This is a genomic window from Cellulosimicrobium cellulans, from assembly GCF_001722485.1.
In the GTDB taxonomy this organism is placed as follows: Bacteria; Actinomycetota; Actinomycetes; order Actinomycetales; family Cellulomonadaceae; genus Cellulosimicrobium; species Cellulosimicrobium cellulans_A.
Genome location: NZ_LWGL01000002.1, coordinates 1 through 54477 on the forward strand (window position 1 = coordinate 1; position 54477 = coordinate 54477).

Consider the following 54477-nt stretch of genomic DNA (forward strand, 5'->3'; position numbering starts at 1 on the left):
CTCGACCCGGTCGAGGCCGACGCGCGCGAGCCGGTCGAGGCGCGCCGCGAAGCCGGCGGCGCCGTCGTCCGCGCCCGGCAGGAGGAGGCGCGCCACCAGGAGCTCCAGGTGCAGCCGCGGGGACGTCGCGCCCGTCATCTCGGTCAGCGCCGCGTTGACGAGGTCCGCGGCGCGCGACAGCTCGGACACGCCGAGGTTCTGCGCCTGCGTGCGCATGCGCGCGAGCTGGTCGGCGGGCTGGTCGCGCAGCACCGCGTCGGCCGCGTCACCCGACACGGCGATGACGATGAGGTCGCGCAGCCGCTCCAGCACGTCCTCGACGAAGCGCCGCGGCTCGTGCCCCGTCGCGATCACCTGGTCGACGACGCGGAAGATGCTCGCGCCGTCGCGCGCCGCGAGCGCGTCCACGACGTCGTCGAGCAGCGTGGAGTGCGTGTAGCCGAGCAGCGCGACGGCGCGCTCGTAGTCGACCGTGCCGTTCTCCGCCCCGGCGATGAGCTGGTCCATGACGGACAGCGAGTCGCGGACGGACCCGCCGCCCGCGCGCGTGACGAGCGGGAAGACGCCCGAGCCGACCGTGACGCCCTCCGTGGCGCACAGCTCCTCGAGGTACGGGCCGAGGACGTCCGGCGGGACGAGGCGGAACGGGTAGTGGTGCGTGCGCGAGCGGATGGTGCCGATGACCTTGTCGGGCTCCGTCGTCGCGAACACGAACTTCACGTGCTCCGGCGGCTCCTCCACCGTCTTGAGCAGCGCGTTGAAGCCCGCGGGCGAGACCATGTGGGCCTCGTCGATGATGTAGATCTTGAAGCGGTCGCGCGTGGGGGCGAACGTCGCGCGCTCGCGCAGGTCGCGCGCGTCGTCGACGCCGCCGTGCGACGCCGCGTCGATCTCGACGACGTCGAGGCTCCCCGGCCCGCCGCGCGCGAGCTCGACGCACGACGGGCACTCGCCGCACGGCGTGTCGATCGGGTTCTCGGGAGTGTTCTGCGCGCAGTTCAGCGTGCGCGCGAGGATGCGGGCACTCGTCGTCTTGCCGCAGCCGCGCGGCCCGGAGAAGAGGTAGGCGTGGCTCACCCTGCCGCTGCGCAGCGCCTGCATGAGCGGCGCGGTCACGTGGTCCTGACCGATCACCTCGGCGAAGGTCTCGGGCCGGTAGCGGCGGTACAGGGCGGTGCTCACCCCGGCAACTCTAGACGCCGCGACCCACAGCGGACGATGCCGTCCCGGGGGCCGTGGACGACGGGTCCACGGCCCCGCGGGTCAGCGGTGCAGCGCCCGGCGCGCGAGCCGGTTGCCGAGCAGCTGCGCGAGCTGGACGATCGCGATGATGACCAGGACGGTGACGACCACGACCTCCCAGTTGTACCGCTGGTAGCCGTACCGCAGGGCGAAGTCACCGAGGCCGCCGCCGCCGATGAGGCCGGCGATCGCCGACATGTCGAGCACCGCGATGAACAGGAACGTGTAGCCGAGGATCAGCGGCGCGAGGGCCTCGGGGACGAGCACCGTCGTGATGATCCGCCACGGCGACGCGCCCATCGCGCGCGCCGCCTCGACGACGCCCGGGTCGATGCCGACGAGGTTCTGCTCGACGATGCGCGACGTCCCGAACGCCGTCATGACCGACAGCGGGAAGATGAACGCCTCCGTGCCCAGCGTCGTGCCGACCACCTGCAGCGTGACCGGCCCGAGCAGCGTCACGAAGATGATGAACGGGATCGGCCGCACGACGTTGACCAGCAGGTTCAGCGTGCCGAACACCCACCGGTTGGCCAGCAGGTTCCCGGGCCGCGTCACGTAGAGCGCGAGGCCGAGCGCGAGACCCGCGAGGCCGCCCGTGAGCAGCGCCACGGTGACCATCTGCAGCGTCTGGCCGAACGACTCCCACAGGATCGGCCACAGGGTCGACCAGTCGCGGTTCATCACAGGCCTCCCGGCATGCCGTGGCGGTAGATGGTCTCGTTGCCGTGCTGCAGCGCGTCCCGTGCACCCCGCTCGGCCGCACGGGCGGTACCGCCCGGCGCCGTGCGCAGCACGCGCGGGTCGTCGAGCGGGTGTGCGGCCGTGCCGAGGTCCACGACGTCGGCGTGCTCGGCGAGCGCGGCGAGGAACGGCGCGACGCGGTCCTCGGTGGCGACGAGCTCGACCGTGAGCGACCCGAACGGGCGGTCGCCGACCTCGCTGATGCCGCCGAAGACGACGGCGCCGTCCACCTGGTGCTCGCGCAGGAGGCGGAACAGCTCGGTGCCCGTGCTCGCGCCCTCGCGCACCCCGACCGTGACGAGCCGGCCGGGGTGGCGCTCGCGCAGGCGCGCGAGCGCGTCGGGCGAGGGGCGGTCGTGCAGGGCCGTCCCGACGAACCGCTGGGACGCGTCGGCCCGCGGCGCGGAGAAGACGTCGTAGACGTCGCCGACCTCGACGACCTTCCCGTGCTCCATGACCGCGACGCGGTGGCACGTCGAGCGCACGACGTCCATCTCGTGCGTGATGACGACGATGGTGATCCCGAGCTCGGCGTTGACGCGCCGCAGGAGCGCGAGCACCTCGCGCGTCGTCTCCGGGTCGAGGGCGGACGTCGCCTCGTCGGCGAGCAGGATCGTCGGCGAGGCCGCGAGCGCGCGGGCGATGCCGACGCGCTGCTTCTGCCCGCCCGAGAGCTGCGACGGGTAGGCCCTGGCCTTGTCGGCGAGCCCGACGAAGTCGAGCAGCTCGGCGACCCGCCGCTCGCGGTCGGCGCGCTTCCACCGGGCGACGCGCAGCGGGTAGCCGACGTTGCCCGCGACGGTCCGGGACGACAGCAGGTTGAACTGCTGGAAGATCATCCCGATGCGCGAGCGCACGTCGCGCAGACGGCGCTCGGGCAGGCCCGTGATGGTCTCGCCGTCGACGACGACGTCGCCCTCGGTCGCGGTCTCGAGCGCGTTGATGAGCCGGACGAGCGTCGACTTCCCCGCGCCGGAGTAGCCGATGACGCCGAAGATCTCGCCGCTGCGCACGGTCAGCGACACGTCGTCGACCGCGCGGACGGCGCGCGCGCCCTCGCCGAACACCTTCGACACCCCGCGCAGCTCGATCGCCGGGCGGGCGTCGGCCCCGGCGGGGCGCGCGTCGTCGTCCGTCATGCCGTCCGTCCTCTCGTGGTGCGCCCGGCTCAGGACTCGCCGCGCAGGTCCGCCTCGATGCCCGCGAGGATCTCCTGCAGCTCCTCGGCGGAGTTGTCCTTGATGACGGCGGTCCCGCCGGACGCCTGCTCCTCGGCCTCGACGACCTCGGGCGAGTGCGAGATCTCGACGAGCTTGGCGAGGTCCTCGTCGTCGGCGTCCTCGGCGCGCGCGACCCACACGTTGATGTAGGGCTTGGCGGCGTCGGAGTCGGGGTCGTCCTCGAACAGCGCGTCCTCGGGGGTGAGGCCGGCGTCCTCGACGAAGTCGTTGTTGATGATCGACGCGTCGACGGACTGAAGCTGGATCGGCGTCTGCTCGGCCGCGACCGGCGTGACGGTGACCTTGGACGACGGCAGCACGTCCGCCTCGGTGGACAGCGAGCTGCCCCCGTCCTTCAGCTCCACGAGCCCGGCCTCCTGGAGGACGAGGAGCGAGCGCGCGAGGTTCGTCGGGTCGTTGGGGATCGCGACCTGGCCGCCCTCGGGGATGGCGTCGAGCGAGTCGTGCTTCGTGGAGTACAGCGCGAGCGGGTAGACGGCGGTCGCGCCGATGGGCTGCAGGTCCTCGCCGGAGTCCACGTTGTAGCCCGCGAGGAACTGCAGGTGCTGGAACTGGTTGACGTCGAGCTCGCCCTGCGACACGGCGGGGTTGGCCTGCGTGTAGTCCTGGAGGTCGACGAGCTCGATGTCGAGCCCCTCCGCCTCGGCCTGCTCGCTGAACACGGCCCACTTGTCGTCGGACGCGCCGACGACGCCGATGCGGATGGGGCCGTCCTCCTCGCCGGAGCCGGAGTCCGTGCCGGTGTCACCACCGCCGCACGCGGTGAGGGTCAGGGCGGCCGTCGCGGCGATCGCGGCCCAGGTGAGGCGGGTGCGAGGGGTCGAGGACATGGGTGGTTCCTTCCGGAAGGCGGTCGCGCGGGTCGCACGGCCGGGCGCAGGGCGGACCTGCGGCTCGTGAGCGGTGTTCGGGGGCGCTTCCGGCGGGCCATCAGCCACGCGGCGAGCAGGAGAGGAGCGGCCCGTCGGACGGCGGGCGGGGCTCGGAGGTGCAGGCGGAGCCTGCGGGGCACGACGGCGTCAGCAGCCGCACATTCGCCCGGTGAGGTCGCCGCGACAGCACGGCAGGCCGGCGCAGGACGCTGCGCGCGGGTCCGCGGTGGCGGGCGAGTACCGGGTCATGGCGACCATGATGGGCACGCGGACGGCGTCGGCGCCAATCAACACGCCGGAATGTCCATCATCCGGACGGAAATGTGTTCGCATCGCGGGACACGGCGCTTGGCGACAAGGTCCGGAGACGCAAAGGACCCCTCGCGCACCCACCAGAGCTCACCTACCCTTGCTGCCTTCCGGCCCTGGGGGAGTTCGGCGAGATGATGCCGCACGAGGGGTCTGCACCCAGCCTAGCCCAGGACCCCGGCGCGCTCGAAACCCGCAGCCCGCAGTCGCGATTCGGCCAGGGCAGCGCGGTCTTGTATCCTCGTTGCGCTACCCCCGGTCACCGATCGCGACTGGTGGTGCACCAGGAGGATTCGCCTAGTGGCCTATGGCGCACGCTTGGAAAGCGTGTTGGGTTAACAGCCCTCGGGGGTTCGAATCCCCCATCCTCCGCAGTCCGAAGGGCTCGTCGCGTGCGGCGAGCCCTTCGTCGTCCGCGAGCTCGGGCGCCGCGCGGTCGCGGCACCCGCCGCTGAGGCCCGCCACACAGGTGCGACGGGCCTCGCGGGCGTCCCGACGGTCCGACGCGCCGGGACACGTGCGCCGGCGGTGCCGCCGACGACCACCTACCAGCCTACGACCCGCAGGCCCTGCGCGGCAGTGGTCGACCCGCCCCAGTGTGTCGATTTCCTCCTCCCTCTGGCGCAAACGCTGAACGCGCGTTTAGCATGCTGAACATGCGTTCAACGAACGAGGGCGCCCCGGGGCGCAGCGGCCCTCCCGAGGACCTCACGACGCGTGCGCGGATCCGCGACGCCGCGATCCTGCGCTTCGCGCGCGAGGGCTTCGGGGCGTCGGTGCGCGCGATCGCCGCCGACGCCGGGGTGAGCCCGGCGCTCGTGCTGCACCACTTCGGGTCCAAGGACGGCCTGCGCGCCGCGTGCGACGAGCACGTGCTCGCCACGGTGCGCTCCGGCAAGCGCGACGTCATGGCCGACGCGGCGGACCTGTCCTCGCCCATGGCCACCTGGTTCACCCAGGTCGAGCAGTTCGCGCCCGCCGTCGGCTACGCCCTCCGCAGCCTCCAGGCCGGCGGCTCGCTCGCGCGCGAGTTCGTCGACCACCTCGCGGCCGACGCCGTCGGGTACGTCCGCGAGGCCGTCGCCGCGGGCGTCCTCGTCCCGAGCCGTGACGAGGAGGCCCGGGCCCGCTACCTCGTGCTCAGCTCGATGGGTGCCCTGCTGCTCTCCCTGACGCTGGACCCGCCCGACGACCCCGACGACCTCGCGGGCGCGACGCGCCGCTACGTCGACTCCGTCGCGCTCCCGGCCCTCGAGGTCTACACCGAGGGGCTCCTGACCTCCCGCCGGCTGCTCGACGAGTACCTGCTCTACGTCGGCGACCCGCCGCACGACCAGGACGCCGCCACCGCGTGACCGGCGCGCGTCCCTCGGCACGGACCTTCCCTGCGGACGAGAGACGAGACACGACCATGACCACCACCAGCACCACGAGAAGCACGACCCGAGGGCACGACGGCGTCCCCGCCGTCGAGGTCCACGACCTGCACAAGCGCTTCGGCGCCGTCACCGCCCTGGACGGCCTCGACCTGACCGTGCGCCGGGGCGAGGTCGCCGGCTTCCTCGGACCCAACGGGGCCGGGAAGTCCACGACGATCCGCGTCCTGCTCGGCCTGCTGCGCGCCGACTCCGGCTCGGTGCGCCTGCTCGGGGGCGACCCCTGGGCGGACGCCGTCGCCCTCCACCGCCGCCTCGCGTACGTCCCCGGCGACGTCACCCTCTGGCCCAACCTCACGGGCGGGGAGGCGATCGACCTGCTGACCCGGCTGCGCGGCGCCGTCGACCCGGCCCGGAAGAAGCTCCTGCTCGAGCGGTTCGAGCTCGACCCCACGAAGAAGGCCCGCACCTACTCCAAGGGCAACCGGCAGAAGGTCGCCCTGGTCGCCGCGCTCGCGTCCGACGTCGAGCTGCTCGTGCTCGACGAGCCGACCTCCGGACTCGACCCGCTCATGGAGGCGGTGTTCACGGAGTGCGTGCGCGAGGTCGTCGCGGAGGGCCGGTCGGTCCTGCTGTCGAGCCACATCCTCGCCGAGGTCGAGAAGCTGTGCGACACCGTGACGATCATCCGCGCCGGCCGTGCCGTGCAGTCGGGCACGCTCGAGGAGCTGCGCCACCTCACGCGCTCGTCGGTCACGGTCGTCACCGCGCAGGACCCGAGCGGCCTGGGCGCGGTCGACGGCGTGCACGACCTCGTCGTCGAGCGCACCGCCGACGGCCCGCGCGCGCGCTTCGCCGTCGAGAACGACCGCATGCAGGCGCTCGTCGCGGCGCTCGGCGGCTACGACGTCCGCTCGCTGCACGTCGCGCCGCCGTCGCTCGAGGAGCTGTTCATGCGCCACTACGGCGACGAGGTCGCCCACCTCGACCGGGCGGGTGCGCTGTGAGCACCGCGACCGCGACGCCCGTCGCGCCGCCGCGCCGCGACGAGCGGGCCGGCGGCACGCTGACCGCCACCGGGACGCTGCTGCGCTTCGCGCTGCGGCGCGACCGCGTGCGGACCGCGGTGTGGGCCGCGTCCGTCGCGCTGCTGTTCCTCTACGCCGCGACGGCGCTCGACGCGGTCTACCCGACCGCCGCCGACCGCCAGGTCCGCGCGCAGCTCGTGTCGAGCCCCGCGGCGATCATGATGTCGGGGCCCGGCTACGGGCTCGACGACTACACGCTCGGCGCGATGGTCGCGAACGAGTTCACGCTCTGGGCGATGGTCGCGGTCGCGATCATGAACGTCCTGCTCGTCGTGCGGCACACGCGCGCGGAGGAGGAGTCGGGGCGGTCGGAGCTCGTCCGGGCCGGCGTCGTCGGACGCCACGCCCCCGCGACGGCGGCCCTCCTGCTCGCCGTGGTCGCGGACCTGCTCATCGCCGTGCTGAGCGGCTCCGTGCTCGTCGCGGCGGGGCTCGCGGCCGTCGACTCGTTCGCGCTCGGGCTCGCTGTCGGCGTCACCGGCCTCGTGTTCGCGGCGGTCGCGGTCGTCACGAGCCAGCTCACCGCGCACGGCCGGACGGCGTCCGGCCTCGCGCTGGCCGTCCTCGGGGCGGCCTACCTGCTGCGCGCGGTCGGCGACGTCGAGCAGCTCCACGGGAGCTGGGTCTCGTGGCTGTCGCCCATCGCGTGGGGACAGCAGATCCGCGCCTTCGTCGACCTGCGGTGGTGGCCGCTCGCTCTCTCTCTCGCGCTCGTCGTGCTGCTGCTCCTCGCCGGGTCCGCGCTCGCCGCCCGGCGCGACGTCGGCGCGGGCCTGCTCCCGCCGCGCCGGGGCCGCGCGGACGCGGCCGCGAGCCTGCGCGGGCCGTTCGCGCTCGCGTGGCGCCAGCAGCGCGGCTCCGTGCTCGCCTGGGGCGTCGGCATCGGGCTCATGGCGTACGCGTCCGGGACGTTCGCCGACTCGGTGAGCGAGATGGTCGACGAGCTCGCGGCGACCAACCCCGCGATCCTCGAGCTGTTCGGCGAGGCCGACATGGTCGCCGGGTTCGTCGGCGTCATGACGGTGTTCCTCGCGCTCGCCGTGGGCGGGTTCGCGGTCGCGTCCGCACTGCGAGTGCGTGCCGAGGAGACGAGCGGGCGCGCCGAACCCGTCCTCGCGACGGCGACGAGCCGGGCCGGGTGGCTCGGTGGCCAGCTCGCCGTGACCGCGCTCGGCGCCCTCGTGCTGCTGCTCGTCGCCGGGCTCGCGCTCGGGCTGGGGGCGCTGTCGGTCGGCGTGAGCGACCCCGGGCTCGGCGAGTACGTGCTCGCGGCGCTCGCGTACTCCCCTGCCGTCCTCGCGCTGGTCGGCGTGGTGTGGCTGTTCCTCGGGTGGCGGCCCGGGCTCGTGGGGCTGGCGTGGGTCGTGCTCGCCTGGGCGTTCGTCGTCGGGATGTTCGGCGGGCTGCTCGACCTGCCGGACGCCGTCATGGGCCTCTCGCCCTACTGGCACGTGCCCCAGCTCCCGGCGGACCAGGTCGACGGCACGGGCCTCGCCGCGCTGTCGGCCGTGGCGGTCGCGCTGCTCGCCCTCGGGTTCGCGGGTTTCCGACGCCGGGACGTCACCTCGTCCTGACGTCCGCCCCAGGCCACACGTGGAGCGGGGCCCCGGTCGTCGACCCGGGGCCCTGCTCGTGGTGCGTGCGCCGTCGCGGGGGGCGGCGCGGCTCGGCTCAGCTAATCTTGCGGCGGTAGACGGCGACCGCGCCGGCGTAGGCGGCGAGGAGGATGCCGACGAGCCAGCCGAGGGCGACCCAGATGTCGGTGCCGACGGGCTGCTGGGCGAACAGGGCGCGGACCGTGTCGACGACGGCCGTCACCGGCTGGTTCTCGGCGAACCAGGCGACCGGTCCCGGCATGGAGTCGGTGGGCACGAACGCCGAGCTGATGAACGGCAGGAAGATCAGCGGGTAGCTGAACGCGCTCGCGCCGTCGACCGTCTTGGCGGACAGGCCCGCGATGACCGCGATCCAGGTCAGCGCGAGCGTGAACAGCACGAGGATGCCGAGCACGGCGAGCCAGGCGCCCACGGACGCCCCGGTGCGGAAGCCCATGAGGATCGCCACCCCGACGACGATCGTCACCGAGGCGAGGGTCGCGACCAGCGAGGTGAGCACGTGCGCCCACAGCACGCTCGACCGGGCGATCGGCATCGACTGGAAGCGCTCGAAGATCCCGCCCTGCAGGTCGAGGAACAGCCGGTAGGCGGTGTACGCGACGCCGGAGGCGATGGTGATGAGCAGGATGCCGGGCAGCATGTAGTCGACGTAGGACTCCGCGGACCCGGTGTCGATCGCCCCGCCGAGCACGTAGACGAACAGCAGCATGAGCGCGATCGGCGTGACGGCGGTGGTGATGATGGTGTCGGGGCTGCGCAGGACGTGACGCAGCGAGCGCTGGGTCAGGGCGCCGGTGTCGGCCAGGACGTGGGTGGTCATCGGGGTTCCTCTCCGGCCCGGACCGTGCTCTCGCCACGGTCGGTGCCTGCGGTGGTGGTGGCGGTGCCGGTGGTGGCGCTCGTGCCGGGGGCGGCGGGGCCCACGAGGGCGAGGAAGACGTCCTCGAGGGAGGGCTGCTTCTCGACGTACTCGACCTGCGCCGGCGGCATGAGGGCCTTGAGCTCGGCGAGGGTGCCGTCCTGGATGATCGTCCCCCGGTGCAGGATCGCGATACGGTCCGCGAGCTGCTCGGCCTCGTCGAGGTACTGGGTGGTCAGGAGCACGGTCGTGCCGCCCGCGGCGAGCTCGCGCACGGTCTGCCAGACCTCGACGCGGGCCTGGGGGTCCAGGCCGGTGGTGGGCTCGTCGAGGACGATGACCGGCGGGTCGCCGATGAGGCTCATCGCGATGTCCAGCCGGCGGCGCATGCCGCCGGAGTAGGTGCCGGCACGGCGGTCGCCGGCGTCGGTGAGGGAGAAGCGGGCGAGCAGGTCGTCGGCGACCGCGGCGGGGTCCTCCAGGTGCCGCAGCTTCGCGACCAGGACGAGGTTCTCCCGCCCGGTGAGGACCTCGTCGACCGCGGCGAACTGCCCGGTCAGGCTGATCGAGCGGCGCACGTCGCCCGGCTCGGTGGCCACGTCGAACCCGTGCACGACGGCGGTGCCCGCGTCGGCCTTGAGCAGCGTCGAGATGATCCGCACGAGCGTCGTCTTGCCGGCCCCGTTGGAGCCGAGCAGCGCGAAGATGCTCCCCGCCGCGACGTCGAGGTCGACACCGCGCAGGACGTGCAGGTCCTTGAACGACTTCTCCACGCCCCGCACCCGGATCGCCGGCGCGAGGGACTGGTCGGTGGTCATGTCCGATCTCCGTTCTCGGGCGCGCGGCGTCTCGGCGCCGACGGCCCGGTCGATGGTGCAGGTGGTCAGGGACGGCGGAGGATGACGTCGCCGTACCCGGTGCTGGCGTGGATCTCGGCGGTGGACTCGTCCTCGACGGGCCCCTCCGTGGGGGTGAGCTGGTTGCGCACGGTGCCGTGCTGCGACGCGACGTCGAGCCACGCGGCGGTGCCCTCGGGCACGCCCACCTCGATCGACCCGTACGACGTGGTGAGCGAGACGGAGCCGGACTCGACCTGGTCGACGCGGATGCCGGCGTGCGCGGACCGCGCGGAGACGGTGCCGCTCACGCGGCCCACCGCGATGTCGCCGTGCGCGCCGGCGACGGTGAGGGACCCGGTGACGGCCCCGACGGTCGTGGTGCCGTTGGACGCGCGCACCGTGCCGTCGCCCGAGAGCTCGGTGATGCGCACGGAGCCCGCGCTGGCCCGCAGGTTCGCGGTGCCCGCGGCCCGGCCGACGACGACGGACCCGGCCGACGCCTTGAGGTCGATGCGGTCGGCCTCGTCGACGCGGGCGTCGCCGGCGCTCAGGCTGAGCTCGACCGTGCCGAGCCGCCCCTCGGCGAGCAACGAGCCGGTCTTGCCGCGCACGTCCGAACCGGTGGGCAGCTCGACGGTGACGTTCGCCGTGCCGGAGGAGAACGGCAGGACGAACTGCTTCCACGAGCCGGGGTAGGTGATCGTGACGGCGTCGCCGTCGCGCTCGACGCGCACCTCCTTGGCGGCGCGGACGCTGCCGGAGGACGAGGGGTCGGTGGGCAGCACGGTGACGACGACGTCGTCCCGGTCGCCGGCGACGACGTGCAGGTTGCCGAAGGGGACGTCCACGACGACGGGGACGGGCGCGGGCGCGGGGAACGTGGGCATGACGGTCTCCAGGAGTGTCGGTCCGGTGGGGCGGTGACTGCTGGTGCGTACGGGTGGGGCGGTGGAGTGACGCAGGGTGGTGCGCGACTCGGGAGAAGTGGTGTCGCGTGGTGTCACCCGCCGGCGACGTGGTGCGCGCTCAGCGCACCCAGCCGGTCAGGCGGGTGGTCCCGCGCTGGTCGGGACGGGGCTGTGCTGCCGGGCGGCCGCTGGTCTGCTCGAGCGCGGCGGCGACCGCGCGCACGAGCCACGTGTTGACCGAGACGCCGTCGCGGGCGGCGGCGACCTCGACCTGGGCCTTGAGGTGGTCGGGCAGGCGCAGGGTGGTGCGCGTGGTGGCGGCCGCGTCGACGTCCGCCACCGGCGGCGCGGGGGGCGCGGCCGGGGACGGGGCGGGTGCCGTCGTGGGCGCGGCGCCGGCGTCCTGCGCAGGTGCGGGCGGTGCGGCCACGACGAACTCCGGGTCGCCACCGCGCAGGCGGACGTCCACGGAGCCCGGCGCGAGTTCGGCGGAGATCTCTCCGGCCGCCGCGGAGAGCGCGTCGAGGAGGACGAGACGCACCGCGGCGTCGAGCGGCGCCGTCAGGCGCCCCGCGAGCTCCCGGGCCTCCTCCCCCGCGGCGTCGGCCGCCGTGGTGAGGCGGTGCTGCAGGTCGTCGACGTACCGGTTCAGGTCCATGACGCCACTATGACACCACACGTGGTGTCATCGCAACCCTTTCGCGACACCAATCTGTCGAGCGGGGTCGGACGCCCCTGCGCGCGAAGGCCGGGCGTCAGGATCCCGTCAAGATCGCGGGACGGGCCTCGCCGCTCGGGTAGACCGGCAGGGTGCGCCTGACCGCCGCCCTCCGGCCTCCCGCCCCGCGTCGCCCGTCGGCCTCGTCGACGGCCGGGCGGCCCGGCCGGCTCGTCGTCGGCGGGTTCGCGGCGACCGTCGCGGTCGGCACGGGCCTGCTCATGCTGCCGATCTCGGCGACCGGGCGCTCCGCGACCGCGCTCGAGGCGCTGTTCACCGCCACCTCGGCGGTGTGCGTCACGGGCCTGGCCGTCGTGGACACGGGGACGTTCTGGAGCCCGTTCGGGCAGGTCGTCGTCCTCGCCCTGGTCCAGCTCGGCGGTCTCGGCGTGATGACGGCGGCGTCGCTGCTCGGCCTGCTGCTGTCGCGACGGCTCGACCTGCGCACCCGCCTCGTCGCGGCCGCGTCGACGCGCAGCATCGGCCTCGGCGACGTGCGGTCCGTCCTCGTGGGGGTCGTGCGCGTCACCGTCGTCGTGGAGGCGGTCGTCGCGCTGCTCGTGGCCGCGCGGCTCGTCGTCGGGTACGACGTCAGCCCCGGGACCGCGCTGTGGCACGGCGTCTTCCACGCCGTCTCCGCGTTCAACAACGCCGGCTTCGGGCTCCACCCGGACTCGCTCGTGGGGTTCGTCGGCGACCCGTGGGTCTGCGTGCCGCTGTGCGTGGCGGTCGTCGTCGGCGGGATCGGGTTCCCCGTGCTCTTCGAGCTGTACCGGCGGCGCGTGCGCCCCTCGCGATGGAGCCTGCACACGAAGCTGACCGTCCTCACGACCGGGGTCCTGCTCGCGGGCGGGACGGTGTTCTTCCTCGCCGCCGAGTGGGGCAACCCGCGCACGCTCGGCGGGCTCGGCGTCGGCGAGCGCGTCCTCGCGGCCGTCACGCAGTCCGTGATGGCGCGCACGGCCGGGTTCAACTCGCTCGACACGTCCGCCATGAACAGCGGGACGTGGCTCGGCACCGACGTGCTCATGTTCGTCGGCGGCGGCAGCGCCGGGACGGCCGGCGGCATCAAGGTCGTGACGTTCGCGGTGCTCGCGTTCGTCATCTGGTCCGAGCTGCGCGGCGACCCGGACGTCACCGCGTTCGACCGACGGGTCTCCCCCGCCACCCAGCGCCAGGCGGTGAGCGTCGCCCTGCTGGGCGTCGCGGCGGTCCTCGTCCCGACGCTCGTCATCACGGCCACGTCCCCGTTCGGCCTCGACCGCGTGCTGTTCGAGGTGACGTCGGCGTTCTCCACCACCGGGCTGTCGACGGGCATCACCGCGGACCTCACCGCGCCGCACCAGCTCGTCCTCGTCGGCCTCATGTTCCTCGGCCGGCTCGGGCCCATCACGTTCGGCACGGCGCTCGCGCTGCGCGCACGACCGCGGCTCTTCCGCCGGCCCGAGAGCGCCGCGGTCATCGGCTGACGGCGACCTGCGGACCGCGCGACGCGCTCAGGGCTCGAAGCGGTAACCCATGCCCGGGGTCGTCAGGAGGTGCCGGGGGCTCGCGGGGTCCGGCTCGAGCTTGCGGCGGAGCTGGGCGACGTACACCCGCAGGTAGTGCGTGTCCCGCGTCGCCGTCGGACCCCACACCTCCCGCAGCATCTGCTCGCGCCCGACGACGCGGCCCGGGTGGCGCACGAGGAGCTCGAGCAGCGCCCACTCCGTCGGCGTGAGCCGCACCGGCGCGCCTCCGCGCGACACCTCGCGGCGTGCGAGGTCCACGCGCAGGTCGCCGGCCTCGACGACCGGCTCGTGGGCGCCGGGCTCGTGCGCGGCCCGGCGCACGGCGGCGCGCAGCCGTGCCATGAGCTCGGGCATGGCGAACGGCTTCGTCACGTAGTCGTCGGCCCCGGCGTCGAGCGCGTCGACCTTGTCGTCGCCGAGCTGGCGCGCGGACAGCACGATGATCGGCACACGGCTCCACCCGCGCACCGCGGTGATGACGTCGAGCCCGCTCACGTCCGGCAGACCGAGGTCGAGCAGCACGACGTCCGGGTGCGCCGTCGCGGCGGCGTCGATGCCCTCCCGGCCGGTCGCGGCCGTCGTCACGTCCCAGCCGTGCACGCGCAGCGTGATCGCCATGGCGCGCAGCAGCCCGGGGTCGTCGTCGACCACCAGCACCCGGTTCCCGCCCGCGTCCGCGCCCCGCTCGCTCACCGCGCCTCCTCCGTCGTCACGTCCGCCGTCACGGCCGTCGACACGTCCGTCGTCGTGCCGCCCGGCACCGCGCGGTCCGCGACCGGCACCGTGACGACCATCGTGAGCCCGCCGCCCGGCGTGTCCTCGGGGACGATGCTCGCACCGACGGCCCGGGCGAAGCCCTGCGCCACGGCGAGTCCGAGACCCACGCCGCTGCCGCTCGCGTCGCCGAGGCGCTGGAACGGCTCGAACATCCGGGCACGCGCGGCCTCGGGCAGCCCGGGCCCGCGGTCGACGACGCGCAGCTCGACGCCGTCGCGCGTCGCCGACGCGCTGACCCGCACGTCCCCGGGCGAGAACCGCACGGCGTTGGCGACGACGTTCGCCACGACGCGCTCGAGCAGGCCGGGGTCGGTCCGCACGAGCGGCAGGTCCTCGGGGAGGACGAGCTCGACCCGCCCGCGCGGGAGGTCGAGCGCCGGCTCGAGCGCCGAGTCGACGGCCGGCGGGACGACCTCGTCGAGGGAGACGGCGCGCAGCGTCGGCACGACGGCGCCCGTCTGGAGGCGCGAGAGGTCGAGGAGGTTGTCGATGAGCCGTTCGAGGCGGCCGGTGGCGGTCGCGACGGTCTCCACGAGGGCGTCCTCGTCCGCGGGCGCGAGCACCACGCCCGGGGAGCGCAGGCCGTCCACCGCCGTGCGGATGGCCGCGAGCGGGGTCCGCAGGTCGTGCGAGACGGCGGCGAGCAGCGCGGTCCGTGTCGCGTCCGCCTCGGCGAGGACCGACGCGCGCGCCGCCTGCTCGCGCAGGCGGCGGTACTCGAGGACGATGCCGGCCTGCGCGGCGAACGCGTCGAGCACCTGCCGGTCGCCCGCCGGCAGGGGGCGGCCCTCGAGGACGAGGCGGCGCTCGTCGTCGACCCGCACGAGCGTGCGTGTCGTGCCGTCCGCGGTGCCGGGCGCGGCCTCGGCAGGCGCGCGCCGGGCCTCGGCGATGACCGTCCACGGGCCCTCGGGCCGGGCGTCGGCGCGCTCCTCGAGCACGGCCCGGCGCACCGCGAACGTCTCGGCCAGGCGCGACACGACCGCGTCGGCCGTGTCCTCTCCCGTGAGCACCGAGCGTGCGAGCGCCGCGAGCGTGGAGGCCTCGGCGCGGGCTCGCGCCGCCTGGACCGACCGGCGTGCCGACAGGTCGACGACGGACGCGACGGCGACCGCGACGAGGACGAAGAGCAGCAGGGCGAGCAGGTTCTCGGGGGACGACACCACGAGCAGCCCGGTGGGCGGCGTGAAGAACCAGTTGATGCACAGGAAGGACACGACGGCGCAGGCGAGCGCCGGCCACATCCCGCCCACGAGCGCGACGCCCACGGTGAGCGCGAGGAACACGAGCACCTGCGTGGGCAGCCCGACCAGCTCGTCGGTGCCGTCGAACAGCAGGGTCAGGAGCGCGGGGGCGACGGGCGCGAGCACCCAGCCGGCCACGCGCCGTCGGGCCGACAGCGGGTTGAGGGTGCGCCGCGAGACGCGCCCGGCCCGGGCGCGCTCGTGCGTGACGAGGTGGACGTCGAGCGAGCCGGCGAGGCGGGCGATCTCGGCGCTCGTGGAGCCGAGCAGGGCCTCGCGCCAGCGCGAGTGCCGGGAGACGCCGACGACGACCATCGTCGCGTTGACGCCGCGCGCGAAGTCGACGACGGCGCTCGGCACGTCCTCGCCGACGACGGTGTGGAACGTGCCGCCGAGCGACTCGACGAGCTCGCGGTCGGCGGCGAGCGCGGCGGGCGGTGCCGTGGGCAGGCCGTCGGTCGCGAGGACGTGGACGGCGAGGAGCTCCGAGCCCGCGGCGCGCTCGGCGATGCGGGCGCCGCGCCGCAGCAGCGTGGCGCTCTCGGGCCCCCCGGTGAGGGCGACGACGACCCGCTCGCGCGCGGGCCACGTCCCCGCGATCGCGTGGTCGGCCCGGTAGCGGGTGAGGGCGTCGTCGACGCGGTCGGCGAGCCACAGGAGCGCGAGCTCGCGCAGCGCCGTGAGGTTCCCCTCGCGGAAGTACGACGAGAGCGACGCGTCGACCTGCTCGGCGCGGTACACGTTGCCGTGCGCGAGCCGCCGGCGCAGGGCCTGCGGCGGCAGGTCGACGAGCTGGACCTGGTCGGCGTCGCGCACCACGTGGTCGGGCACGGTCTCGCGCTGCCGCACGCCCGTGATGGCCTCGACGTCCTCGGTGAGGGACTCCAGGTGCTGGACGTTGACCGTCGTGACGACGTCGATCCCGGCGTCGAGCAGGTCGTGCACGTCCTGCCACCGCTTCGCGTGGCGCGACCCGGGGGCGTTCGTGTGGGCGAGCTCGTCGACGAGCGCGACGTCGGGCCGGCGCGCCAGCACCGCGTCGACGTCGAGCTCGGTGAGCTCGACGCCCCGGTGCCCGACGACCCGGCGCGGCACGACCTCGAGGTCGCCCACCTTCGCCGCAGTCGCGGCGCGCCCGTGCGTCTCGACGAGGCCCACGACCACGTCGGTGCCGCGCGCCCGGCGCCGCAGCGCCTCGTCGAGCATCGCGTAGGTCTTCCCGACGCCCGGCGCGGCACCGAGGTACACCGTGAGGCGCCCCCGGCGTCGCGACGTCTCAGCGTTCATGCGTGCAGTCCACCACGCCCACGACGGCACCGGCCGTCAGGACGCGTCCGCGTCGCCCGACGCGTCCAGCCGCTCGAGCGCGAGGTTGAGCGCGAGCACGTTGACGCGCGGCTCGCCGAGCACCCCGAGCACGCGGCCGACCGACTCCTGCTCGACGAGCGCGCGCACCTGCGCGACGTCGAGCTCGCGAGCCTGCGCCACCCGCTCGACCTGCTGCTCGGCGTAGGCGGGCGAGACGTGCGGGTCGAGGCCCGACCCGGAGGCGGTGAGCGCGTCCGGCGGGACGCTCTCGGGGTCGACGCCGTCGGCGGCGGCCACCGCGGCCCGGCGCTCCTCGATCGTCGCGACGAGCTCCGGGCTGCTCGGACCGAGGTTCGAGCCGCCCGAGGCGAGGGTGTCGTACCCGTCGCCCGCGGCCGACGGGCGGCCGTGGAACCACCGCGGGTCCGCGCCCGGCTCGCCGAAGGACTGGCCGGCGAGGGCCGAGCCGACGACCGGGGCGCCGTCCGCACCCGCGTCGTCGACCGACGTCGCGCGCGTGCCGTCGGAGCGCACGAGCGAGCCGTTCGCCTGCCACGGGACGGCGACCTGCCCGACCGCGAGCACCGCGAGCGGGTACAGGACGCCGAGCAGGAGGGTCATGAGGAGCAGGACGCGCAGGCCGGCGAGCGCGTGCCGGGTGAGGGAGATGACGCCGCTCCCGGAGGGTGCGGGGGCCGTGCGGGGCATGGGGTTCCTTCCGGAGGTGATGGATGGCACGGGCGCGGCGGCTCAGAAGCCGGGCAGCAGGGAGACGAGGAGGTCGACGAGCTTGATGCCGACGAACGGGGCGACCAGCCCGCCGACGCCGTAGACGAGGAGGTTGCGCCGCAGGAGCACCGCCGCGGACGCCGGCCGGTAGCGCACGCCGCGCAGCGCGAGGGGCACGAGCACGACGATGATCAGCGCGTTGAAGATCACCGCGGAGAGGATCGCCGACTGCGGGCTCGACAGGTGCATGACGTCGAGCACGCCGAGCGCGGGGAAGACCCCGGCGAACATCGCCGGCAGGATCGCCACGTACTTCGCCACGTCGTTCGCCACGGAGAACGTCGTGAGGGCGCCGCGCGTGATGAGCAGCTGCTTGCCGACCTCGACGATCTCGAGCAGCTTCGTGGGGTCGGAGTCGAGGTCGACCATGTTCCCCGCCTCCTTCGCGGCGGTGGTCCCGCTGTTCATCGCGACGCCGACGTCCGCCTGCGCGAGCGCCGGGGCGTCGTTCGTGCCGTCGCCGGCCATCGCGACGAGGCGCCCGCCCTCCTGCTCGCGGCGGATGAGCGCGAGCTTGTCCTCGGGCGTGGCCTCGGCGAGGACGTCGTCGACGCCCGCCTCGGCGGCGATGGCCCGCGCCGTCACCGCGTTGTCGCCGGTCACCATGACGCTGCGGATCCCCATGGCGCGCAGCTGGTCGAACCGCTCGCGCAGCCCGTCCTTGACGACGTCCTGGAGGCGGACGACGCCCAGCACGCGGGCCGGGCCGTCGCCGACCTGCTCGGCGACGACGAGCGGCGTCCCGCCCTGGGAGCTCACCACCTCGACGTGGGCGGCGAGCTCGTCGCCGACGGCGCCCTCGACGCTCCCACCGGTCGAGGCCACCCAGCGCTGCACGGCGCTGCCCGCGCCCTTGCGCAGGCGCCGCGCAGCGCCCGCGCCGTCCGGACCGCCCGGTCCGGCGAGGTCGACGCCCGACATGCGGGTCTGCGCGGTGAACGGGACGGGCGTCGCGCCGTCCAGCTCGTCCTGCACCCGGGCGTCGACCGCCAGCCGTTCGCGGTCGACGAGGTCGACGATGCTGCGCCCCTCGGGCGTCTCGTCCGCGAGCGACGCGAGCCGCGCGGCGCCGGCGAGCACCTCCGGCGTCACCCCGCCGACCGGCAGGAGCTCGGTCGCGAACCGGTTGCCGTGCGTGATCGTGCCCGTCTTGTCGAGCAGCAGGACGTCGACGTCGCCCGCGGCCTCGACCGCCCGGCCGGACATCGCGAGGACGTTGCGGCGCACGAGCCGGTCCATCCCCGCGATGCCGATCGCGGACAGCAGCGCGCCGATCGTCGTCGGGACGAGGCACACGAGGAGCGCGACGAGCACGACCAGCGGCTGCTCCGCGCCCGAGTACACCGCGAACGGCTGGAGCGTCGCCACGGCGAGGACGAAGACGATCGTCAGGGACGTCAGCAGCACGTTGAGCGCGATCTCGTTCGGCGTGCGCTGGCGCTCACTGCCCTCGACGAGCGCGATCATGCGGTCGACGAACGTCTGGCCCGCCGGCGCGGTGATGCGCACGACGATCCGGTCCGACAGGACGACGGTCCCGCCCGTCACGGCGGACCGGTCGCCGCCGGACTCGCGGATCACCGGCGCGGACTCGCCCGTGATCGCCGACTCGTCCACCGACGCGACGCCCTCGACGACGTCGCCGTCGCCCGGGATCGTCTCGCCTGCCTCGACGACCACCAGGTCGCCCACCCGCAGGCGCGAGGAGGACACCTCGACCGTGGGCAGCAGGTGCAGGCCCGCGCCGCGCGCGAGGGCGTCCGCCGGGGCGTCGAGCCGGCGCGCCGTCGTGCTCTCCTGCGTGGCGCGCAGGCTCGCCGCCTGCGCCGTGCCGCGCGACTCCGCGACCGACTCGGCGAGCGTCGCGAACAGCACCGTCGCCCACAGCCACACGGCGATGGAGATCGGGAACAGGCCGGGGTCGAGCGCGGCGAGGACGGTCGTCGCGACGGCGCCGAGCTCGACGACGAACAGCACCGGCGAGCGGTACAGCTCGCGCGGGTCGAGCTTGCGCAGCGCCGCGGGCAGGGCGGACCGGACCTGCGCCCACGTCAGGGCACGGCCGGCACCGGCGCGACCGCCGCGAGGGCGGCCGCCGTCGTCGCCGGGAGCGTCCGGCGCGGTTCCGGGCTGGCGGGGGACGGAGACGAGCGACGTGCTCATGACAGGGACTCCACGACGGGACCGAGGGACAGGACGGGAAGGAAGGTGAGGCCGACGACGACCAGCGCCACGGTGCCGAGCAGGCCGACGAACAGCGGCTTGTGGGTCGGCAGCGTCCCGGCCGACGCCGGCACCGCCCGCTGGGACGCGAGCCGGCCCGCGAGCGCCAGGACGAGCGCGATCGGCACGAAGCGGCCGACGAGCATCGCGAGGCCGAGGAGGGTGTTGTAGTAGGGCGTGCCGGTGGCGAGCCCCGCGAACGCGGAGCCGTTGTTGTTGCCGGCGGACGCGAAGGCGTACAGGACCTCCGAGAGCCCGTGCGGGCCGCTCTCCTGCTGGCCCGCCAGGCCCGCCGGCAGGACGACGGACAGCGCCGTGCCCACGAGGACGACCGCGGGCGTCGTGAGGACGTACAGGGCGACGAGCGTGATCTCCTGGCGCCCGATCTTCTTGCCGAGGTACTCCGGCGTGCGTCCGACCATGAGGCCGGCGAGGAAGACCGCCACGACGGCGAGCACGAGCATCCCGTACAGGCCTGCTCCCACCCCGCCCGGGGCGATCTCGCCGAGCAGCATGAGGAACACGACCACTCCCCCGCCGGGCGCGGTGAACGAATCGTGCATCGCGTTGACCGCCCCGGTCGAGGTGCCCGTCGTCGCGGTGGCGAACAGCGCGCTCCCGGCGAGGCCGAAGCGGGTCTCCTTGCCCTCCATGGCGGCCCCGGCGGCCTGAGGCGCAGCGCCGGGGCCGGCGAGCTCCGCCCACGTCACGAGCGCGAGCGCGACGACGAACAGGCCGGCCATCGCGCCGAGCACGGCCCACCCCTGCCGGCGGTCGCCGACCATGAGACCGAACGTGCGCGGCAGCGTGAACGGGACGGCGAGCAGCAGGAAGGTCTCGAAGAGGTTCGTGAACGGGTTCGGGTTCTCGAACGGGTGGGCGGAGTTGGCGTTGAAGAACCCGCCGCCGTTCGTCCCGAGCTCCTTGATGGCCTCCTGGGACGCGACGGGCCCGCCGAGCACGTGCTGGGTGCCGCCCGCGAGCGTCTCGACCGCCGTGTGCGGGTTCAGGTTCTGGACGACGCCGTTCGCGACGAGCACCACCGCCGCGACGAACGCCAGCGGGAGCAGCACCCGCACGACCGAGCGGGTGAGGTCGGCCCAGAAGTTCCCGACGCGCGCGTCGGTGCCGGAGCGGGCGAACCCGCGCACGAGCGCGATCGCGACGGACAGTCCCACGGCCGCCGACAGGAAGTTCTGCACGGCGAAGCCCGCCATCTGCAGCAGGTGGCCCGCGGCCGCCTCGCCCGAGTACCACTGCCAGTTCGTGTTCGTCACGAAGGAGACGGCGGAGTTCCACGCCCCGGCGGGGTCCAGACCGGTGAAGCCGAGGTCCAGCGGCAGGTGCTCCTGCAGCCGCCCGAGCCCGTACAGCACGAGGACCGAGACGAGCGAGAAGCCGAGGAGCGACAGGAGGTAGGTGCTCCACGTCTGCTCCGCGTCGGGGTCCACGCGCGCCACCCGGTAGCCCGCGCGCTCCACGCACAGGTGCGCCGGCGAGGTGTAGACGCGCGCCAGGTACGCGCCGAGAGGAGCGTGCACCGCGGCGAGCGCGGCGACGAGCAGGGCGACCTGGCCGACGGCGGACCACACGGTCGCGGCGTCGACGGTCGACATCCCGCTCACCTAGCCCGGTCGCTGCGGAGCAGCGCGACGAAGAGGTAGCCCAGCACGCCGACGACGGCGCCCAGGGCGATCCAGTCCAGCAGCATCACCGGGCACCCCCCGACGAGCCGTGACGACGCGCGACGAGCGCGACGGCGGCGAAGAACGCCACCGTGAGGAGGAGGTAGGCCACGTCGGCCATGGAGGTGCCTTCTCGACGACGGGCGGCCGGCCCCCGGAGCGGGGCGTCGACCGGTGCGCGGATCCGCGCACCGTCCTGTCCTACGTCCGCCGCCCTGCCCCGGGACGCCGTCCTGACGGATCCCTGACGCCTCCCGCCGCGTCCCTGACGGCATCCTGACCTTCCGGCCCGCCGGGGCCACTTGCACAGCCGATACCGTGGAGTACGTGATGAGATTGTGACCTCTACATGACCTTCACCCCGGCGTGTGCGGCGCGCCACGCGGCGGGGCACCTAGGATGTCCCGCATGATCTTCAAGGCCGTCGGTGACGGGCGCCCGTACCCGGATCACGGGAAGGTGACCGCCAGGGACTGGGCCGAGGTGCCCCCGCGCCAGGTGCGCCTCGACGAGCTGGTCACCACCAAGCGCACGCTCCACCTGGACGCGCTGCTCGCCGAGGACTCGACCTTCTACGGGGACCTGTTCGCCCACGTCGTCGAGTACGACGGCGTGCTCTACCTCGAGGACGGGCTGCACCGCGCGGTCCGGGCGGCGCTGCAGCAGCGCGCGATCCTCCACGCCCGCGTGCTCACCGTCCGATGACGTCCACTCTCCGGTAGGTTTCAGGCGTGACCACCCAGCCCGACCCCGCGCGCGCCGTGCGCCGGAGGCGCATGCACGAGCGCCAGGCCGTCGTGTTCGGGCTGCTCATCGCGGCGCTCGCCGTCACGGGTCTCGGCGCGCTGGCGGTGTACACGGGCGCGATCGAGGCCCCGTTCGACCGCCCGTTCTCCACTCCCGAGGAGACCGACGAGCTGGCCGACGTCCCCGTCCCGTGCCTGCCCGACGGCACGCTCCCCGTACCGTCCGGCGACGTCCACGTCGTCGTCCTCAACGCGTCCGGCGAGAGCGAGCCGCTCGCCGGACTCAACAAGGACGTGCTGGTCCAGCGGGGTTTCGTGGTCGACTCGATCGGCAACGCCCCGGACGTCGACGGGGACACGGAGCCGGACGTCAAGGCCCGCACGCAGATCCACTTCGGCGCGGCGGGGCTCGCGGCGGCGTACACGCTCGCCGCGCACTACCCCGATCCCGGCCTGGTGCTCGACGCGCGTGAGGACGCGACGGTCACGCTCTACGTCGGCCAGGACTTCGAGGACGTCGTGGACAACGAGCTCGTCGGCATCGCCGCCGACGTCCCGCTCGAGAGCCGCGAGGGCTGCGTCCCCGTCGAGCAGATCACCCCGCAGCCCCTGCCCGTCGCGCCGGGCCAGGAGGCACCGGCGGAGGGCTGAGCCCCTCCGCCCGCCCGGTCCCCCACCTGTGGACGGTGCTGATGACGTCGATCCGACCTGCCCGAACCGACGACCCCGCCGAGGTCGAGCGCCTCTACGCCGTCTGCCTGCGCACCGGCGCCTCCGGTGACGACGCGACAGGCCTCTACGCCGACCCGCGCCTCCTCGGCGAGGTGTACCTCGGGGCCTACCTCGCGCTCGAGCCGGAGCTCGCGTTCGTCGTCGACGACGGAGGCGTCGCGGCCGGGTACGTGCTGGGCGCCCGCGACACGGTCGCCTTCGAGGCCGCGTGCGAGCGGGCGTGGTGGCCGGCGCTGCGCGAGCGCTACCCGCTCGGCTCGTTCTCCGAGGGCTCGCGCGACGAGGCGCTCGTCCGGCACATCCACGCACCGCCCGTGGCGCGGGCCGGCGTGGTCGCCGCCTACCCGTCGCACCTGCACGTCGACCTGCTGCCCGCGGCGCAGGGCGGCGGCGACGGCCGGCGCCTGCTCCAGACGCTGTTCGACGCGCTCCGCTCCGCCGGGTCGCCCGGCGTGCACCTGGGCGTCGCGCGGGACAACCCCCGGGCCGTCGGCTTCTACCGCCACCTCGGGTTCACCGAGCTCGACGGCGACGACGGCGGCCTCACGCTGGGCCTGCGCCTCTGACGCGCGGGCCGGCATCCGCGGTGCGGCGGCCGGCCCGCGGCGGCGTCAGTGACGGTCGGCGTCCGTGACGGCGTGCTCGTCGCCGCCGGGGGCCGACGCCGGGCTCGCCGGCTCCTGGCTCGTGCCGCGCCACCGGGCGATCGTGCGCATGAGGTGGTAGATCACGAGCGCCGCCGCCGTGCCGAGCGCGATGCCCTCGAACGTGAGCTCACCGGCCACCCAGGTGAAGTTCGCGATGCCGATGACCAGCGGCACCGCCGCGGTGGTGAGGTTCACCGGGTCGGAGAAGTCCACGCGGTTCTGCACCCAGATGCGGGCACCGAGGATGCCGATCATGCCGTAGAGCAGGGTCGTCGCCCCGCCGAGCACGCCCGCGGGGATGGTCGCGACGAGCGCGCCGAACTTCGGCGACAGCGACAGCACGAGCGCGGTCGCCGCCGCGACCCAGTACGCCGCGGTCGAGTACACGCGCGTCGCGGCCATGACGCCGATGTTCTCGGCGTACGTCGTCGTGCCGGACCCGCCGCCGACGCCCGCGAGGGTCGTGGCGACGCCGTCGGCGAGCAGGGCGCGGCCCGTGAGGGCGTCGAGGTTCTGGCCCGTCATCGCGGCCACCGACTTCACGTGGCCGACGTTCTCCGCGACGAGCACGAGCACGACCGGCACGAACAGGCCGAGCACGGCGACGTCGAACGACGGGGCGACGAACTCCGGCAGGCCGAACCACGCGGCGTCGCGCACGGCCGAGAAGTCGACCTCGCCCTGGACCACCGCGGCGACGTAGCCGATCACCACGCCGACGAGGATCGACAGCCGCCCGAGGATCCCCTTGAACAGGACCGTGACGAGGATGATCGCGACGAGCGTGATGAGGGCGGTGACCGGCGCGGCGCGGAAGCCGCTCGTGCACGACTGGACGATCTCGCCGTCGACCACCGAGGAGCTGCACGTCCCCCAGGCCGTGGGCGCGAGGTTGAGCCCGATGAGAGCGACGATCGTGCCGGTGACGATGGGCGGCATCGCGACGTCGATCCACCGCGCCCCCGCGAGGTGCACGACGAGGCCGACCGCCGCGAGCACGAGGCCCGTGACGAGGATGCCGCCGACGGCGACGGCCTGTCCCTGGGACGCGGTCGCGGCGGCGATGGGCGCGATGAACGCGAAGCTCGATCCGAGGTAGCTGGGGAGCCGGTTGCGCGTGATGAGCAGGAACGCGGCGGTGCCGACCGCGGAGAAGAACAGCGTGGTGGCCGGGGAGAAACCCGTCAGGAGCGGCACGAGGAACGTCGCGCCGAACATCGCCACGACGTGCTGCATGCCGATGCCGATGGTGCGCGGCCAGCTCAGCCGCTCACCGGGGTCGACGACGTCCCCCGGTGCGACCCGCTTGCCGTCCCCGTGCACCCGCCAGCCGATGGCGCTCATGACTCTCCCGTCCGTGACGTTCCTGGGGAAACCCCCGGAGCAGGGTAGTGCCCGGACGTCACGGCGCTGTTTCGCGCCCGCGCGCGAGGGGCCGCGCGCGGGCGCGACGAGTCAGCCGAGCTGGGGACGCACCTCGTCGGCGACGAGCTGCAGGTGGTCGAGGTCGTGCAGGTCGAGCACCTGGAGGTAGAAGCGCGTGACGCCCTGCTCGGCCGCGGCGGCGAGCTTGTCGGCCGCCTCCGCGACGGTGCCGGCGATGCCGTTGCGGCGCACCTCGTCGGGCTCGCGGCCGATCGCCTCGGCGCGACGGCGGAACTCGGCCTCGTCCTTGCCGATCGCGATGACGAACGCCGCGGAGTAGACGAGCGAGTCGGGGTCGCGGTCGGCGTCGAGGCACGCCGCGCGCACGTTCTCGATGCGCTCGGGCAGCACGCCCGGGTCGGGGAACGCGACGTTGAACTCGCTCGCGTAGCGCGCGGCGAGCGCGGGCGTCCGGCGGGGGCCGTGGCCGCCGACGATGACGGGCACGCGGTCCTGCGCGGGCTTGGGCAGCGCCGGCGAGTCCGTGAGCGTGTAGTGCTCGCCCGAGAAGCTGAACGTCTCGCCGACCGGCGTCTCCCAGAGCCCCGTGATGACGGCGAGCTGCTCCTCGAGGATGCCGAACCGCTTCGCGGGGAACGGGATGCCGTACGCCTCGTGCTCGCGCGCGTACCAGCCGGCGCCGAGGCCGAGCTCGACGCGCCCGCCCGACATCTGGTCGACCTGCGCGGCCTGGATCGCGAGCACGCCGGGGTGGCGGAACGTCGCCGACGACACGAGCGTGCCCAGGCGGATGCGGCTCGTCTCGCGGGCGAGGCCGGCGAGCGTCGTCCAGGCGTCGGTCGGGCCGGGCATGCCGTCGCCGTCGCCCATCACGAGGTAGTGGTCGGAGCGGAAGAAGGCGTCGAAGCCGAGGTCCTCGGTGGCCTTCGCGACGGCCAGGATGTCGTCGTAGGAGGCGCCCTGCTGGGGCTCGGTGAAGATGCGCAGGTCGATCTGGGTCATGGCGCCAGTCTGCCCGACGCCGGGCGCGCCCCGTCCCGCCCGCGCCACCGCTGACGTGCCGGCCCCGGTGTCCGTAGAGTCGCGCCATGCGCGTGAGCACCGTGATCCTGCCGATCTACCCGTGGCGCGAGGGGCGCGAGGTGTGGCGTGCCGCCGACGACCTCGGCCTGCACGCCGGCTACACGTACGACCACCTGTCGTGGCGCTCGTTCCGCGACGGCCCGTGGTTCGGCGCGGTGCCGACGCTGGCCGCCGCCGCGGGCGTCACGGAGCGGCTGCGCCTCGGCACGCTCGTGACGTCGCCGAACTTCCGCGAGCCCGTGACGTTCGCGAAGGACGTCATGACGCTCGACGACCTCTCCGACGGCCGCGTCACGGTCGGCCTCGGCGCCGGCACGACCGGCTTCGACGCGACGGTCCTCGGCGGCCAGCCATGGTCCCCGCGCGAGCGCGCCGACCGCCTGCGCGACTTCACCGCGCTCCTCGACCGCCTGCTCACCGAGCCGGCGGTGACCCACGACGAGGGGCACTACCGCGCCCACGAGGCACGGACGATCCCCGGACCCGTCCAGTCGCCGCGCGTCCCGTTCGCGATCGCGGCGACGGGGCCGCGCGGGCTGCGGCTCACCGCGCGCTACGGGCAGTCGTGGGTCACGACGGGCGACGGCGCCCTCGACGACGGCGCGACGCCGTCCGACGCGCGCGACGCCGTGCGGGCCCAGGTGCAGCGACTGGAGGCCGCGTGCGTCGAGGCCGACCGCGACCCCGCCACGATGGGTCGCGTCCTGCTCACCGGGTTCACCCCGGACCGTCCGCTGGACTCGGTGGACGCGTTCGTCGAGACCGCGGCCGGCTACGCGGCGGCGGGCGTCACGGAGATCGTGCTGCACTGGCCGATCCCCGGCACCCAGTTCGAGGCCGACCAGGCCGTGTTCGAGCGCGTCGTCGCCGACGGCGCGCCGCAGGTCGCGGCCCTGTGACCGGCAGCGCGTGGGACCGCCTCGTCGCCCGGCTGCGCGGCTGGTGGCGACGGGCCGACGACGTCCGGACCGGCACCCGCTGGTCGAGCATCGCCACGGTGCTGGGCGGGATCGCCGTCGCGCTGCTCTGCCTCTCGCTCGTGCTGCGTGGCCGCACGTGGGCGTGGGTGCCGCTCGTGATCGCGGCCGCGGTCGCGCTGCGCGAGGTGCGGTACCTCCAGCGCGTCGCCCGGGGCGGGCGGCGCGGCCCGCGGTACCAGGAGAACGCGCCGCGCTGACGCACGGCCCTGCCGGGGTCATCCGCAGGTCGCACACCGGCGGACCGCAGGATCCACCGGACGGACGACGCGCGCAGACCTGTCCGTGGCGAAGACTGGGGTACGACGCCGGGCCACGGCGTCGAGACTCCCGGAGGCACACGTGACCAGCCAGCTCCCCACGCGCGAGACGACGTCGTCGCCCCGCGCCGCGGCGCGCGGCGCACGCTCCACCGCGGGCCGCGCCCGCCGCCGTCCCGCGACCACCCCCGCCCGACCGGCGGTCCCGCCCGTCGAGCGCGCCAACGGGTGGGTCGTCGCGGTCGCCGTCGTCGCCGGTGCCGTGCTGTTCTCGTGGCTCGCGATGAACGCGTTCCTCGGCGGCTGACCGAGCGCTGCGTCCCCGCTCCGGCGCTGCGTCCCGAGACGCATCGTTCGGACCTGGACGCAGCCCTCGACGCGGGGCCCGCCGAGGTCTACCGTCGAGGGACGGGCGCCGTCGCCCTGCGGCGTGCGCCCGGCCAACGTCCCGGACGGGAGCACCCATGGGCACCACGGACGAGGAGACGGACGCCGCGCCGGCACCGGCCGCCGAGCCCGGGCGAGAGGCGGTCGACACGTTCGCCGAGCGCCTGTTCACCGCGACGCTCGGCGCGATCGACGTGCTCGCCGTGCACGTGGGCGACCGGCTCGGCTGGTACCGCGCCCTGGCCGACGCCGGTCCCCTCACGTCCACCGCGCTCGCCGAGCGCACCGGGACCCACGAGCGCTACGCGCGCGAGTGGCTCGAGCAGCAGGCCGCGTCCGGGATCCTCGCTGCCGAGGACCCTGCCGCCGGCCCCGCGCTCGTCGCCGACCCGGCCGACGTCGCCCGCGAACGCCGCTACGCCCTGCCGGCCGCGCACGCCGAGGTGCTGACCGACGGTTCGTCGCTGGCATACTCCGCGCCGCTCGCGCGCTTCGTCGGCGCCGTCGGGCCCCAGCTGCCCCACCTGCTGGACGCGTACCGCGCCGGCGGCGGCGTGTCGTGGGACCAGCTCGGCGACGACGCGCGCGAGGCCCAGGCGGACGTCAACCGGCCGTGGTTCGAGCACAGGCTGGCGCCGACGCTCGCGGGGCTGCCCGAGGTGCACGACGTCCTGTCGCGCCCGGGTGCGCGCGTGGTCGACGTCGGGTGCGGGTTCGGCTGGTCGACGCTCGCGCTCGCGCAGGCGTACCCGGACGCCGTGGTGCGCGGCATCGACGTGGACCGGCCGTCCGTCGAGGCGGCGCGTGCGGCGGCGGCCGCGGCCGGTCTGGCCGACCGCGTGACCTTCCACCATGCCGACGCCGCGGAGCTCCACCTGGCCGAGCCGTGCGACGCGGCGTTCGCGTTCGAGTGCGTCCACGACCTGCCGAGGCCGGTCGCCGTCCTCGACGCGGTGCGGCGCGCGGTGCGGCCGGACGGCGTCGTCGTGGTCATGGACGAGGCCGTCGCGGACGAGTTCGCCGCCCCGGCCGACGACGTCGACCGGATCATGTACGGCTACAGCCTCTTCGTGTGCCTGCCCGACGGGATGTCGACCCAGCCGTCGGCCGGGACGGGGACCGTGATGCGGCCCGCGACGCTGCGCCGGTACGCGCTCGAGGCAGGGTTCGCCGGCGTCGAGGCGCTGCCCGTGGACGACTTCGCGTTCTTCCGCTTCTACCGGCTGGTGCTCTGAGGCGCTTCCCAGTGCGCCTCGTCGCCGACGCGGATGGTGCCCGACGAGAGCAGGCGGCACACGACGCCGCCGCGGTCGTGCATCGAGCGCATCGCACCGGGGGCGATCCAGTCGTCGAGGAGACGGCACGGTGCGGCGATGCGCAGCACCTGGAGCTCGACGTCGCCGAGCCGCAGGAACGAGTTCGGCCGGGTGGGCAGGTCCCCGTGGTCGAGCGTGATGTTGCGCCGCGTGAGACCCGGGTCGATCTCCTGGCCGAGGATCTCGGACGCCGCCCGGAGGTCGGCCAGCGTCTGGACGGTCACGTGCCGGTGCTTGGACCCGTGGTAGCGGTCGCCGACGAGCCCGCGCCCCTCCTCCGCCTCGACCTCGAGGACGGTGCGGGTGGGCAGACGCCGGGCCTTGGCGACGTGGATCGAGAGCACGCGCGGGGTGTCGGTCACGTCCCCACCCTGGCACCCGCGGGCGCCGGGCGCGACGGGCGGCACGTGACCCGCGCACGGCCGGTCCGCGACCGGTACGGGTGTACCGTCGGCAGGCATGACCGACGTCCGCAGCCGCACGCACGCCCAGGCCGTCGACGCAGCGATCGGGCTCTTCACGCGCCAGGGGTACGAGCAGACCACCGTCGAGGAGATCGCCGACGCCGCGCAGGTCAGCCGGGCCACGTTCTTCCGCCGGTACCGCTCGAAGGAGGACGTGGTCTTCGCGGACCACGAGCTGCTGCTCGACGAGGTCGTCGTCATGCTCGCCGCGACGCGGCCCGTGCCCGACGCCGCGGGGAACCTCGTGCCGGACCCGTCGGTCGACCCGTACCTCGAGGTGTGCCGCGCGGCGCGCCTCGTGTTCGACCACCACGTCGGTCAGCGCGAGACGTCGATCGCCCGGTGGCACCTCCTCCAGCAGGTGCCCGCCCTGCGCGACCGCGAGCTCGTCACCACGCACCGCTACGAGCGGGCGTTCACGGCCTACCTGCGCGACGCGCTGCCGCCCGACAAGCGCCGCTCGACCGCCTCGATCGCGTTCGCCGCGTCCGTCGTCGCCGTCCACAACGCGCTCCTGCGGCGCTGGCTGCGCGACCCGGAGCAGGACCTGCGCCCGCAGCTCGAGGAGGCGTTCGCCGACCTGCGCAAGGCCGCCGTCGGGCGCTACACCGTCGACGACGCCCCCGTCGACGGCGGGACCCGCGGCACGGACTCGACGAACGGGCACCGCGTCGTCGTCACGGTCGTGGACGCGGGGGCGGATCCCGCGGACGTGGCGGACGACGTCGCCCGCGCCGTCCGCGACGCGCTCGCCTGACCGGCCGCGCGGACGACCTGACCGCCCGCTGCGTCGCGGGAATGGCCGGGTAGCATCGGGGGTTGCAGAACGCAGTACGCACGAACGTGCTCCGGGGTCGGTGCAATTCCGAGCCGGCGGTAACAGTCCGCGACCCGCGCCCTACGCGCGGTTGACCTGGTGGAACTCCAGGACCGACGGTGACAGTCCGGATGGGAGGAAGCACGTGCGGCGCGGCCGTCCCCACGGCGTGCGCCCGCCGAGACGATCGGCGAGCCCGCACCGGAGCTGACCGGTCTCGCCGTGGTGAGCGACGGCGTCGGCCCTCACGGGCCGCGACGACCCGGCGCCCGCCCTCGCCCCGGAGCACCCGTGCCTGGGAAGGACGAGGGACATCCGATGGACCTGATGGCGCTGTTCGACGCGCAGCTCACGATCGGCGACCAGCACCTGCTGTGGCGCGAGATCGTCGGCAACGGGTTCGGCCTGGCGTCGGCGCTGGGCGGCATGCGGCGCAAGGTGTGGGCGTGGCCGGTCGGCATCGTCGGCAACCTGCTGCTGCTCACTGTGTTCCTCGGCGCGGTGTTCGCGACGCCGAACCCCGTGAACCTGCTCGGCCAGGCCGGTCGGCAGGTCATGTTCGTCGTCGTGTCCGTGTACGGGTGGGTGCAGTGGCGCCGCACGCAGCAGCGGCTGGGCGGCGCGGACGCCGACAGCCACGGCGTGAGCGTCGTCCCGCAGTGGGCGACGGCGCGCCAGCGGATCCTCCTCGCGGTCGCCCTCGTCGGCGGCACCGCCCTGCTGACGCCGCTGTTCCGCGCGCTCGGCTCCTACGAGCCCGTCTGGGCGGACGCGTGGATCTTCATGGGGTCGCTGCTCGCGACGTACGGCATGGCGAAGGGCTGGGTCGAGTTCTGGCTGATCTGGGTCGCGGTCGACGTCGTCGGCGTGCCGCTGCTCGTGTCCGCCGGGTACTACGCGTCCGCGTTCATGTACGTGTTCTACGGCGCGTTCACGCTCGTCGGGTTCTTCGTGTGGTGGCGCGTCAACCGGCGCGCCACGGCCGAGGCGGCCGCAGCGGGAGTACCCGCGGCGGCCTGACCGCTCACCCGTCGAACAGCATCCGGTCCGACGGCGCGACCCGGTACGCACCGAGCGACGGTTCCGCGCACACCGCGTTCACGACCGCGTCGCCGCCGCCGACGTAGGTGGCGGTCGAGTCGATCTCCGCCCCGACGAACCATGACCGGTCGCGCGGCCACCACAGGTCGGGCGGCTGGCCGTGGCGGCGGAAGGCCGCGACGTCGGCGACGGTGCCCGTCCACAGGTGGTACTCGCGGTGCGGGAGGAGCAGCATCGGCGCGGCAGGGCGTTCGACGAGCGTCGGCGCGAGCCGTCGCCAGCCCTCCTCCCGGGCGGCGGCGAGCTCCTCCTCCGTCGGGCGCGGCTCGTCCCCGTCCCCGCCGACGACCACGCCCATGCCCGACGTCGCCCGCGGGTCGGTGCCGCGGTCGTAGAGGATCGGGTGGCCCGTCCACAGCGCGAGGTGCACGGGCTGGCTGCGCGTGAACGCGGCGAGCACCCGCGCCAGGTCCTCCGCCTGCGTCACCGCGGTCACCACCCCCGTCGCGTCGTGCTCGGGGCCGGGGACGCACGCGTACGCCGCGTACCCGCGCGGGACGGTGCCGTCGACGCGCGGCCCGAAGCCGCCGAGACGGCCGGCGATCCACTGCCCGGCCGACGCGTCCTCGTCCCAGGCCACCGCGCCGAGCTCTCCCACGTCGGGCACTGTACGACGACACCGGTGATACCTGATCTCACTTGACTGATACGCAGTATCGGCGCACGATGGGAACGACCGTCGCCGACGCCGGCACCGCGGCCCGGGAGACGTGCCGGGACGGTCGCTGCACGCGCACGACCCCTCGAGCCTGGAGCACCGATGCCCCCCACCACGCCGACCACGCCCGGTGTCACCGAGCCCGCCTACGACCTCACGACGCCGCTCGACGTCGACTACGCGGGCGCGTTCGCGCACGCGACGGAGGCCGACCGCGCCCACCAGCTGCGCGTGCGGCAGTTCGTCCAGGACGAGGTGCTGCCCGTCATCGACGAGTACTGGGAGCGCGCGGAGGTCCCGCTCGGCCTGGTGAAGCGCATGGCGGAGCTCGACTTCCTGCGCGACGGCGTCGACGTCGACGGCCGCCAGCGCATCAGCCACCTGGGCGCAGGCCTCGCCGCCATGGAGATGTCGCGCGGCGACGGCTCCGTCGCGACGATCTGCGGGGTGCAGGGCGGGCTTGCGCTGCGCTCGATCCAGATGCTCGGCTCCGACGAGCAGCGCGCCCGCTGGGCAGAGCCGATGGCGCGCGGCGAGGTCATCGGCGCCTTCGCGCTCACGGAGCCGACGCACGGCTCGGACTCGGTCTCGCTCGAGACGACCGCCCGCCGCGAGATTCGCGACGGCGTCGAGGGATACGTGCTCAACGGCGAGAAGAAGTGGATCGGCAACGGGTCGTCGGGCGACATCACGGTCGTGTGGGCGCGCCTCGTGGGAGAGGACGGCGACGGGCAGGTCCACGGTTTCGTCGTCCCGCAGGACTCCCCCGGCTACACCGGCACCACCATCACCGGCAAGGTGTCGCTGCGCGCGATCTGGCAGGCGCACGTCGTGCTCGACGACGTGTTCGTCCCCGCGGGGAACGCCCTCCCGGGCGCGCGGTCGTTCAAGGACACCGCGCGCGTGCTGTTCGCGACGCGCCTCGGGGTGGCGTGGGCCGCCGTCGGGCACGCGGTCGCCTGCTACGAGACCGCCGTCGCGTACGCGACGCAGCGCGTGCAGTTCGGCCGCCCGCTCGCGGCGAACCAGATGATCCAGGAGCGCCTCACCCGGATGCTGTCGACGCTCACGCAGCTGCAGCTCCTCGTCGCCCGGATGACGCAGCACGCGGACGCGGGCACGCTCACCGGCCCGCAGGCGTCGCTCGCCAAGTACACGTGCACGCGCGGCGCGCGGGAGATCGCCGCGAGCGCCCGCGACCTGCTCGGCGGCAACGGCATCCTGCTTGCGAACCGCGTCGCCCGGCACTTCGCCGACGTCGAGGCGCTGCACACGTACGAGGGCACCGAGTCCGTGCAGGCCCTCATCGTCGGTCGTGACGTCACCGGCGTCTCGGCGTTCGCCTGACCCACCGCACCGGACGGAGCACACCATGACCGCACCCGCCGCCGAGGTCACGCCCGGGGAGATCACGCCGGAGGACGAGGTCACGCCCGTCCTGCTGCACGGCGCGCGCACCCCGTTCACGCGGTTCCGCGGCGCGCTCGCGTCGTTGTCCGCCGCCGAGCTCGGCGCGCACGCGATCCGCGGCGCGCTCGCCGCGGCGGGCGTGCGGCCCGAGCAGGTCGACGCCGTGATCGTCGGCCAGGTCGTCCAGGCGGGCGCGAAGCAGGGCCCGGCCCGGCAGGCCGCGATCCGTGCCGGCCTCGGCTGGGACGTCCCGACGGTGACGATCAACAAGCTGTGCCTGTCCGGCCTCACGGCGGTCATCGACGCCGCACGGCTCGTGCGCACCGGCGAGGCGGGCGTCGTCGTCGCGGGCGGCCAGGAGTCCATGACGAACGCGCCGCACCTCGTGCTGGGCTCGCGCTCCGGCTTCGCGTTCGGCGACGTGACGATGGCCGACTCCCTCACCCACGACGGCCTCGACGACCCGTTCAGCGGCGAGGTCATGGGAGAGCTCACCGACAAGGGCTGCGCGACGCGCGGCATCGGCCGTCCCGAGCAGGACGCCTACGCGCTGCGCTCGCACCAGCGCGCGGCCGCCGCGCGCGACGCCGGCCGGCTCGCCGACGAGATCGCGCCGGTCAGCGTGCCGCAGCGCAAGGGCGAGCCGGTCGTCGTCGAGCACGACGAGGGCGTGCGTGCCGACACGACGCTCGAGGCGCTGCAGCGCCTGCGCCCCGCGTTCGTCCCGGACGGCACCATCACCGCCGGGTCGAGCTCGCCGCTGTCCGACGGCGCGGCAGCGGTCGTCGTCGCGAGCCGCGCCTTCGCGAGGCGCAACGGCCTGCCGTGGCTGGCGGAGATCGGCGCGGCCGGGCAGGTCGCGGGTCCGGACGGCTCGCTGCACTCCCAGCCGTCGCGCGCGATCGAGGCGGCGCTCAAGCGCGAGGGGCTCGCGGCGTCGGACCTCGACCTCGTGGAGATCAACGAGGCGTTCGCGGCGGTCGCGCTGCAGTCGATCGCCGATCTCGGGATCGACCCGGACGTCGTGAACACCGACGGCGGCGCGATCGCGCTCGGCCACCCCGTCGGCGCGTCGGGTGCCCGGCTCGCGCTGCACCTCGCGCTCGCCCTGAACCGTCGGGGCGGCGGCGTCGGCGCCGCCTCGCTGTGCGGCGGCGGCGGTCAGGGCGACGCGCTGGTCCTGCACGTCCGGTCCTGACCCGGTCGACGACCACTCTCGACGACGGTCCACGGGCGCGCTCCGGCCGCGCACGCGCCAGACCCGCGGGACGAAGCGGGAGAAAGCGGGGCGCTGACGCGTTTCGGCGCGCGCGCACCCCGCACCTCGTGCACGCTGACGAACGAGGTTCGGCGCGGTTCGCCGGGAGCGTGTGACGCAGATCGCGTCACGAGCGACCCGAGTCGCGTCATGGATCGCGTCACGTGCGGTCCCTCCTCCTGGAACACCATCGAGAGGACCGTCATGACGACCGACACGCTTGCCGGCACCGCACGCCGCGCGACCGCTCGCGCGCGCCGATCCCACCTGTCCGCCGTCGCCGTGGTCGCGGTCGGGCTGGTGGCCGGGTTCGCCGCCGGCCCGTTCCTGCTCGGCTGAGCAGCGGCACGAGGGCCCGGGGACCGCGGTCCCCGGGCCTTCGCCGTCCCCGGCCCGGCAGGGCCGACGTCAGGCGTCGCGCAGCAGCTCCTCGAGACGGTCGAGCAGCGCGACCTGGCCCGAGACGACGAGCCCGCGGGCCCGAGCGACGGGGAACCACTGCGCCCGGTCCAGCTCGGGGAACTCCTGGAGCCGCCCCGACCGCGGCGGCCACTCCAGCGCGAACGTGCTGCTCGTGATGCGCGAGACGTCGAAATCCGCCGCGCGCGCCCACGCGGACACCTGCTTGCCGGCGCGCTGCCGCACCGTGCCGAGGTCGAGGTCCGGGCCCGAGCTCGCGGGCGGCGCGACGCCGAGCTCCTCGGTGAACTCGCGCAGCGCGGCGGCGTGCGGCTCCTCGCCCGGGTCGATCTCCCCCTTGGGGATGGTCCACGCACCCGCGTCCTTGCGCGCCCAGAGCGGGCCGCCCATGTGCCCGAGCAGCACCTCGACGACGCCGTCGCGCACGCGGTAGAGCACCAGGCCGGCCGACTGCTTCATCCTCCCTTCCTACACACCCGATGTGTCGGGGGCACGGCGTAGCGTCGATCGCGGCTCACCGACGACGCCGAGGAGGCGCAGCATGTCGAGCACGCAGACCGTCACGCACGTGAACCCGCCCAGCCTGCACACCAACCCGGCCTTCTCGCAGGGCACGATCGTCGAGACCGGCCGCACGCTCTACGTCGGCGGGCAGAACGGCACCGGCCCCGACGGCACGATCGTCGAGGGCGGGATCGCCGCGCAGACCGCGCAGGCGCTGCGCAACGTCCTCGCCGTGCTCGACGCCGCCGGTGCCGGTCCCGAGCACGTCGCCCGCCTCGCGGTGTACCTCGCGCCGGAGGCCGACCTCATGGAGGGCTTCGCCGTCGTCGGCGAGGTGTGGGGCCCGCACCCCGCCGCGGTGACCGTGCTGCGCGTCGGGATCGGCCGGCCCGGCGCGCTCGTCGAGATCGAGGCGGTCGCGGCGCTGCCCGCCTGACGCTCAGGCGCAGAGACCGACGGGGTCCCAGGATCCCCAGGTGACGGACCCGGGCAGCTCGCCCGTCGTCCACCACTGGGCCCGGTAGTTCACGCCGGCGCGGGACACCGTCTGCCCGCCGGTGTAGACGACTTCGCGCGCCCACGCCGGAGCGCACTCCGCGACCTCGACCGCCGGCGCGGTGCCGCACGGCCCGACCTCCGCTTACGGCCCCCAGGCGTGCGCACCCGGCACCTGGTTCCGCGTCCACCACGCCGCGCGGTACTCGACGCCCTCGTGCGAGACGACCTCGCCGCCCGTGTAGACGCCGGTGCCGTACCAGGGCGCGGCGCACTCGGCCGCGACGCCGGGACCGGGCGTCGCCGCCCGCAGCGTCGAGCCGAGCGCGTCGCCGAGCTCGTTGCGGTGGTCGCCCGACAGGTCCCACCACATCGCGCCGCCGTAGCCCTGCGTCGCGACGAACTCCGCCTTGGCCGTGACGGACGCCGGGTCGTCGTAGCTCCACCACTCGTCGCCGTCGTACAGCCAGGACGCGCCGATCTCCGGGTCGAAGAACCGCTCGCCGTCCTGCGCCCGCAGCTGGGCGTACGTCCGCGTGCCGACGTAGCCCGCCGCGGGCTGCCAGCCCTGCGAGCCGTCCTCGACGCCGTGCCAGCCGTGCCCGTACGCGGCGAGGCCGGCGTTGAGCTGGCTCGGGTCGGCGCCCGCGGCCGTGTACATGGCCAGCGCGCCGTCGAGCCCGAGGCCCCAGTTGTGCGTGCCGTCCGGGTGGAGGTTCCCCTGGTGCCCGGTCTGGTTCGGCACCCAGCCGCCGTGGAAGTCGTAGCCCTGGACGTTGAGGAAGTCGACGACGGCGAACAGCCGCGGGTCGAGCCAGCCGCCCTGCCCGGCGTTCCAGCCACCCGCCGGGGCGAACGCCGTGAGGAGGTAGTCCTCGCCGGTCTCGGCCCCGAGCGCGTCGAGCTCGGCGCGGAACTCCTCCATGAGCAGCAGGAAGTTCTCCTTGTCCTCGGGGCGGGCGTTCGTCGTCTCGCCGCCGGTGACGGGCCACTCCCAGTCGATGTCGATGCCGTCGAAGATGCCGGCCGCCGCGCCGGGACCGCCCTTGCCGTCCACCACCGGCAGGTTGCCCTCGATGTACAGGTCGATGCAGGAGTCGACGAGAGCGCTGCGCCCCTCGGGCGTCGAGGCCGCCTCGGAGAAGTGGTCGGACCAGGTCCAGCCCCCGAGGGAGACGAGGATCTTCGTGTCCGGGCTGAGGGCCTTGAGCTTGCGGAGCTGGTTGAAGTTGCCCGCGAGCGCCTGATCGGGGCGGTCGGCCACGCCGTCCACGGAGTCCGCGGCGGCGACCTCCGCGACGAAGTCGTTGAGCGGGTCTCCCTCGCCGGGGACGTCGGCGATGTCGCACACGAGGTCCGTCGTGACGTTGCCGAAGGCGTAGTTGATGTGGGTGAGGTCCTCGATCGCGCCCGTGCGGACGAGGTCGGCGACGTGGAAGTCGCGCGTGACGCGGGACTCGGCCATGACGTAGCCGACGCTGCGGTAGCCGTTGATGTCGGCGGGGCCGTCGACGGACGCAGCGGGTCGCGCCGACGCGAGCGGCGCGGCGGTCGCCGGTGTCGCGAGCAGGCTCGCGGAGATGGCGCCGGCGGCGACGAGCGCCGTCGCGGCGGTCGCCCCTCGGAACGCGCCGGCCACGCGGACGGCACGGCCGTGATGCTCCGGTGCAGGTTCGGGTGTGCGGGAAGTAGGGGACGGTCGGTGCGACATGAAGGCCTCGTTGCTCTTCGTGCCCCGTCAGGGCTATATGTTCGGACTCCTGCACACTAGCGACTGACGAACCGATATGGCCAGGGTCCGAACGAACTCACGTCGCGGGCCGTCGTCGGACGGGTGACGCGCGAACTTCGGAGGTCGCCGGAGCACGGATGGCCTCTGCTCACCGGCGCAGCACCGGAGGCCGCCCGACGACGTCGGACACCGTGGCCCGGGACGTCACACCGTACGGGGGCCGTCGCTCCGCGTACTGGGGTCCTCGCCGATGCGGAGAAGGGGCAGGTGCTCGACCCGGTGCGCGGCTCGCGTGAGCCCGCGGCTCGCGGTGCGCAGGGCCGGAGCCACGCGCTCCGGGCCCCGGCGTGCTCCCGCGTCGAGCAGGTCGCGGAGACGGTCCAGCACGGAGAGCGGCACGGCGGAGATGACGTTCCCCGGCGGCCGGCGTGCGACGACCGGGTGAGCGCGGGTCGGGGCGACGCGCCGCACCACCTCCCAGAGGACGCCGAGCCGCCGGAGGTCGCGCGTGCTCACGACCTGCTGCAGACGCGGGAACAGCACGTCCTCCTCGTCCCGGACGTCCTCCCGCAGCACGGCCGCCAACCGGTCGAGAACCGCCGGGCGCTCGGGAGCGTCGTGCGGCATCCCCTCGAGCCGCGTGACGAGCTCGTTGACCTCCTGGTGCTCCTGCTCGACCTCCAGGCTCAGCTCGTGACCGTCGGGCAGCACGCGGCGCAGCGTCGGCCACAGGACGGCCTCCTCCGCGAAGGCGTGCGGGAAGACCAGGCGGTAGAGCCGCTGGAGCACCGCGTCCTGGTCCTCGCCGCTCGTCCGGTCCAGGTCGTGGAGCAACCTGTCGAGCGTCACGTGGTCCTTCTTCTGGCGGGTCAGGACGCTCACGCGCCCGCCGAGCTCCGCGACGCTCTGGTCCGCGACGGACGTGGCCATGGTGCCTCCTCGCTGGTGCGTCCGTCGACGGTGGGTGGAGCCGCGCGCCGCAGGTGCGCTGAGGAGTCGACGGACGTCCACCGTCACACCGTCGCGGGACGGACGCAACGCACGTCGAGCGAGCGGTGCCGGCCGGCGTGTCACGCGTCGAGGGCTCGTGCGGCCGGCGTCCGAGCCACGGTCACAACGGCGCGGGTGCCGTGGTCGCGGTCGCCACGACGTCGACGTTGAACGCGCGCAGCCGCACGCCGCCCGGCTCGACGTCCAGCGCGGTGAGGCTGGGGGCCGACGCCGGCACGAGACGACGGGACGACAGGCCCAGGCACGTGTCGAGCACCGCGCGGATGATGCCGCCGTGCGTGACGACGAGCACCGGCCCGGGGCGCGCGGCGGCGTCCTGCACGGCCGCGGCGACCCGCACGCGCGTCGCGGCGACCGCCTCGCCGCCCGGCGGGACCAGGTCGCCGGCGCGCCAGCGGGCGTAGTCGGGCCCGATCTCGTCGGGCGTCCGCCCCTCCCACTCGCCCAGCGAGTGCTCGACCCACCGGTCGTCGACCATGTGCTCCACCGCGTCCGGGAGCGCCGCGGCGAGGATGGCCGCCGTCGACCGGGCCCGCGTCAGCGGCGAGACGAGCACGGTGCTCGGCGCCCACGGGACGACCGCGGGGACGAGGGCGGCGACGTCGCGGCGCCCGGCGTCGGACAGGTCGACGTCGGTGCGGCCCTGCAGGCGCCGCTCGTGCGTCCAGGCGGTGGCGCCGTGGCGCACGAGGAGGAGGGTGGTCACAGGCGGCCCCCGTCCTGGCCGAACAGCGCGTCGGGGGCGGCGGGCAGCCGGAGCCGCGTCGTCGTGCCGGGGGTGGCGCGGTGGTCGCTGACGAGCGTGATGCGGTCGCCGGAGCGCAGGGTGCTGCCGGCGCCGCCGACGAGGCCGGTGACCAGGTGGACGCCGCCCGCGGGCGTGCTCTCGAGCACCTCGAACGCAAGATCGCCGCCGGGGTCAAGGGCGAGGTCCTGCGGGCGGTACATCGCGTGCCGCGCGAGCACGCCGTCGGGCACCCGGGCGAGCGTCACCCCGTCGCGGACGAGCGTGCCGGCGATGGTCTCGCCGGCCAGGAGCACGGCGGGCGGGCTGCCGAGGAACTCGGCGACGAACGCCGTCGCGGGGCGCTCGATGAGCTCCTCGGGCGTGCCGAGCTGCTCGAGACGGCCGTCGCGCATGACGGCGATGTGCGTCGCGAGCGACAGGGCCTCCACCTGGTCGTGCGTGACGTACACGCTGGTGGCGCCGGTCTCGCGGTGCACGCGCCCGAGCAGCGCGCGCGTCTCGGTCCGCAGGCGGGCGTCGAGGTTGGACAGCGGCTCGTCGAACAGCACGACGCCGGGGCGCGGGGCGATGGTGCGGGCGATGGCGACGCGCTGCTGCTGGCCGCCGGAGATGTTCGCGGGGCTGCGGTCGGCGAGGTCGGCGATCTCGAGCGCCTCGAGCACCTCCGCGACGCGGGCGCGGCGGTCCGGCCGGGACCAGCGCGCGACGGCGAGCGGCCACTCGACGTTCTGCCGCACGCTCATGTGCGGCCACAGCGCGTAGCTCTGGAACACCATGCCGAGGCCGCGGCGCTCGGCCGGGACGTCGACCCCGCGCTCGGCGTCGACGACGACCCGGTCGCCCACCGCGATGCGGCCGCCGCTGGCGTCCTCGAGGCCGGCGAGCATGCGCAGCGTCGTGCTCTTGCCGCAGCCGGACGGGCCGAGGAGGACGAGGAAGGAGCCGGAGGGCACGGCGATCGACACGTCGGCCACGGCGGTCGTCGAGCTGAACCGCTTGCTGAGCCGGTCGAGGGTGAGGGCGGTCATCGGGTCGTCTTCTCCGGTTCGGTCCCGCGCTCGAGGCGTCGGGAGAGCAGGGTCGCCACGACCGCGACGGCGGCGATGACGAGCGTGATGGCGTTCGCGTGCTGGGTGAAGCCTTCCGACGCGTAGCGGAAGGTCTGCATGGACAGCAGCGGCGTGGCAGGGGTGACGAGCAGCACGACGACGGAGAGGTCGCGCACCATCGTGACGAACACGAGCACCCCACCGTTGGCGAGGCCGCGGGACACGAGCGGCAGCGTGATTCGCCCGAACCGCCGTGGGCCGCGGGCCCCGGTGAGCACCGCCGCCTCGTCGAGCTCCGAGGAAACCTGGCCGAAGGCCGCGCGCGCCGTCTGGAACGCGAAGGGCAGGCTCGCCGCGATCCCCGCCAGGACGAGGATGAGGAACGTGCCGTAGAGCGACGGCAGCGGGCCGGTCGGGGTGCCGAGCTGGGCGATGAACGCGGCGCCGAGCGCTACGCCGGGGACGAGGAACGGGACGTACCCGAGCACGCCCACCGTGCCGTGCAGCGCGCGCGCCTTCGGCAGGGCGCGCAGCACGATCGACGCGAGAGCGCCGAGGACGACGGCGCCCACCGCGACGCTCACGCCGAGGGCGAGGGTGCCGCCGAGCGCGTCGACCACCACGGGGTCGCGCAGCACGCCGCGCACGCCCTGCGCGATGTCGGGGTCGGAGTCGCCCACCCAGTAGTGGAGCGTGAACCCGCCGTCGAGGGTGTGCGTGCGGCGCAGGAGGGTGCTCGCGACGAGCACGATCCCGGGCACCACCGCCGTCACGACGACGAGCACCCACGCCAGCATCGCGAGCGGCCAGCGGGCGGCGCCGAGCCGCGTGCGCTGCGCGCGGGTCGCCTTGCCGGTGATCGTCGAGAACGAGCGTCCGCGCGTCAGGCGGTTGCCCACGAGCAGGACCATGCCGGCGACCACGACGAGCACGATGGCCAGGACGTACCCGCGCTCGGTGTCCCCGGTGGAGATCGACCCGTAGAGGCGGGTGCTCAGCGTCTGGAACCGCACGGGCAGCCCGAGCAGCGCGGGCACCGCGAAGTTCGACACGCCCTCGGCGAAGGCGAGCAGGAAGCCGGACAGCAGCGCGGGGCCGACGGACGGCAGGACCACCCGGGTCGCGACCCGCCACCGGGACGCGCCCGTGAGGCGGGCCGCCGCCACGACGTCACCGCCGACGTTCGCGAGCGCCGCGGCGACCACCACGAAGCTCAGGGAGTAGTAGTGCGCGACGAGCGTGAGCGTGACGGGCACCGGGCCCCACGCCAGCCAGTCGGGGACCGCGATCCCGAGCCCGGCGAGGAGGCCGGGCTGGCCGCCGACCAGGTCGTTGCGGAACACCGTCTCCCACGCCAGCGCGATGGCGAAGCTGGGCAGGGCGAACGGGATCGCCGCGAGCGCCCCGAGGGTGCGGCGCCACGGTGCGTCGGTCATGACGACGACCCACGCGAGGAACCCGCCCACGACGGTGGCGAGCGCACCGGTGCCGAGGCCGACGAGGAGCGAGCCGCCGAGCGGCTCCCACAGGAGCGCGGACGACAGGGGGCTCGCGAGGACGTCGGACCACGCGCCGTCGGCGTCCGGGCCGACGGTCGCCCCGACGAGCCCTGCGAGGGGCAGGGCGACGAGGAGGCCGAGGACGGCGACCACGGCGGCGGCCAGCCACACCACGGGCCGGCGCGCCACCGTGAGCGCCCGCTGGGAAAGCGTCACTGGACCGTCAGGAGGAAGTCGGCGACCTCGTCGCGGCGCTCGGCGGACGCCTCGGGGTCGATCTGCCAGGCGCCCAGCTCCTCGAGGCTGACGGCGCCCTCGGGCGCGACGACGTCGGTGCGCGTCGGGTAGTCCCCGGCGACGTAGAACGGCTCGTACGCGACCCCGCCGGTCTCGGAGTCGTCACCCATCATGAAGTCGATGAGCAGACGCGCGGCGGCCGGGTTCTCCGCACCGGCCGTCACGCCGAGGTAGGCGGGGAAGACGATGCCGGGCGACGGCGCGACGCCGGCCGCGACCTGCAGGGCCCAGCCCTCGTCCTCGTTGTCGCGGCGGTCGGAGTAGGAGGTGAAGCCGACGGGCGGGTTCTCCTGGCCGGTGGCGCCGACGGCCGCGTTCACGGTGTCGGTGTCGTCGACGAGGACGGCCTCGTTCGCGTACAGGTCGGCGAGGAACTGCAGCCCGGCGTCCTCGACGCCCTCGTCCAGCTCGATGGCCTTGCCGAAGTGCTCCTCGTACGCGGCAGCCATCTCGTCCGCGCGCAGCGACATCTCGGTGGCGAGGTCCAGGTAGTCGCCGCGGACGCTCGGGTCGACGAGCACGACCTTGCCGGCCCACGCCGGCTCGGTGAGCTCCCAGAGGTTCTGCACCGGGGAGCCGTCGGGGTACGCCTCCTCGTTGTACATGAGCACCTTGGTGGAGAGCCGGTTCGCGACGAGCGGGGCCTTGTGCTGCTCGGGCAGGGCGTCGGCGACGCGCTCCGGGACGTAGGGCTCGAGCACGCCGTCGGCGAGCAGCTCGGTCACGACGACGGGGGCGTCGGACACGTACGCGACGTCGGCCGTGGCGCTCCCCGCCTCGTGCTCGGTCGCGAGCCGGGTGATGAGCTCGGTGGAGGAGATGTCGCTCGCGACGACGTCAATCTCCGGGTACTTGGCCTCGAACGCCTCCTCGACCGTGGCGATGCGGCTCGTGAAAGCGTAGACGTTGACCTCGCCCTCGGCCTCGGCACGCTCGACGAGCTCGGCGTCGCTGAGGGAAGCCCAGTCGACCTGCTCGTCGTCGGCGGAGGACGCCTCGCTCCCGTCCGCGCACGCGCCGAGCGCGAGGAGCAGCGGGACGGCGGCGAGGGCGGTGGTGCGGGCGCGGCGCGCGGTGCGGCGGCCGGGGTTCGGGGTGCTGGCACGCATGGCGAGATCCTGTTCTGTCGGGTGTTGCCGGGGTGCGGGACTGGCGGTGGTGCAGCGGTGACCGCCCGAGAGGTGCGGGCCGGTCAGGGCTCGAAGCGCTCCAGGAGGCGTCCGAGCTGGTCGAGAGCGCCCAGCGCGCGGTCGGGTGCGCGGCGGGCGAGGGTGAGGACGAGCGCGTTCGCGATCGCCATGGGGACGGTGAGCGAGAGGAAGGCGTCGTCCCGGCCGCGCGGGGCGGCGATGACGACGTCGGGCTGCGGCGACAGCGAGAGCAGGGTGTCGGTGAGCAGGGCCGAGTACGCGCCGCGCTCTGCGGCGACGTCGATCAGGGTCGTCAGCGCGCGGGGGGCCCGGCGGAACGCGCTCGCGAGCAGGACGTCGTCGGGGCGCATCGACGTGAGCTGCTCGGCGAGGTCGCGGTGCGAGCCGACGAGCGGCACCGCCTGCACGCCAGAGCGCCGCAGCCGGCGGACCAGCAGGTCGACCAGCACGGTGGCGTTGCCCTGCCCGTAGACGAACACGGTCGACGCGCGGGCGATGCGGTCGGCGAGGTCGTCGAGCTCGCCCTGGGTCACGTGGCGGGGCAGCTCCGCGAGGGCCGCGGTCTCGTCCTCGACCAGGCCGCGCAGGACGTCGTCGGGGTGGCGGTCCAGGCTCCCCCGGACGCGCTGCGACGGGCCGTCACCGGCGAGGTAGTCGCCGCGGAGCGCGTCGCGCAGCCGCGGGTAGCCGTCGAAGCCCAGGCGCTGCGCCATCCGCGTCGCCGCGGACTGGTGCAGCCCGAGCGGCTCCGTCAGGTCCGCCGCGGACCAGAACGCCGCCTCGGCCGGGCGCGCCTGCAGCACCGCGACGAGCTTGCGGTCCGTCGCGGTGAGGCGGTCGCCCTGCCTCTTGGCCAGGTCGGTGATGAGCACGGCCGGGACGCTACGCGCACATTCACTTGCATTGACCGCAAGTCGCGCACGTTCATGTGCCGTTCATCGACTCGCCGTCCCGCGGTCCCGTCATGGTCGACGAGGCGGGCAGGAATGCGCTGGTGGCCGCTTCGCTCACGTGGCTCCGCGCGCCGCGTAAGCGGTGTGCGGACCGCCGCTGCGCGCGCTCGAGTCCTCACCGATCCGGAGCAGGGGCAAGTGCTCGACACGGTGCGCGGCTCGCGTGAGCACGCGGCCCGCGGTGCGCAGAGCCGGAGCCACACACTCCGGGCCGCGGCGCACGCCCGCGTCGGGCAGGTCGCCGAGCCGGTCGAGCACCGAGAGCGGCACGGCGGAGAAGACGTTAGCGCGGCGGCCGGCGGGCGACGACCGGGTGGGCGCAGGAGGGGGCGACGCGCGCACCACCCCCGGCTCACCTTCGCTGCAACCATGGCGTTGATCGCACGGAGTGGTCCGAGAATGGACCGATCTCGACGCTAAAGCGCTGGGAAACAGCAGACCTCAAGCCACGGCCCAGACTTCGCACGGGCTGTCGGCAGCGGATGGCACGATGCCGACGTGAGATCGAAGCTCGAGGCCGGAAGCCGACACATCGCTCACACGCGATCGGGCGATTCGGGTACAGACGAAGTTATTGTTGTGACCCTCGAAGAGGACGGAGTCGAGGTGATATGGCCTCGCGCACTAGGGCTCGCCGATGGGTTCGCACTAAACGACAACCCGAAAGTGCCGGAACCGCTCATCGTTCGCGACGGAGCGGGCTGGCTTACTCTCCAACGCGGAGTCACGCTTGGCGCTTCAACGTCGACGCTGGCGCACTCGGAGCAGCGGATCAGGTACCTCCGCGCAATCAGCACGGGTGCTCGAGGCGTGGACTACTCGCGCGTCAACGGAATGGCATCGACTGTCGATGGGCTCGCGACCTGGACGCGTCGGACTCCAGTCTCCAAACAGATCGTGATTGACGAGAAGCGCAATAGGGTCTCCGAACTCATTATTCGTGCGAAGAACCTGGACGCCCTGCCCATGGGCGGGCCGCTCAAGTTGGAGTTGACCACTTCGTACACACACAGCCCAACGCCGAAGGGCGGCGTGTATGCCATTTCAACCGCCCTCGAGATCCGAACCCGTAGCGACGAGCCGCTCGACTGGGACACGCACGCCCGCGCCCATCGGATGGTTCAGGACCTCATGTGTCTGGTGTACGGCCGCCCGTGTCGGGCCAAGATCGGGTCCGTCATGCGCGAAGACGACCAGCGACTGCCCCCGTCTGATGCCAGGCGCTTCTGGTGCGAGGCTTACGAACCTACCTTCGGCAGATCATCCCGCAACACCGATGACCTCACCGACCGAGACAAGCCGCTGTTTTACTTGGATGACACCGACGCGACAAAGGTCTCAGCGTGGCTGGAGAGGCACGAGTTATGGTCACGCCCTACATGGATCGGCGTGACTCCACTCTTCCACCCCGACTTGCCAGTCGAGTCCAGGCTCCTGCAAGTCGCGGTCGCGCTCGAAGCACTTGGAGCAGCCATTGCCGAGCGCGAGGGTCTGACACCACCCACGAACTTTGTCCCGCTGCTCCGGTTGGTGATCGACTCCCTTGGTTTCGCGCCAGCGGCGGTCGTCGGGTCCGAGTCGGTCGGCGGCTGGTGCCGGGCGTTCAACGCCGCATACAAAGGTGTCAAGCATGCGGACAACGTGTTGCCGGATCCGCTCGACGCTTACCACCGGTCCGAGCAAGGTCTAACGCTGATCCGCTGCTGGCTCGCGATCGAGCTGGGCGTCCCCGTCGAAACCCTGCAAGACAGTCTCGCGGCCGGCAACTGACGGGTCGCACGTGTAGGCGGGCGATGCCATACCGATACCGGACTAGGGCGTGTCTCCCAAGACGCCAGCTGCGTAGCATCACGTTGGTGAGTACGTCCTCGTCTGGCGCGGTCCCATCGGCAGGTCGTGCTCGCAGGTCTCCCGTTGCGGTGTTCTCTCGAAGCTCAGAACTTGAGGGAGCCATGGAAAATCTTGCTGCGCACGAGTTTCAGGTCGTAGTTCTTGAAGCTGGTTCCTGGTCGACGGGCGCGGAAGTGCATCGCGATATCGCAGTGGCGTTGGACTTTCCCGCCTACTACGGCCGGAATCTCGATGCGCTGAACGACTGCTTTTCAGACGTTGTCGCACGGGAGTACGGCTGGCAGCCGTCGGCGGCGGGCCTGGCGCTGGTGTTCCTCGGGTTCGACCGCTTCGCCGCTGCACTGCCTGACTTCGCTCCCGCCTTGGTGGACATCCTTGTCACCCAGGCGCGCGACGCATCCGAGGCTGGCGCCACGATGGTGCTGCTCCTACAGAGCGACGACTGTGGACTGGGCAGCGACTCGATGAACGTTCCCGGTGCCGATGGACGATGACGAACGTCGAGACTGGGCCCAGGTCCGAGTTGGTGAGGGAGGCCAGAGCAGGATCGCTGCGAGATTGGCGCCGCCGCGGTAGACGATCACGTTCTTGTCGTAACGGGTCGCGGGTGCTCGCCACTGCTTGATCGGGTTGAATAACCGCTCGACCGTGTTGCGGCCCCGGTAGGCGACGGGGTCGTAAGTCACGGGCCGACCACCGCGTGACCCACGCCTGCGCCGATGCGCCTGCTGGTCGCGGGGTTCGGGGATGACCGGGACGATGCCGCGCCGGCGCAGCTCGGTGCGGATCGCGCGCGAGGAGTACGCCTTGTCGCTCAACACGGCATCCGGGTTGATGCGTGGGCGCCCGGCACTCGCGCGTGGGACTCGGATCGCGTCCAGCAGGGGCAGGCACATCGGGGCGTCACCGCCCTGGCCTGGTCCCACGAGCACTGCGAGCGGTCGCGCGTTGCCGTCGACCGCGGCGTAGATCTTTGTCGACAGCCCGCCTCGGGACCTGCCCAGTGCGTGGTCAGCCGGTTCGCGCCGTTCCGGATTCTTGTGATTCGCCGGTGCCCCCTGTGGTCCGGGGCAAGGTCGCGGCGTGCTGGTGGGCCTGGTTGATCGTGGAGTTCACGCTCACCTGCCAGTCGATACCGCCGTTCGCGTCCGCACGAACCTGCAAGGCCGTCAGGATCTTGTCCCACGTCCCGTCGCGCGAGAACCGCGCGTGGCGCTTCCAGACGGTCTGCGACGGGCCGAACCGCTCGGGAAAGTCTCGCCACGCCACCCCCGGTCCGATACCGGTGCACGATCCCCTCCACGACCTGACGATGATCACGCCACGGACGCGACCGGCCCGACATCCGCGGCATCAACGGGCCGATCGCCGCCCACTGCTCGTCCGACAACTCCGACCACGACCGCAACCTGCAACATCGTGGCTGCGCGACTAAGGAGACACGCCCTAGGAGAGGTCGGCGGACAGTCGGGTCAATGGTGGCGAAGGGCCATCGCGTATAGCGACGCCTCAGGCGCCCCTCACCCGTACCGAAATCGGCCGGATGCTCGGCTGTCGGTTCGGCGCCGATGCGCAGGTGAGGCGGCTTCCCCGCCACGCTGTCGCCGCCTCCGTCTAGGGTGCCGACGGCAGCACTCCCGCCAATGCGGAAGGCACTCAGCAGGATGCTCATCACGCGGCCGTTCGACTCGCAGCTCTCAAGCTCCATCCGTTCAGCTGTGGCGAGCCGGAGCTCGAACACCTGGCTCGCCAGGTATGCGGGCAGAGCGAGAAAAAGGACAACGTCCGCACGACGCTCCTCCTCGACGAGCGGCAGGGGCGTATCGCCGGCTACTACTCGATGCGCACGTTCGAGCTGTCGGCCGCCGACGGCGCCTCGGCCACCGGACGCAGCCGCCGCTACCCGGTGCCGGCCATGCTCATCGCTCGCCTTGCCGTCGACCGCGACTACCAGGGACACGGCGCCGGCCGTCTGCTCCTCTTCGATGCACTGCAGAAGCTCTTGGCTGCGGCGGACCACATCGGCTTCGAGATCGTGGTCGTTCACGCTCTGCACGAGGACGCTGCCTGCTTCTACCTCAAGCACGGGTTTCGGCGGTTCGTTGATCACGACCTCAGCCTGTTCCTCACCACGAAGGACCTCCGCGCGACGTTCGCCACTGTGCATCCAGGTTGATCCGAGAGCTCGACCAGGTCGATGCCGCGCTCGATGCCGAGCCTCAGGTGATCCCGGAGCTCGCTGCGCTCATCGCGGCAGTCCGGCGGGACACGCCGCAGCACGGCAAGAAGGAGCTGATGTCGCACTGAGCGGCGAGAGACTGGCACGTCGAGGGCAGTTCCGGAACTGATCCGGGCAATCAGCCGAGGATCGGGGGTCGAGAACTATCCCGGCTCGCCCAAGGATCGACGCAACTTCTCGTTGGGGCTCCACAACATGTGTTCGAGCGGCGTTGACGAGTCTGCGCCGAGGTCCCGCACAAGGCGCCGCTGCAGGTGCTCGGCTGCGTTCGGTGACACATCGCCCACGCGGACATGGCCCTCGAGAGTTGCCAGCAAGCCAACCAGCCCGGTGGCGTCTTCCCGGCTTATCGTCACCATCTCCTCGTCGGCACTCACCCGATCATCCTCGGCCGAGGGCGTCCACCTCGCGAGCGCTTCGGCGTGCTACCCCGGTGAGCTTGACCCGGTGGGCCGGCCGGGTACGACGAAGGGCCCCAATTCCGCAAGATTCTGCGGGTTTGGGGCCCTTCGGTTGGCGGTAGCGGTGGGATTTGAACCCACGGTGGACTTTCACCCACACACGCTTTCGAGGCGTGCTCCTTAGGCCGCTCGGACACGCTACCTCTGCCGGTGAACCCGGCCGAAGCAGGATACCTGCTCCGACCCCGAGACACCGAATCGGCGTCCTGGTGCGGTTCCCGGCGCGCGGCCGACCACCCTCGCGGGCGGCCGGCCGCCACGGGTCACTGCCCGCCGAGAGCCTCGGCGAACAGCGGCACGACGTTGTCGATCGCATACATCACGGCGGTCGGGGTACCGAGCGAGAACGCGTTTGACAGGTCCTTGTCGTCGAACACGACGTACCGGCCGTCCGCGACGGACGGGACGGCCTGGAACAGCGGCTGCGCCTCGACCTCGGCGGCGGTGAAGCCGATGGGCTGGATGACGGTGAGGTCGGCGTCGAGCAGGTCGAGGTTCTCGGTGCCGAGGTTCACGGAGAACTCCTCGCCCGCCGCCTCGTCGATCTCGGGCTTGGTGACGAAGCCGAGGCCCTGCATGAACTCGCCGCGGGCCGACGTCGACACGTACGCGCCGAAGCCCTCCGCCCAGTACGAGCCGATGACGGCGGTCTTGCCCTCGAAGTCGGGGTTCTCCTCGCGCGCGGTGGCGAACGCGTCGTCGACCTCGGTGAGCAGCTCCTCGCCCGCCTCGGCGCGCCCGAGCGCGGCGGCGATCATCTCGACCTGGTCCTCCATGGGCGTGAGGTAGGCCTCGCCGCCCTCGGGGATGCCGACGGTGGGCGCGATCTCCGAGAGGCGCTCGTACCGCTCCGGGTCGCCCGACGACTTCACGTCGAGGATCACGTCCGGCTCGAGCACGGCGATCTGCTCGTACGACGGCTCGAGCGTCTCGATGATCTCCGGCGACTCGGTGTACGCGTCCTCGAGCCACGGCCCGACGCCGTCGCCGCCGAACGCGAGCCAGTCGCTCGCCCCGACGGGCTCGACGCCGAGCGCGAGCGCCGTCTCCGCGTCGCCCCAGCCGAGCGCGACGACGCGCGTCGGCTCCTCGGGGATCTCGACCTCGCCGAAGGCGGTGTCGATCGTCACGGGGAACGCTGAGGCTTCGCTCTCCGTGCCCGACGGCGAGGCGTCGCCGCCCGCGGAGTCGTCACCGGAGCCGCTGGAGCAGGCCGCGAGCGCCAGCAGCGCGACGGCGGCGGCGCCCGCGACGGCGGCGCGACGGGTCGCGGCGACGCCGCGGTGGGTCAGTGCGTTCATGTTCTCTCTCAGTCCTCGAAGATCTGACCGATGGGCTCGCGCTTCTCGGCCTGGAACCGGTCTTCGGCGCGTCCGTACGCCCAGTACCCGGACAACGACAGGTCCTCCCGCGGCACCGCGCGGGAGGCGAACACGCGGCGCAGGGCCTTCATGGCCTCGCGCTCGCCGTGCGCGAAGACGCACACGCGCCCCTCGCGCCAGGGCAGGGCCCTGACCGCGTCGGGGAGCAGCGTCGTCGTGCCGGCCGGGGCGTCGCCGCGGAACAGCCACGTCACCTCGACGCCCGCGGGGGCGTCGAGCTGCTGGACGTCCTCCCCGCCGCCGACCTCGATCACGGCCGCCCCGACGGCGTCGCGCGGCATCGCCTCGAGCGCGGCGGCGATCGCCGGCAGGGCCGCGTCGTCGCCGGCGAGCAGGTGCCAGTCCGCCGTCGGGTCGGGCGTGTACATGCCGCCGGGGCCCGCGAAGACGAGACGGTCGCCGGGGCGCGCGCTCGCCGCCCAGGGGCCAGCAAGGCCCTCGTCGCCGTGCACGACGAAGTCGATCGCGAGCCGCTGCGCGGCCTCGTCCACGTACCGCACGGTGTACGTGCGCGTGACGGGCAGGTCCTCGGGCGCGAGCGTCTCGCGCAGTGCGGCGACGTCGTACGGGGGCTCGAGCCCGAGCTCCGGCTTGGCGAAGAAAATCTTCACGTACTTGTCGGTGCACGGGTTGGTCGTGAATGCGGCGAAGCCCGGGCCGCCCGCGACGACGCGCACCATGTGCGGCGCGATCCACGAGGTCTCCAGGACCTCGAGGACGATCTGCGGGCGCACGCGCCGAGGCGCCTGCGTGGTGGAGGTCGACATGCCTGCCTCTCGTCGATGGCCGTCGTCTTAGGTGAGGCTAACATCACTCGCCGGTCGAGCCGAGAGGCGCCCGCGATGACTCCCACCACACCGGCCAGGCCCCGTTCCCGGTCCGAGAGCCGACACCGCGCCACCCCGCCGCGAGGGCGGGTCCCGCGTCGTACCGTGGGAGGCGTGCCCTCCGACCCGACGCCGGCCTCCTCCTCCCCCGCGCACGTCGCGACGTCGTCCGCCGACCTGCCGTCGTCCGCCGTCCCGACCGTCTCGTCACGGCTGAACTGGCGCCCGAGCCAGCCGCCGGCGTCGGGCACCGGGCCGGCGCCGCGCACGGGCACGGTCGAGGACGCCGTCGAGCTGCTGCGCGGCCTGCGCATCACCGCGCTCACGGGCGCGGGCGTCTCCACCGACTCGGGCATCCCCGACTACCGCGGCCCCGACTCCCCGCCGCGCAACCCCATGACGTACCAGCAGTTCGTGCAGGACGAGGCGTTCCGCCGCCACTACTGGGCGCGCAACCACGTGGGCTGGCAGCACGTGCACCGCACGCACCCGAACGCCGGCCACCGCGCCCTGGTGCGCCTGGAGGACGCGGGCGTGCTCGTCGGCCTCATCACGCAGAACGTCGACCTCCTCCACGAGGACGCGGGCAGCCGCACCGTCATCGACCTGCACGGCCGCTACGACCGCGTCATCTGCCTCCAGTGCGGCCGCGTCATCTCGCGCGAGCACCTCGCGGAGCGCCTCACCGCGCTCAACCCGGGCTTCCTCGAGTCGGTCACCGAGGTGGGCGACGTCGAGATCGCGCCGGACGCCGACGCCGTCATCGAGCAGACGTCGCACTTCCGCCCCGCGCCCTGCGAGTTCTGCGGCGGCGTCCTCAAGCCGGAGATCGTCTACTTCGGCGAGAACGTCCCGCGCGAGCGCGTCGAGCGCGCGTACGCGCTCGTGGACGACGGCGAGGCCCTCCTCGTCGCCGGCTCGTCGCTCACCGTGATGAGCGGCCTGCGCTTCGTGCGCCACGCGGCCAAGGCCGGCAAGCCGGTCGTCATCGTCAACCGCGGCGCGACCCGCGGCGACCCCCTCGCCACCCTCAAGATCGAGGCCGGCGTCTCCGAGACCCTCACCGCCCTCGCCGACGCCCTCAGCTGACGCGAGCGGGGCCTCAGCGCTGCGTCCCGAAGAAGTCCCGCAGGAGCCGGCCGCACTCCTCCGCCCGCACGCCCGCGACGACCTCGACCTCGTGGTTGGCGCGCTGGTCGCGCACGAGGTCCCAGACGGAGCCGGTCGCGCCGGCCTTCGGGTCCCACGCGCCGAGCACGAGCCGCTGCACGCGCGACAGCACGAGCGCCCCGGCGCACATGACGCACGGCTCGAGAGTGACGACGAGCGTGCAGCCCTCGAGCCGCCACGACCCGAGCGTCGCGGCGGCCTGGCGCAGCGCGAGGACCTCGGCGTGCGCGGTCGGGTCACCGGTCTCCTCGCGGCGGTTGCGCCCGAGGCCCAGCACGCGCCCGTCCGGCCCGACGACGAGCGCCCCCACGGGCACGTCGTCGCTCGCGAGGGCGTGGGTCGCCTCGTGCAGCGCGAGGCCCATGAGCGCGTCCCAGACCTGGCGGCGCCCGTCGAGCGTGGACGGCGGGAACGCGTCGTCGGGCACGAGGCCTCCCGGTGAGAGAGCGAGGACGGGATCGTGCGGGGACGGCGCCCCCGCGGCACCCAGGCTAGCGAGCGGCGACGGTACCCACCGGTACGGGCGGTGGACGCTGTCCGATACCGTTGCCGTCATGCGCCTGCACGTCGCCGACCACCCCCTCGTCGCTCACAAGCTCACCGTCCTGCGGAACAAGGAGACGGCGTCGCCGACGTTCCGCCTGCTCGTCGACGAGCTGGTGACCCTGCTCGCGTACGAGGCGACGCGCGACGTGCGGGTCGAGCCGCACGAGATCGAGACCCCGGTCACGACGACGACGGGTGTCCGCCTCGCGGAGCCGCGCCCGCTCGTCGTGCCGATCCTGCGCGCCGGGCTCGGGATGCTCGAGGGCATGACCCGCCTGCTGCCGACCGCGGAGGTCGGGTTCCTCGGGATGCAGCGCGACGAGGAGACGCTCGAGGCGGTCACGTACGCGAACCGCCTCCCGGACGACCTCACGGGCCGGCACGTGTTCCTGCTCGACCCGATGCTGGCGACCGGCGGCACGCTCGTCGCCGCGATCGACTACGTCTTCGCGCGCGGCGCGCGCGACGTCACGGCGGTGTGCCTGCTCGCCGCCCCGGAGGGCCTCGAGGTGCTGCAGAACGCCATCGGTGACCGGGTCGACGTGAACGTCGTCGTGGCGTCGGTGGACGAGCGCCTCAACGAGAAGGCGTACATCGTCCCGGGCCTCGGCGACGCCGGCGACCGCCTCTACGGCGTCGTCTGAGGCGACCCGCCCGTCCGCGATGTGGGCGCCCATCGTGGCGCCGTCGTACCGGATCGTGAGATTCCGGGGGCGAAGCCTTGGCAGCGGCCTCTGCGCGCTGCCATGCTCCCTGTCGTGAGCACCCTGACCTCTCCCGGCAGCGCGCCGTCCGGCGCGCTCGTGGGCGCGGTCATGTGCGTCTGTTGTCAGGCCTGAACCCTCCCCGTTCAGACCTCGACCCGCCGACCCGCCGGACCGTCCCGGCGACGCCGTCGGCGGCCCGACGCACCGGAGCCACCCATGACCACGCTCACCGCACCCCGCCCCACCCACGACGGCGGCCGCCGCCCGGGCTTCGTCCTGTACGTCGGTGTCGACGCTGCCCCCGGCGAGGCGCCCGCCGCCGAGCTCGTCGAGCTCGCGGAGGCGCTCGGCGAGCTCGCCCGCGACTGGCTCCCCCACGCCGAGACGTACACCGCGCTCGCCCTCGCCGAGCCGGCCGCCGAGACCGCCGAGCGCTCCGCCGTCCAGGACATCGCGGCGTTCCGCGAACGGCTCGCGGCCCTCGCGCCCGTCCCGCGCGTCGTCGTGGACGACGTCGGGCGGACCGTCACCGTCGACGGTCGCCGCACGCGGCTCACCCGGCGCGAGCTGCACCTGCTGACCCACCTCGCCCGCGCGTCGGACCGCGTGGTGACGCGCGCCGAGCTCCTCGGCACGGTCTGGGCGGACCACGCTGTGGCGCCCGGGAGCCGCACGATCGACGTCCACGTGCGCCGTCTGCGCGGCAAGCTCGGCGTCGAGCACCTCATCACGACGGTGCGCGGCCACGGCTACCGGTTCGACCCCCAGGTGCCCGTCGTGCTCGGCAGCCCGCACGACGCGGGCTGACCGGCGGCGGACGTTCGCCGGGCGGCAATATCGCGTC

Annotated in this window: 54 protein-coding genes, 2 tRNA genes, 1 other RNA gene, 2 pseudogenes and 1 riboswitch; of the genes and pseudogenes, 25 read left to right on the forward strand and 34 right to left on the reverse strand. The window is 73.8% G+C overall.

All coding sequences use genetic code 11. The annotated features are described in order from the left end of the window. The 5 genes from JZ5iCDA_RS00425 to ffs all read right to left on the reverse strand — a co-directional run. Window positions 1-1182, reverse strand: a 1182-nt coding sequence (locus JZ5iCDA_RS00425) for a DNA polymerase III subunit gamma and tau (RefSeq protein WP_069385311.1), incomplete at its 3' end; no start/stop codon positions are given. A gap of 81 nt (window positions 1183-1263) precedes the next feature. Further along, window positions 1264-1926, reverse strand: a complete 663-nt coding sequence (locus JZ5iCDA_RS00430) for a methionine ABC transporter permease (RefSeq protein ID WP_069385366.1) — start codon at window positions 1924-1926, stop codon at window positions 1264-1266. Continuing rightward, window positions 1926-3125, reverse strand: a complete 1200-nt coding sequence (locus JZ5iCDA_RS00435; RefSeq protein ID WP_083259492.1) for a methionine ABC transporter ATP-binding protein — start codon at window positions 3123-3125, stop codon at window positions 1926-1928. Before JZ5iCDA_RS00435 ends, JZ5iCDA_RS00430 begins: the two co-directional genes overlap by 1 nt. A 29-nt stretch (window positions 3126-3154) precedes the next feature. Beyond that, window positions 3155-4057, reverse strand: a complete 903-nt coding sequence (locus tag JZ5iCDA_RS00440; RefSeq protein WP_069385312.1) for a MetQ/NlpA family ABC transporter substrate-binding protein — start codon at window positions 4055-4057, stop codon at window positions 3155-3157. Window positions 4058-4468: 411 nt separating this feature from the next. Then, window positions 4469-4565: signal recognition particle sRNA small type (gene ffs / locus JZ5iCDA_RS00445), an RNA gene on the reverse strand. 129 nt (window positions 4566-4694) lie between these two features. On the opposite strand from ffs, the gene JZ5iCDA_RS00450 reads away from it, so the two are divergent. The 4 genes from JZ5iCDA_RS00450 (at window position 4695) to JZ5iCDA_RS00465 (ending at window position 8446) form a co-directional block, all read left to right on the forward strand. After that, window positions 4695-4780 (forward strand) — tRNA-Ser (locus tag JZ5iCDA_RS00450). Window positions 4781-5064: 284 nt separating this feature from the next. Then, window positions 5065-5763, forward strand: a complete 699-nt coding sequence (locus JZ5iCDA_RS00455; RefSeq protein WP_069385367.1) for a TetR/AcrR family transcriptional regulator — start codon at window positions 5065-5067, stop codon at window positions 5761-5763. A gap of 56 nt (window positions 5764-5819) precedes the next feature. Next, complete coding sequence (locus JZ5iCDA_RS00460; protein WP_069385313.1) at window positions 5820-6791, forward strand: ABC transporter ATP-binding protein; 972 nt, start codon at window positions 5820-5822, stop codon at window positions 6789-6791. Further along, on the forward strand, window positions 6788-8446 hold the full coding sequence (locus JZ5iCDA_RS00465) for an ABC transporter permease (protein WP_083259493.1): 1659 nt from the start codon (window positions 6788-6790) through the stop codon (window positions 8444-8446). The genes JZ5iCDA_RS00460 and JZ5iCDA_RS00465 overlap by 4 nt, the downstream gene beginning before the upstream one ends. A gap of 97 nt (window positions 8447-8543) precedes the next feature. On the opposite strand, the gene JZ5iCDA_RS00470 is transcribed toward JZ5iCDA_RS00465, so the two are convergent. The 4 genes from JZ5iCDA_RS00470 to JZ5iCDA_RS00485 all read right to left on the reverse strand — a co-directional run bounded on the left by JZ5iCDA_RS00470 (window position 8544) and on the right by JZ5iCDA_RS00485 (window position 11752). Further along, entirely contained in the window at window positions 8544-9308 is a 765-nt protein-coding gene (locus tag JZ5iCDA_RS00470; protein WP_069385314.1) for an ABC transporter permease, read from the reverse strand. Beyond that, a complete protein-coding gene (locus JZ5iCDA_RS00475; protein ID WP_069385315.1) occupies window positions 9305-10165 on the reverse strand; it encodes an ABC transporter ATP-binding protein in 861 nt (286 codons plus the stop codon). Before JZ5iCDA_RS00475 ends, JZ5iCDA_RS00470 begins: the two co-directional genes overlap by 4 nt. Before the next feature lie 65 nt (window positions 10166-10230). Beyond that, entirely contained in the window at window positions 10231-11073 is an 843-nt protein-coding gene (locus tag JZ5iCDA_RS00480; protein ID WP_069385316.1) for a DUF4097 family beta strand repeat-containing protein, read from the reverse strand. Between the two features lie 139 nt (window positions 11074-11212). After that, entirely contained in the window at window positions 11213-11752 is a 540-nt protein-coding gene (locus JZ5iCDA_RS00485; RefSeq protein ID WP_069385317.1) for a toxin-antitoxin system HicB family antitoxin, read from the reverse strand. A 152-nt stretch (window positions 11753-11904) separates the two neighbouring features. On the opposite strand from JZ5iCDA_RS00485, the gene JZ5iCDA_RS00490 reads away from it, so the two are divergent. After that, window positions 11905-13281, forward strand: a complete 1377-nt coding sequence (locus JZ5iCDA_RS00490; protein ID WP_366246648.1) for a TrkH family potassium uptake protein — start codon at window positions 11905-11907, stop codon at window positions 13279-13281. A gap of 27 nt (window positions 13282-13308) precedes the next feature. On the opposite strand, the gene JZ5iCDA_RS00495 is transcribed toward JZ5iCDA_RS00490, so the two are convergent. Genes JZ5iCDA_RS00495 through JZ5iCDA_RS18165 form a run of 6 tightly spaced genes read right to left on the reverse strand, consistent with a single transcriptional unit; the run spans window position 13309 to window position 21375 of the window. Further along, window positions 13309-14016, reverse strand: coding sequence for a response regulator (locus tag JZ5iCDA_RS00495; RefSeq protein ID WP_083259494.1), 708 nt, complete (start codon window positions 14014-14016; stop codon window positions 13309-13311). After that, complete coding sequence (locus tag JZ5iCDA_RS00500; RefSeq protein WP_083259495.1) at window positions 14013-16631, reverse strand: DUF4118 domain-containing protein; 2619 nt, start codon at window positions 16629-16631, stop codon at window positions 14013-14015. The genes JZ5iCDA_RS00495 and JZ5iCDA_RS00500 overlap by 4 nt, the downstream gene beginning before the upstream one ends. Before the next feature lie 36 nt (window positions 16632-16667). Beyond that, window positions 16668-17360 carry a potassium-transporting ATPase subunit KdpC gene (kdpC, locus tag JZ5iCDA_RS00505; protein ID WP_083259496.1) on the reverse strand — a complete coding sequence of 231 codons (693 nt, stop codon included), beginning with the start codon at window positions 17358-17360 and terminating at the stop codon, window positions 16668-16670. 42 nt (window positions 17361-17402) lie between these two features. Further along, on the reverse strand, window positions 17403-19604 hold the full coding sequence (gene kdpB, locus JZ5iCDA_RS00510) for a potassium-transporting ATPase subunit KdpB (RefSeq protein ID WP_069385318.1): 2202 nt from the start codon (window positions 19602-19604) through the stop codon (window positions 17403-17405). After that, window positions 19601-21280 carry a potassium-transporting ATPase subunit KdpA gene (gene kdpA / locus JZ5iCDA_RS00515; protein ID WP_069385319.1) on the reverse strand — a complete coding sequence of 560 codons (1680 nt, stop codon included), beginning with the start codon at window positions 21278-21280 and terminating at the stop codon, window positions 19601-19603. The genes kdpB and kdpA overlap by 4 nt, the downstream gene beginning before the upstream one ends. Before the next feature lie 5 nt (window positions 21281-21285). Further along, entirely contained in the window at window positions 21286-21375 is a 90-nt protein-coding gene (locus tag JZ5iCDA_RS18165; RefSeq protein WP_139122888.1) for a potassium-transporting ATPase subunit F, read from the reverse strand. Between the two features lie 382 nt (window positions 21376-21757). Between JZ5iCDA_RS18165 and JZ5iCDA_RS00520 the strand changes: the two genes are divergently transcribed. The 3 genes from JZ5iCDA_RS00520 to JZ5iCDA_RS00530 are packed head-to-tail and all read left to right on the forward strand — an operon-like array spanning window position 21758 to window position 23393. After that, window positions 21758-22054: a type II toxin-antitoxin system VapB family antitoxin gene (locus JZ5iCDA_RS00520; protein WP_069385320.1), complete on the forward strand. Its 297-nt coding sequence runs from the start codon at window positions 21758-21760 to the stop codon at window positions 22052-22054. Window positions 22055-22080: 26 nt separating this feature from the next. After that, complete coding sequence (locus JZ5iCDA_RS00525) at window positions 22081-22746, forward strand: LytR C-terminal domain-containing protein (protein WP_253181890.1); 666 nt, start codon at window positions 22081-22083, stop codon at window positions 22744-22746. 41 nt (window positions 22747-22787) lie between these two features. Beyond that, window positions 22788-23393 carry a GNAT family N-acetyltransferase gene (locus JZ5iCDA_RS00530; protein ID WP_069385321.1) on the forward strand — a complete coding sequence of 202 codons (606 nt, stop codon included), beginning with the start codon at window positions 22788-22790 and terminating at the stop codon, window positions 23391-23393. 45 nt (window positions 23394-23438) lie between these two features. Here JZ5iCDA_RS00530 and JZ5iCDA_RS00535 read toward each other — a convergent pair whose 3' ends face one another. Both JZ5iCDA_RS00535 and JZ5iCDA_RS00540 read right to left on the reverse strand, forming a co-directional pair. Next, window positions 23439-24818, reverse strand: a complete 1380-nt coding sequence (locus tag JZ5iCDA_RS00535; RefSeq protein WP_069385322.1) for a uracil-xanthine permease family protein — start codon at window positions 24816-24818, stop codon at window positions 23439-23441. A 111-nt stretch (window positions 24819-24929) separates the two neighbouring features. Then, a complete protein-coding gene (locus JZ5iCDA_RS00540) occupies window positions 24930-25853 on the reverse strand; it encodes an LLM class F420-dependent oxidoreductase (protein WP_069385373.1) in 924 nt (307 codons plus the stop codon). Between the two features lie 95 nt (window positions 25854-25948). Here JZ5iCDA_RS00540 and JZ5iCDA_RS00545 point away from each other — a divergent pair, with 95 nt between their 5' ends. The 4 genes from JZ5iCDA_RS00545 (at window position 25949) to JZ5iCDA_RS00560 (ending at window position 28802) form a co-directional block, all read left to right on the forward strand. Next, window positions 25949-26842, forward strand: coding sequence for an LLM class flavin-dependent oxidoreductase (locus tag JZ5iCDA_RS00545; RefSeq protein WP_069385323.1), 894 nt, complete (start codon window positions 25949-25951; stop codon window positions 26840-26842). Then, window positions 26839-27120, forward strand: coding sequence for a hypothetical protein (locus JZ5iCDA_RS00550; RefSeq protein ID WP_253181891.1), 282 nt, complete (start codon window positions 26839-26841; stop codon window positions 27118-27120). Before JZ5iCDA_RS00545 ends, JZ5iCDA_RS00550 begins: the two co-directional genes overlap by 4 nt. Window positions 27121-27262: 142 nt before the next feature. Further along, window positions 27263-27487 carry a hypothetical protein gene (locus JZ5iCDA_RS00555; protein ID WP_069385324.1) on the forward strand — a complete coding sequence of 75 codons (225 nt, stop codon included), beginning with the start codon at window positions 27263-27265 and terminating at the stop codon, window positions 27485-27487. A gap of 157 nt (window positions 27488-27644) precedes the next feature. Further along, window positions 27645-28802 carry a class I SAM-dependent methyltransferase gene (locus JZ5iCDA_RS00560; RefSeq protein WP_069385325.1) on the forward strand — a complete coding sequence of 386 codons (1158 nt, stop codon included), beginning with the start codon at window positions 27645-27647 and terminating at the stop codon, window positions 28800-28802. On the opposite strand, the gene JZ5iCDA_RS00565 is transcribed toward JZ5iCDA_RS00560, so the two are convergent. Continuing rightward, complete coding sequence (locus tag JZ5iCDA_RS00565) at window positions 28784-29245, reverse strand: MOSC domain-containing protein (RefSeq protein ID WP_253181892.1); 462 nt, start codon at window positions 29243-29245, stop codon at window positions 28784-28786. The two genes, JZ5iCDA_RS00560 and JZ5iCDA_RS00565, sit on opposite strands and share 19 nt — an antisense overlap. 97 nt (window positions 29246-29342) lie before the next feature. On the opposite strand from JZ5iCDA_RS00565, the gene JZ5iCDA_RS00570 reads away from it, so the two are divergent. Then, window positions 29343-30104 carry a TetR/AcrR family transcriptional regulator gene (locus tag JZ5iCDA_RS00570; RefSeq protein ID WP_069385326.1) on the forward strand — a complete coding sequence of 254 codons (762 nt, stop codon included), beginning with the start codon at window positions 29343-29345 and terminating at the stop codon, window positions 30102-30104. An 82-nt stretch (window positions 30105-30186) separates the two neighbouring features. After that, a riboswitch (FMN riboswitch) is annotated at window positions 30187-30313 on the forward strand. A 169-nt stretch (window positions 30314-30482) separates the two neighbouring features. Beyond that, entirely contained in the window at window positions 30483-31184 is a 702-nt protein-coding gene (gene pnuC, locus JZ5iCDA_RS00575; RefSeq protein WP_069385327.1) for a nicotinamide riboside transporter PnuC, read from the forward strand. A 4-nt stretch (window positions 31185-31188) separates the two neighbouring features. On the opposite strand, the gene JZ5iCDA_RS00580 is transcribed toward pnuC, so the two are convergent. Further along, window positions 31189-31863, reverse strand: a complete 675-nt coding sequence (locus tag JZ5iCDA_RS00580) for a hypothetical protein (protein ID WP_139122889.1) — start codon at window positions 31861-31863, stop codon at window positions 31189-31191. Window positions 31864-32025: 162 nt separating this feature from the next. On the opposite strand from JZ5iCDA_RS00580, the gene JZ5iCDA_RS00585 reads away from it, so the two are divergent. The 3 genes from JZ5iCDA_RS00585 to JZ5iCDA_RS19885 all read left to right on the forward strand — a co-directional run bounded on the left by JZ5iCDA_RS00585 (window position 32026) and on the right by JZ5iCDA_RS19885 (window position 34930). Further along, window positions 32026-33270: an acyl-CoA dehydrogenase family protein gene (locus tag JZ5iCDA_RS00585; protein WP_069385329.1), complete on the forward strand. Its 1245-nt coding sequence runs from the start codon at window positions 32026-32028 to the stop codon at window positions 33268-33270. A 25-nt stretch (window positions 33271-33295) separates the two neighbouring features. Further along, window positions 33296-34531, forward strand: coding sequence for an acetyl-CoA C-acyltransferase (locus JZ5iCDA_RS00590; protein ID WP_083259497.1), 1236 nt, complete (start codon window positions 33296-33298; stop codon window positions 34529-34531). A gap of 264 nt (window positions 34532-34795) precedes the next feature. Beyond that, window positions 34796-34930 (forward strand): hypothetical protein, encoded by a 135-nt coding sequence (locus JZ5iCDA_RS19885; protein ID WP_290438791.1) that lies wholly within the window; start codon window positions 34796-34798, stop codon window positions 34928-34930. Between the two features lie 69 nt (window positions 34931-34999). Here JZ5iCDA_RS19885 and JZ5iCDA_RS00595 read toward each other — a convergent pair whose 3' ends face one another. Further along, complete coding sequence (locus JZ5iCDA_RS00595) at window positions 35000-35470, reverse strand: NUDIX domain-containing protein (protein ID WP_069385330.1); 471 nt, start codon at window positions 35468-35470, stop codon at window positions 35000-35002. A gap of 82 nt (window positions 35471-35552) precedes the next feature. Here JZ5iCDA_RS00595 and JZ5iCDA_RS00600 point away from each other — a divergent pair, with 82 nt between their 5' ends. Next, entirely contained in the window at window positions 35553-35951 is a 399-nt protein-coding gene (locus JZ5iCDA_RS00600) for a RidA family protein (RefSeq protein ID WP_069385331.1), read from the forward strand. A gap of 3 nt (window positions 35952-35954) precedes the next feature. Here the strand turns inward: JZ5iCDA_RS00600 and JZ5iCDA_RS19965 are convergent. The 8 genes and pseudogenes from JZ5iCDA_RS19965 to JZ5iCDA_RS00635 form a co-directional block, all read right to left on the reverse strand. Next, a pseudogene (locus JZ5iCDA_RS19965) lies at window positions 35955-36086 on the reverse strand (carbohydrate-binding protein); the annotation flags it as partial. Between the two features lie 69 nt (window positions 36087-36155). Next, window positions 36156-37649 carry a glycosyl hydrolase family 18 protein gene (locus tag JZ5iCDA_RS18660; protein ID WP_069385332.1) on the reverse strand — a complete coding sequence of 498 codons (1494 nt, stop codon included), beginning with the start codon at window positions 37647-37649 and terminating at the stop codon, window positions 36156-36158. A gap of 297 nt (window positions 37650-37946) precedes the next feature. Then, entirely contained in the window at window positions 37947-38672 is a 726-nt protein-coding gene (locus JZ5iCDA_RS00610) for a hemerythrin domain-containing protein (RefSeq protein WP_069385333.1), read from the reverse strand. A gap of 181 nt (window positions 38673-38853) precedes the next feature. Continuing rightward, window positions 38854-39459: a histidine phosphatase family protein gene (locus JZ5iCDA_RS00615; RefSeq protein ID WP_069385334.1), complete on the reverse strand. Its 606-nt coding sequence runs from the start codon at window positions 39457-39459 to the stop codon at window positions 38854-38856. Further along, window positions 39456-40529, reverse strand: a complete 1074-nt coding sequence (locus JZ5iCDA_RS00620; RefSeq protein ID WP_069385335.1) for an ABC transporter ATP-binding protein — start codon at window positions 40527-40529, stop codon at window positions 39456-39458. Before JZ5iCDA_RS00620 ends, JZ5iCDA_RS00615 begins: the two co-directional genes overlap by 4 nt. Beyond that, on the reverse strand, window positions 40526-42265 hold the full coding sequence (locus JZ5iCDA_RS00625) for an ABC transporter permease (RefSeq protein ID WP_069385336.1): 1740 nt from the start codon (window positions 42263-42265) through the stop codon (window positions 40526-40528). Before JZ5iCDA_RS00625 ends, JZ5iCDA_RS00620 begins: the two co-directional genes overlap by 4 nt. Continuing rightward, window positions 42262-43455, reverse strand: coding sequence for an ABC transporter substrate-binding protein (locus tag JZ5iCDA_RS00630; RefSeq protein ID WP_069385337.1), 1194 nt, complete (start codon window positions 43453-43455; stop codon window positions 42262-42264). The genes JZ5iCDA_RS00625 and JZ5iCDA_RS00630 overlap by 4 nt, the downstream gene beginning before the upstream one ends. 83 nt (window positions 43456-43538) lie before the next feature. After that, window positions 43539-44369, reverse strand: a complete 831-nt coding sequence (locus JZ5iCDA_RS00635) for a MurR/RpiR family transcriptional regulator (protein WP_069385338.1) — start codon at window positions 44367-44369, stop codon at window positions 43539-43541. Window positions 44370-44948: 579 nt separating this feature from the next. Between JZ5iCDA_RS00635 and JZ5iCDA_RS18665 the strand changes: the two genes are divergently transcribed. Together JZ5iCDA_RS18665 and JZ5iCDA_RS18670 are read left to right on the forward strand one after the other, a co-directional pair. Continuing rightward, complete coding sequence (locus tag JZ5iCDA_RS18665) at window positions 44949-46220, forward strand: hypothetical protein (RefSeq protein ID WP_171905258.1); 1272 nt, start codon at window positions 44949-44951, stop codon at window positions 46218-46220. Window positions 46221-46402: 182 nt separating this feature from the next. After that, complete coding sequence (locus tag JZ5iCDA_RS18670) at window positions 46403-46795, forward strand: barstar family protein (protein ID WP_171905259.1); 393 nt, start codon at window positions 46403-46405, stop codon at window positions 46793-46795. A gap of 42 nt (window positions 46796-46837) precedes the next feature. Here JZ5iCDA_RS18670 and JZ5iCDA_RS18175 read toward each other — a convergent pair. After that, window positions 46838-47655: pseudogene (locus tag JZ5iCDA_RS18175) on the reverse strand (IS5 family transposase); the annotation flags it as partial. Between the two features lie 387 nt (window positions 47656-48042). On the opposite strand from JZ5iCDA_RS18175, the gene JZ5iCDA_RS00660 reads away from it, so the two are divergent. Continuing rightward, window positions 48043-48477, forward strand: coding sequence for a GNAT family N-acetyltransferase (locus JZ5iCDA_RS00660; RefSeq protein WP_083259501.1), 435 nt, complete (start codon window positions 48043-48045; stop codon window positions 48475-48477). After that, the gene (locus JZ5iCDA_RS19890) at window positions 48474-48608 is read left to right on the forward strand and encodes a hypothetical protein (RefSeq protein ID WP_290438792.1); all 135 of its coding nucleotides are present in this window, start codon (window positions 48474-48476) and stop codon (window positions 48606-48608) included. The genes JZ5iCDA_RS00660 and JZ5iCDA_RS19890 overlap by 4 nt, the downstream gene beginning before the upstream one ends. A gap of 75 nt (window positions 48609-48683) precedes the next feature. Here the strand turns inward: JZ5iCDA_RS19890 and JZ5iCDA_RS00665 are convergent, their stop codons facing one another. The 4 genes from JZ5iCDA_RS00665 to JZ5iCDA_RS00680 all read right to left on the reverse strand — a co-directional run bounded on the left by JZ5iCDA_RS00665 (window position 48684) and on the right by JZ5iCDA_RS00680 (window position 51150). After that, entirely contained in the window at window positions 48684-48917 is a 234-nt protein-coding gene (locus tag JZ5iCDA_RS00665) for a hypothetical protein (RefSeq protein ID WP_069385343.1), read from the reverse strand. A 137-nt stretch (window positions 48918-49054) separates the two neighbouring features. Further along, a tRNA-Ser gene (locus tag JZ5iCDA_RS00670) sits at window positions 49055-49144 on the reverse strand. Window positions 49145-49264: 120 nt separating this feature from the next. Continuing rightward, window positions 49265-50302, reverse strand: coding sequence for an iron-siderophore ABC transporter substrate-binding protein (locus JZ5iCDA_RS00675; RefSeq protein WP_069385344.1), 1038 nt, complete (start codon window positions 50300-50302; stop codon window positions 49265-49267). A gap of 8 nt (window positions 50303-50310) precedes the next feature. Beyond that, window positions 50311-51150: a siderophore-interacting protein gene (locus tag JZ5iCDA_RS00680; protein ID WP_069385345.1), complete on the reverse strand. Its 840-nt coding sequence runs from the start codon at window positions 51148-51150 to the stop codon at window positions 50311-50313. A gap of 354 nt (window positions 51151-51504) precedes the next feature. Here JZ5iCDA_RS00680 and JZ5iCDA_RS00685 point away from each other — a divergent pair, with 354 nt between their 5' ends. Continuing rightward, window positions 51505-52299, forward strand: a complete 795-nt coding sequence (locus tag JZ5iCDA_RS00685; protein ID WP_253181896.1) for an NAD-dependent protein deacetylase — start codon at window positions 51505-51507, stop codon at window positions 52297-52299. A 13-nt stretch (window positions 52300-52312) separates the two neighbouring features. Here the strand turns inward: JZ5iCDA_RS00685 and tadA are convergent, their stop codons facing one another. Beyond that, window positions 52313-52744: a tRNA adenosine(34) deaminase TadA gene (tadA, locus tag JZ5iCDA_RS00690; RefSeq protein WP_069385378.1), complete on the reverse strand. Its 432-nt coding sequence runs from the start codon at window positions 52742-52744 to the stop codon at window positions 52313-52315. 190 nt (window positions 52745-52934) lie between these two features. Here tadA and upp point away from each other — a divergent pair, with 190 nt between their 5' ends. Both upp and JZ5iCDA_RS00700 read left to right on the forward strand, forming a co-directional pair. Further along, window positions 52935-53570, forward strand: coding sequence for a uracil phosphoribosyltransferase (gene upp / locus JZ5iCDA_RS00695; protein ID WP_069385346.1), 636 nt, complete (start codon window positions 52935-52937; stop codon window positions 53568-53570). A gap of 279 nt (window positions 53571-53849) precedes the next feature. Continuing rightward, window positions 53850-54440 carry a winged helix-turn-helix domain-containing protein gene (locus JZ5iCDA_RS00700; protein WP_069385347.1) on the forward strand — a complete coding sequence of 197 codons (591 nt, stop codon included), beginning with the start codon at window positions 53850-53852 and terminating at the stop codon, window positions 54438-54440. Window positions 54441-54477: the final 37 nt, after the last annotated feature.

Excerpts from the sequence above, each read along its gene's own strand:
- JZ5iCDA_RS00430 (WP_069385366.1), bottom strand. The coding sequence starts at position 1,926 with ATGAACCGCGACTGGTCGACCCTGTGGCCGATCCTGTGGGAGTCGTTC.
- JZ5iCDA_RS00435 (WP_083259492.1), bottom strand. The coding sequence starts at position 3,125 with ATGACGGACGACGACGCGCGCCCCGCCGGGGCCGACGCCCGCCCGGCG.
- JZ5iCDA_RS00440 (WP_069385312.1), bottom strand. The coding sequence starts at position 4,057 with ATGTCCTCGACCCCTCGCACCCGCCTCACCTGGGCCGCGATCGCCGCG.
- JZ5iCDA_RS00455 (WP_069385367.1), top strand. The coding sequence starts at position 5,065 with ATGCGTTCAACGAACGAGGGCGCCCCGGGGCGCAGCGGCCCTCCCGAG.
- JZ5iCDA_RS00460 (WP_069385313.1), top strand. The coding sequence starts at position 5,820 with ATGACCACCACCAGCACCACGAGAAGCACGACCCGAGGGCACGACGGC.
- JZ5iCDA_RS00470 (WP_069385314.1), bottom strand. The coding sequence starts at position 9,308 with ATGACCACCCACGTCCTGGCCGACACCGGCGCCCTGACCCAGCGCTCG.
- JZ5iCDA_RS00475 (WP_069385315.1), bottom strand. The coding sequence starts at position 10,165 with ATGACCACCGACCAGTCCCTCGCGCCGGCGATCCGGGTGCGGGGCGTG.
- JZ5iCDA_RS00480 (WP_069385316.1), bottom strand. The coding sequence starts at position 11,073 with ATGCCCACGTTCCCCGCGCCCGCGCCCGTCCCCGTCGTCGTGGACGTC.
- JZ5iCDA_RS00485 (WP_069385317.1), bottom strand. The coding sequence starts at position 11,752 with ATGGACCTGAACCGGTACGTCGACGACCTGCAGCACCGCCTCACCACG.
- JZ5iCDA_RS00500 (WP_083259495.1), bottom strand. The coding sequence starts at position 16,631 with ATGAACGCTGAGACGTCGCGACGCCGGGGGCGCCTCACGGTGTACCTC.
- kdpC (WP_083259496.1), bottom strand. The coding sequence starts at position 17,360 with ATGCCCCGCACGGCCCCCGCACCCTCCGGGAGCGGCGTCATCTCCCTC.
- kdpB (WP_069385318.1), bottom strand. The coding sequence starts at position 19,604 with ATGAGCACGTCGCTCGTCTCCGTCCCCCGCCAGCCCGGAACCGCGCCG.
- kdpA (WP_069385319.1), bottom strand. The coding sequence starts at position 21,280 with ATGTCGACCGTCGACGCCGCGACCGTGTGGTCCGCCGTCGGCCAGGTC.
- JZ5iCDA_RS18165 (WP_139122888.1), bottom strand. The coding sequence starts at position 21,375 with ATGCTGCTGGACTGGATCGCCCTGGGCGCCGTCGTCGGCGTGCTGGGC.
- JZ5iCDA_RS00520 (WP_069385320.1), top strand. The coding sequence starts at position 21,758 with ATGATCTTCAAGGCCGTCGGTGACGGGCGCCCGTACCCGGATCACGGG.
- JZ5iCDA_RS00530 (WP_069385321.1), top strand. The coding sequence starts at position 22,788 with ATGACGTCGATCCGACCTGCCCGAACCGACGACCCCGCCGAGGTCGAG.
- JZ5iCDA_RS00535 (WP_069385322.1), bottom strand. The coding sequence starts at position 24,818 with ATGAGCGCCATCGGCTGGCGGGTGCACGGGGACGGCAAGCGGGTCGCA.
- JZ5iCDA_RS00545 (WP_069385323.1), top strand. The coding sequence starts at position 25,949 with ATGCGCGTGAGCACCGTGATCCTGCCGATCTACCCGTGGCGCGAGGGG.
- JZ5iCDA_RS00560 (WP_069385325.1), top strand. The coding sequence starts at position 27,645 with ATGGGCACCACGGACGAGGAGACGGACGCCGCGCCGGCACCGGCCGCC.
- JZ5iCDA_RS00570 (WP_069385326.1), top strand. The coding sequence starts at position 29,343 with ATGACCGACGTCCGCAGCCGCACGCACGCCCAGGCCGTCGACGCAGCG.
- pnuC (WP_069385327.1), top strand. The coding sequence starts at position 30,483 with ATGGACCTGATGGCGCTGTTCGACGCGCAGCTCACGATCGGCGACCAG.
- JZ5iCDA_RS00585 (WP_069385329.1), top strand. The coding sequence starts at position 32,026 with ATGCCCCCCACCACGCCGACCACGCCCGGTGTCACCGAGCCCGCCTAC.
- JZ5iCDA_RS00590 (WP_083259497.1), top strand. The coding sequence starts at position 33,296 with ATGACCGCACCCGCCGCCGAGGTCACGCCCGGGGAGATCACGCCGGAG.
- JZ5iCDA_RS19885 (WP_290438791.1), top strand. The coding sequence starts at position 34,796 with ATGACGACCGACACGCTTGCCGGCACCGCACGCCGCGCGACCGCTCGC.
- JZ5iCDA_RS00595 (WP_069385330.1), bottom strand. The coding sequence starts at position 35,470 with ATGAAGCAGTCGGCCGGCCTGGTGCTCTACCGCGTGCGCGACGGCGTC.
- JZ5iCDA_RS00600 (WP_069385331.1), top strand. The coding sequence starts at position 35,553 with ATGTCGAGCACGCAGACCGTCACGCACGTGAACCCGCCCAGCCTGCAC.
- JZ5iCDA_RS00610 (WP_069385333.1), bottom strand. The coding sequence starts at position 38,672 with ATGGCCACGTCCGTCGCGGACCAGAGCGTCGCGGAGCTCGGCGGGCGC.
- JZ5iCDA_RS00620 (WP_069385335.1), bottom strand. The coding sequence starts at position 40,529 with ATGACCGCCCTCACCCTCGACCGGCTCAGCAAGCGGTTCAGCTCGACG.
- JZ5iCDA_RS00630 (WP_069385337.1), bottom strand. The coding sequence starts at position 43,455 with ATGCGTGCCAGCACCCCGAACCCCGGCCGCCGCACCGCGCGCCGCGCC.
- JZ5iCDA_RS18670 (WP_171905259.1), top strand. The coding sequence starts at position 46,403 with ATGGAAAATCTTGCTGCGCACGAGTTTCAGGTCGTAGTTCTTGAAGCT.
- JZ5iCDA_RS00675 (WP_069385344.1), bottom strand. The coding sequence starts at position 50,302 with ATGAACGCACTGACCCACCGCGGCGTCGCCGCGACCCGTCGCGCCGCC.
- JZ5iCDA_RS00680 (WP_069385345.1), bottom strand. The coding sequence starts at position 51,150 with ATGTCGACCTCCACCACGCAGGCGCCTCGGCGCGTGCGCCCGCAGATC.
- tadA (WP_069385378.1), bottom strand. The coding sequence starts at position 52,744 with ATGGGCCTCGCGCTGCACGAGGCGACCCACGCCCTCGCGAGCGACGAC.
- upp (WP_069385346.1), top strand. The coding sequence starts at position 52,935 with ATGCGCCTGCACGTCGCCGACCACCCCCTCGTCGCTCACAAGCTCACC.
- JZ5iCDA_RS00700 (WP_069385347.1), top strand. The coding sequence starts at position 53,850 with ATGACCACGCTCACCGCACCCCGCCCCACCCACGACGGCGGCCGCCGC.